Consider the following 57,671-nt stretch of genomic DNA (forward strand, 5'->3'; position numbering starts at 1 on the left):
TAAAAATAATTTTTATAAGCTTGAACTCTACGTTCAGGATTGCTAGAAAAAACTTTAGAGAATAAGAATGCTGCCTCATCAGGATTTCCAGTTTTACGCACCGCCCCGGCATATAAAGCTAAGCCCCAGCCTTTAACAGCGCTGTTTATTTTGCTGGTTTTAATCAGTTTATTATAAGTTGATTTACAATCATTATAAGCACCTCCGTAATGAAACATTCTTGCCGTTTGGTATGCATAGCGAAGCTTTAAAAAGTCGTCCTTCTCAGCGTTAGCTAACTCTAAACCCTCTGCAGCTTTTTCTACCATGGTTGTTGTATCACGTGGCTGTGGGTTCCAAAGGCTAAATTCTGTATTGGCTAAAGGTTCGCAGCTTTTAGCAAAGCGATAATACTTTAAAGCTGCCGTATTTTTACTTAATCCCTGAATAAATGTATTACTAAGCAAACTATCAGGTAATTCATTAATAACGCCACTATAATTTTCTAGTTTTACACTGGTAGCGCTATCTGTATTATACATTACCTTAAATACATCGCCTTGCTTTACATTTAGATATTTTGCCCATTCTCGGCTATTAATTTCAGGTTCACTCTCTACCTCTTCCTCACTGTTTAAGTAAATCATTTGATTGTAGGCAAAAGGCAAAAATTCATCACCATCAACATTATTATGGAAATAAGAAATGTAATAATCGTAGGGGTCAATTTCGCCTCCACAGGCAAGATTTACAGCTATTTCTCCAAAAAAAGTGAAAAGAAAAACACTAAAAATCAGCGATAATTTTTTGAAAGTCTTCATTGGTAAAATGTTTTAATAGGTCAATGTCTAGATGGTAGAAAACGAGATTTCGCTCGTCTGAAGGCAAATATCGAGATAAAAATTTAGATGAAGCAAGCAAATTATCTAAAGTAATTTCTTCCCATCTAACTTCATCACCCATTTTTAAACCCGCCGTTGGATAATCTAATAAAAGCGTATATAAATTGGATTCACCTTTTTGTTTAAACAATTTTTTGTCGTGTAGCACAGTTTTATTAATCCGCTTGGATATACCTGCATATTGTTGCTTTCTAAATACAACTGCCCATTCAAAAATAGGTAAAGCAACATCCATTTTGAGTGGATAGCTTCCTATATCTTTTTTTAGATATACATCCATTTCATGCATATCTAAAATAGAATTCTGGGTGCCATACTTACGCAAATTGCCCATGTTGTAACACATAAGCATTACTTTTTTAACAGGAGGAATGCCACTCGATACCAAGTTTTTTACTTGATGTAACCTCAACGTAACCGAAATGGTTTTACCTTTTAGCAAAGGATTTTTCTGTAGCAGATTGAGGAAATTAAAATATTGCGCTTTTGTAGTTTTGGTCCAATCGCAATCAATTTGCAGTTCCGTATAATTTTGTTTCCCTGCCTGCTTAACCTTTGCATCTACAAATTTGGCAATGCGATTAGCCATTTCACCATTTTTTTGGCTATCCAAATTATTGAATACTTGATTTACAATATAAACCACAGGAACAATATCAACTTTTGCGGGCAATGGATTAGAAAAACTTATTGGAGATACAGGAACTGCTTGTTGTAAATCAGGATCAAAATCTACATCCATTATGCGCACATAAAGAGATTTCGACTTAAATAGTTCCAGATAATTGGTTTCGGCCTTTCTATTTTGATAATCTGTTTTCCAGTAATAAAAAGTTGAATGTACTGCTGGTTTCGGTTTGCAGCCAATTACAAAAAGGGCGGAAATTATTAAAATACTTATCTTGCGCATACAATTAATTCATCAAAAGTAGTATAAAATGCGTGCAGTTTTACAAAGAGTTACTCAAGCAAGTTGCGTAGTTGAAGGAAATACAACAGGCGAAATAGCAACCGGATTTTTAGTTTTATTAGGGATTGAAGATGCTGATACTTCAGAAGATTTAGATTGGCTGGCACAAAAAATTGTTGGAATGCGGGTTTTTAGTGATGAAAATGGTTTGATGAATAAGGCGCTGGCAGATGTTGGCGGAAACATTTTACTGATTAGTCAGTTTACTTTATATGCAGCTACAAAAAAAGGAAATAGGCCTGGTTTTACAAGAGCTGCAAAACCTGATGTAGCGATACCTCTATATGAGAAAATGATTGCCAAACTATCAACTTTACTTGGAAAAAATGTAGAAACAGGCATTTTTGGCGCCGATATGAAAATTAGTTTGTTAAATGATGGGCCTGTAACTATTCTAATTGATACGAAGAATAAGGAATAATTGACTGGTTAAATTATATATTTGGTTATACATCTCAAAATCTGCTTATGAACGCTATTTCAAATCTCAACTTTAAAAAAGCAATATTTTCTTTGAGCAAACAAAATTTTTGCTATTTGCTGTTGCTAAGTTTAATCTTTTTAGGTTGTAAAAGAGTTGTTAGGGAAGATGATAAAGGTGTTGCTGGGGCAGATGATATAGAAGAAGTTTCTACCGCAGAAATGAAAAAGGTAATGGATTTAAAATTGCCTTTGAAAACAGTTTTAATTAATAAAACTTATAATTTAACCATACCAGAGAGCAATACATTTAGTGTTTCTAAAATTGAACCGACCCCAGGTGAAGAGGCCGAGAAGATTGGTAAAATAGATTTGGCTAAAATTTCTGCAGGCTACTTTAGCGTTACTTTCGATAATATTTTTACCCGTCACGGCGAATTATATAAAGAAGAAGTATTGATTATACCCGAAAATGATTCGAAAATATTAACCATTAAGGATGTGAAAAATCAATATGAAAGAGCCGATTTTGTATATTTTGAAGATGAAAAAAGTATAGTTTTTGAGCAAAGCGATAGTTTTTTTACCATCCATTTTGATTATGACGAAGCCCATAAAAGCTATATATTTTATAGAGCAGAAATGAGCTGGAGTAAAAAGTTTCCTAAAAAACAAAAGTTAAATCTTTTTCTTCATTTACTAAAACAAGCCCAAAATTTAACCAATACAAATTATACTAATGCAAAATTTACTTCATGGGAAGATTATGTTCAAAATAGTCCTGTTATAAAGATTGATGCGCTTAAAGACATTTTTAAGAAGATTGAAAAAGAACTTAAAGTCTTTTTGGAAGAGGGAGAAAAGGTAGCGCCAAGAACGGCAGGTAATTATGAGTTTGTACAATTATATCGTGCTACGACAGGTAACGAATTGGCGTTTTATAAATTTATAGATGCAGTTAAAGCGAATAAGGCGAGTGAATTAGGTGATTCAGGATATGGAAATGAAATTTTTGATGTAAGGAGTAATAGTCAATATAAAGTGCGACAAGAAGAGGGCTGTTATGTAATTGATTTTTCAGCTAGAAATTATTCTGGCCAAGTTTATAGTAGCGGAGTAACCGTTGTTTGCCCGATAGAATATAAAAGTAAGAGTTTTTTTATAAGAACAATGGACGATTTGACGGAAGCGGATGCAGATTTGTTCATTAAAATGTTTAGCTATTTTAGCAAGAACTATACTTTAAATACCAAATAAAAAGAACCATCTAAAACTATTTTTATGTTTAAAAATAATTTACTTGCTGCCTTGTTCATTATAAGTTTTGCTTCCTGCAATCCAATTGGCACTGATATAACAGAAGTTCCATTACAAATTGGTGAAATTACATCTGCCGAGGGCGTTGATTTAAAAAAGGGTGATGTTGTAACTATATGGTCTAAGGTTGCAGCAAAAGAAGCCACGCCAGATTTTAAAATAAAGTTTAATGTAGAAAGTCGAGGTCAATCTTTAATGTTCGATAGTTTGAATGTTATGGGTGGAACTCATATTGTTAATTCTAAAAAAACAACAGAATCATACAATTCAAGTAGCTCTGCAGGCGATAGTACTGTATATTACACCGTTTGGGATTTTGAAATTGAAAATAAAAAGTTTACGGTACCACGCGATGGAAAGTATAATTTTGATTTTAAGCTAACTAAGGCGGGCACTAGTTTCCCGAGTAGCGAAATATCAATTATACTCCGTAAATCCATTTAAATCCTTACTGAAACTTTTCAATATAAGCTTCAAACTCTTCAGCGTTATGCTGTTCAAAATATTCTGTGTAAAAACATTTATGCAAAATATAATCCACAACGTAATACAATAAAAACATTGATGCGGTACTTAACCATATAAATGAAAGTACTTTGGCTTTAATAAAAGTTAAAAATCCTTGGGTAAAATCAAAAAAATCCTTAAAATCTGCGTAGTATAATATAATTACAGCAAGGAAAGGAACTATTTTGGTGCTTAACTTAAATCTGGCAAGCAGTAAAACGGAAACAATGTAAACCGCAAGACTATAAAAAGCAGAAAAATCTCTTAGCTCTGCCTGTTTTGAAAAATATCGATAACAAGTATAAACAGTGAGTAAAGCACAATAAATAATTAAATGAATATTTCTGTTGGATTTTAATCTTTCAACGTAGTTGCTAGTTGAATTACCGCTTTTTTTTGCGAAAATTAATGTGAAAAAGGGAATTAAATTAAAAATGGGTAATAGGGAAAGAGAGTTTATAACGCCAAAATATTTTTTTAAAGAGTAGTTTCTATATTGAATTAAGTTGGCGAAAAACCTTCCATAAATAAAAAGAACAATTAAATAACTCAGGATATAAATAATCGCTGTTGTTTTTAAGGAAGATGAAAAGGAGAGTGAAATTGAAAATATTGTAGCAGCCATATCTACAACCATGAGTAACAACACGGGATAGCTAATTAAAAATGCCCACTTAAAAAAGCTAGCAGAAATATTTTGTACATCAAGCGGGTTTACCAATTGTTTGATACTATAAATTCTATTCGATAGGTAAAAGAATCCTGTTAAAATGGCAATGGTTTTAAGAGATATTAAACTGAAAATTATAGAAACAATAATATCTTTAACATAAAGCGAAGAGCCAACAAAGCCCCCAATAAATTTATATAAGGAATCAGGATCTGAAGAAACGGTGTAGCTGAAAATTAATACAGCGACAACTTGTATAATAATTGATTTTATTTTTGATACTCCAGCGGGCTTAATTTCACTTTTAAAGTAAAAAATAACGAAGGCCGCAAGCGGCAATACAAAGGTTGCGAAACCTAATCCACTATAAATTAGATTACTATTATCAATGCTTAAATGATAATCGAGAAAGCCAGCCCAATCTGCTTTAAATACATAATAAGGGAGAAATAGCAACTGAATAATTAAACCTTTAGCAATTAATTTATTGCTGTAAAAATACCAGGCAAAAACTAAACTCTCAAAAAGCCAGTTCTGCGACTTCCACAAATAGGTATAAAATAAATTATCTGGACCGTAGCTATCCACAAAGTAATTGCTGATTTGTAGAAAGGCAATAATTGTACCTAAAATCCATATAGAATTAATGGCTTTTTGTTGTTTTTCACTGAAGAGCAGATTCATATTTTCAATTTAGATGATTAACTCAATATTTCTGGTTAAAACAAATATATTAAAGTTTTGTAATGTGAACTTTATATACAAGGTAACCTATTTGTGTAAGTATTAAAAACTTAGATTACTTGTGTAACTAATTAATTAAATAACAATCAAACTAAAAATGTTTGCCCTAAACTTTTATTCTTGATATGACAGATAAATATTCAAACCGAAAAGCAGAATACGCTTATCTACTTTTTTTTATTTTACTGAAAATATTTCTTTCTTATTTATTGGTTAATTCTGTTTATGAACTGCACAGAGATGAATATTTACATTTAGACCAGGCAAATCATTTGGCTGCAGGTTTCACCTCAGTTCCACCACTAACTTCGCTTTTTTCCTGGTTAATTAAAGCTTTAGGCAATAGCTTTTTCGTCGTTCGGCTGGTGCCAGCATTAATTGGTGTTTTTACTCTTTTATTCTGTTGGAAGATAGTCGATTTTTTAGGAGGTAACTTATTAGCTAAGTGTTTAGTTGCGGTTGCTTGCCTATGTTCTTCATTGTTAAGGTTAAATACACTTTATCAACCTAATTCGTTTGATGTTTTAGCATGGACAGCCGTATTTTACTATCTGTTAAGGTATTTTGATAAAAATGAAGCTAAACATCTATATGCATTTGCAATTTTTGTTGCTTTAGGTTTTTTGAATAAATACAATATCCTTTTTCTAATTATTGGCTTATTACCAGCAGTATTATTAACATCTAAAAGGAAAATATTTGCCGATAAACACTTTTATTTTTCCATTTTACTGATCTTATTAATTATATCACCAAACGTAATCTGGCAAATAAATAATCATTTCCCTGTTTTAAAGCATATGAAACTTTTGCAGGCAACACAATTGGTTCATGTAAATAGAATCGATTTTTTTATTGGTCAGATCCTATTTTTTATAAGTTCAATCTTTATTTTACTCGCTGGAATAGGCAGTTTGTTTTTTTATAAAGATTTTAGGAAGCACAGTTGGGTGATCCTTACTTACCTTTTTACACTCATTGTATTCAGCTACTTTAAAGCGAAGGATTATTATGCATTAGGTTTGTATCCGGTTTTACTAGCTTTTGGTGCAGTTTATTTAGCCCGTGCTTTATCAAAAAAATACGTACTTACGAGCCTGCTATTTGCTTTTACAATAGGCTCATTTATTTATTTGCTGCCACTGATAATGCCATTTTATAGTCCCGATGAGATTGTTGCACACCATAAAAGATTTGAAAGGGTAGGTGCCCTCCGTTGGGAAGATGGAAAAAATCATCAGTTGCCACAAGATTACGCTGATATGCAGGGCTGGAAAGAAATGGCAGCGCTAACGGATATTGCTTACGAAAAGGTTAAAGATAAATCGGCTTTATTGATAAGGGCAGATAATTACGGACAAGCGGGTGCCGTTAATTATTATTCGAAATATAAAAATATAAATGCTGTATCGTACAATGCCGACTATTTGTATTGGTTTAAAATGGATAAACCGATTAAACACCTCATCCTGATAAGAGAATTTGATGACCGAGACCCTGAAAGAAAAAGAGAAAAACCTTATTTTGGCAGAATAACTAAAATTGGTGAAGTGAAAAACAAATTTTCCAGAGAGTATGGGGCAAGTGTTTTTTTGCTGGAAGATGCCAATGTTGATATTAATAAAATTATTCTATCTGAAATAAAAGAAGATCAAAATGACAATTAACGAGGCGCAGCAAGCGGTGGATAACTGGATTAAAACGACTGGAATACGCTATTTTAATGAGTTAACCAATACGGCAATTTTAATGGAAGAAGTGGGGGAAGTTGCCCGTATTATGTCCAGAAAGTATGGTGAGCAATCTTTTAAAAAGAGTGATGAAGAAGTAAACCTTGCTGATGAAATGGCCGATGTAATGTTTGTACTGATTTGTTTGGCCAATCAAACAGGGATTAATCTAACGGATGCTTTAGAGAAAAACCTCGAAAAGAAAAGCATCCGCGATACGGACAGACACAAAAATAACAAGAAAATAAATCCGTAGATATTGTGATGGAGTTTTAAACAAACTCCATTAAAGTGCGGTAAGCAACAAAGCGATTTTTAAATTTTGAATTTAAATCCTCCTGTAAAGCTGGAGCATAAACATTTAAATATTCGTTGTATTGTTCCTGCGTTTCCGCAACATATTGTACGCAATAAGTAACGCCTTCGTTTGGTGAATCTAAAACTTTTAATAAACGGTGTGATACAAAAAGACCTGTAGCCATTACTTGAGGAATATGAGTTTCTTGAGCCCATTGCAGCCACTCTTCGGCAGCAGCGTCATCTAAAATTAAAGTTACGTTGTATAAAAGCATGAGGCAAAGATAAGGTTTTGTATAGGGATGCCAAATGAAATATAAGCTGTTTATATCATTCAATCAGAAAAAAATGATGGTTACATATTTAAAAGTTTACGGATTTTAAATTCATTTTATTTACTTTCGGAATGCCCTGCTGAACATCTCGAAAAGGCTGATTTGTTTTATTTAGCGTGCATTTCGAGTAGCTCCTATTGGACAATTAGCACAATAACCTGATCTTAAATGACATGATAATTATCTAGAATGACTTGGTGATGATCTGGAATGGCTTGGTAACGGTCTGGAATGACTTGGTAACGGTCGCAATTGGCTTGGTAACGGTCTGGAATGACTTGGTAACGGTCGCAATTGGCTTGGTAGCGGTCGCAATTGACTTGGTAATGATCCGGAATGGCTTGGTAACGGTCGCAATTGGCTTGGTAATGATCCGGAATGGCTTGGTAACGGTCGCAATTGACTTGGTAACGGTCGCAATTGGCTTGGTAACAGTCGCAATTGGCTTGGTAACAGTCGCAATTGGCTTGGTAACAGTCACAATTGACTTGGCAACGGTCGCAATTGACTTGGTAATGGTCTAGAACGACTTGGTAATAATAGCCTCTCTCAAAATAAACAAATTGGCCTCATTCTTAAACCCCATCACCCCTTAAATTCCTAAACCTTTTTCGGGCTTCGGCACTAAACATACTGCCTGGATAATCAGTAATCAGTTTTTGGAAATATATTTTAGCCTGGGCCAAATCATTCAGCTTCTTTTCGTATAAATCGGCCAGCGTAAAAAGGGCATCATCGGTCCAAATGCCATCCTTAAAATCTTCAGCAACCTTTTTTAATATATCTGCGGCAGCTTGAAAATCATTTGCTTTTAAAAGAATTTTAGCTTTGCTCATCATTACTGCATCCGTCAAACTATTTTGAGGATAAGCAATTGCAATGCTATCCAACTTTTTTATAGCTTGTGCGGGTAGGTTTCTAAACAATAACATCTCTGCATCGGCGTACATTTTTAGGGCGTTGCTATCCGCTGGCGTTTGGATGTTATCTGTAATTAATAAACTTAAGTTTAAGGCATCGTTAGCAATTAGCTGGGAGGTTGCTGCTTTTAAAACCAGACACTGTCCGTTGCTATATTCGAAATTACCCTGGTAAAAAGAAAGTTTCGCACTTCTGAAACGGGCTTCATTGCCAATGGCTTGTCCTTCAAATTGCTTGCTTACCTGCTCGTAAACTAAAAAGGCTTCCCAGGGTTGGTTGGTTAAAATATAAACATCACCTAAATCTAATTTCAGCTGACCGATATCTACAGTATTTATTCCTGGAATTTTTAGCGCTTCTTCCAATGCAATTTCTGCCTTTTCGGGATGTTTTAAATAATAAGCCTGCAAGTTAGCCCACTTTTTGATGGCGAATAAGGTGTTTTTATTTTTGCCATATTCATCAAGTAAAGTCTGATAATCTTTCGCTAAAGCCTCTAAATCCACAACATTATATTTTCCAGGCGTTTGTATGTTGTATTTTGTGTTTAATAATTCAATTTTTGAAGGCAAATAATAAGCATTTTCCTTACCCTTGGTTATTAAATACTCGTATGCTTTAATCGCAGTATCATATGCGTTGTTATCAACAAAAGTGTAAATGGTATTAAATAAAGTTCCACCATCAGCCTTTGTACGTTTATCAAAAGCTATTAACTGGCGTAAAGCCATATCATATTCTTGTTGTTGAATATAATTCCAGGTTAAAAGCTGAACATAGATTTCGGCATCGGGCTCTTTTTGCATTTTCTTTAAAATACCGATCTGAAAGTTTTGATAATCATTTTTATCTTCAAAAATAGCAGGTAAAACAGCTTCAGCCTGTGCTAGTAACTGCGGCATGGTGCTTAATGCATCTAAATATTCTTGCATTAGCATGGGTTTATCTTTCTTAAACCTGTAAATATTAAGTAGTTCGAAGGTAAAAAGCTGGTTATTATCAAGGAGTTTTCTGCCTTGCTTAAAGGTTTGAATAGCAAATTCATAATTTTCAAACCGATAGAAATTATTGGCGAGTGACCTTATTTTATACTCATCCTTTGGAAGCTTATTAATGGCCTCCGTAAAAATTTTACTGGCAGCTGGTAAATCACCTTTTTCCTGATAAAGTTTGCCCAAAGCAATCAAATAAATATCGTTTTGAGGTGTTTGTTTCACTTGCTTTTTTACAAGCTTTTCTGCAACGTCATATTTTTTTAGTTTAAGTAGGCAATTAAAATATAAATCGAAGTAGGCCTCATTATTAGGGCTGGCATAAAGTTTCTCTAAAAGAAGGGCTGCTTTTTCGTAATCACCCTCTTGATAATATTGAATAGCTAAAGAACTTTCATCGGGTGCAATTTGTTGGTTAGGGCGAAATATCTGAGCATTTACTCCGTTGTACAGAAAGAAAAACACGATGAAAAGTAAACGCTTCATACCTCTAAATTAAAAGATTTAAATGTAGTTAAAAAGAGGTAAAGCAGAAAGCGAAAGAAATCAATAGCTTTTTGTAGTATTTTATTTATTCAATAATAATGTTACTTCTGTTTTGGTTTACAAACTTATTTAAAATCCTAAATTGAACCACATCATCCCTATACTTTAGTAACATTGTTGGTGTATATCATAGTTTAAATACTCATGATATTTATTTTTGTGCTCCCGGGGGGAAATTATATGGTTAATAGAGTTTTGATAATGGTGATGGTTGCTTTGTTTTGTGCTTGTAAAGGCTTCAGAAAGGAGAAAACTATACCTATTGATGATTTCTTTAAAACGCAGGATAAGGCTTATTATCATATCTCTCCTGACGGTAAAAGCTTGTCGTACGTTAAACTACAGGATAAGAAAAATAATCTTTTTGTTGAAGATTTAGCAACAGGCAAAAGCTTGCAATTAACTCACCTTACTGAGAAAAATTTAGGCTTTTATTTCTGGACTAGCAATAACGAATTAATCTACTATACAAAAGATGATTCGAGAGACAGAAAATCTGATCTTTTTGTGATTAATAAAGATGGAACCAGGCAAATTCAACTGGGTTCTAACGAGAAAGCAAAGATAGATGTTTTGGAAAATCAACTTATTGATGATAAATATATAATCGTTTCTTCCAATAAACGAGATTCGTCTGTTTTTGATGTATACCGATTAAATGTTAGAAATGGCAAGATGGATATTGCCGCGAAAAACCCAGGCAATATCACCAATTGGATTACCGATGATAAGGGGATTTTGAAAATGGCAATTTCGAGTGATGGTGTAAATAAAACGCTTTTATATCGCGAAAATGAAAATCAATCTTTTAAGCCCGTTATTACCAATAATTTTAAAACTACACTGAATCCCGTTGCAATAGCAGAAAACCAGTCTGATGTGCTTTATGCTATTTCTAATGTTAACAGGGATAAAAATGCTTTGGTAGAGCTTGATCTTAAAACTGGAAAGGAGAAAAAAATCCTTTTCGCTAATGATACCTTAAATGTGGTTGAGGCAAAGTATTCGAGAACGAAAAAGAAAATGATTTTTGTAACCTGCGAGACTTGGAAAAAAGAAAAATTCTATCTGGATTCTACAACGAGGGTTAATTATAATAAGATTGATGCTTTACTGCCAGGTACCGAGTGGCAAGTGGAAGATAAGGACAAGCTTGATAATGTTTTTGTGGTTAGAACCTTTACGGATAAAAACCCAGGATCTTATTATTTATATTTCGCTAATCAGAATAAGCTTAGAAAACTGGCTGATGTAAATTCTTCTATCAAGGAAGATGATATGTGCGATATGAAGCCGATAAGCTATAAAAGTGTAGATGGATTAACTATTAATGGTTATTTAACCTTGCCGAAAAATAAAAAGGCTACAAATTTACCTTTAGTTGTGCTTCCGCACGATGGCCCTGTATGGCGCAATAGCTGGGGTTATAATGCCGATGTTCAGTTTTTGGCTAACCGTGGTTATGCAGTTTTACAGGTAAATTACCGAGGCTCTATCGGTTATGGGAAAGCGTTTTATGCTGCAGGTTTTAAACAACTAAGCGATAAGGTACAAGATGATGTTAATGCTGGAGTAAAGTGGCTAATTGATCAAAAAATTGTAAATTCAAAAAAGGTAGCCATTTACGGTAATGGCTTTGGTGGTTATATTGCATTAAACTGCTTATATAAAAACCCTGATTTATACAGCTGTGGTGGCTCAAATTCTGGAGTAATTAACCTGTTTAGTTACTTTAAAATGATTCCTCCATTTTTAAAATCTAAATTGCAGATGTATTACGAAATAGTTGGCAACCCAATAACTGATACCGAATATGTGCGTTCGGCATCTCCGGTTTTTCATGCTGATCGGTTTCATGCACCAGTTTTTATTGCGCAAAACCCTAAAGATCCTCATGCTAATATTGCCGAAGGAATACAGTTTATTAAGGAGTTGCAAAAAAGAAACGTACCCGTAACGCATATTGAAAAAGAAGAAGGCCCTGATCCTATAAAAAGACAGCAAAGCCGATTAATAATGTATAAAGCATTGGAGCAATTTTTAAAAGATAATATCAACAGGAAATAACGTATGGCACTGGATAAAGAAAGCGGCTATCGTAAAAACTTTCTGCTTATTGTAACTTTTATTGTTCTCATTTCTATTTTATTTATCATTTCGCTGTTTTTAGCTTTTAACTTCAGCAAAAAATATATAGAAAATGAGTTTGTATCTGAAAAGGTAAACGTACTGGAGCAAACGATTAAACCTTACAATGATTTTTTTCAAATTAAGATGCCGCAGGTATCTTATTATAGCGGTTACCTGGATTCGGCCTCGGCATCAAGATTTGCCGATACCACAACGCTTAAGTATCCTTTTGTAACTAAAATTACCTTTTACGATTCTGAGGTGAAAAATATGCCCGTTAGAGATGGCGTAAACTCTAAATCTTTTGGTTTCGGACCTAAAAATATTTATCAATTCGGGAAAAAAGTTCCAGCTGATTCAATTAAAATCTACTCAGAAGAAAATAGAAGATCTTTTGATGTAAATAGTGATTTTAATCCAATGGCTTTACAATTGCTAAGTTATATTGGTAGATTGGATACCGCAAAAGTACCTGGGCAGGAAGAGCTATTTACCAATTTCTCTGTAGTGGCATCCAATAAAATTACTTATTTAAATATTCCAAGTTTCGAAGAGCTGAAGGTATATAAGGAGATGCTCCATAAAAAACTGCCTCAAGCACCGGTTTATAAATTGGGGATGTTTGTTTTTCAGCTTGATCCAAATAAGATTAAAATTATTAACACCAAGCCTTCGCTTTTTCAAAGCATAAAGGTAGAAGCGCTTACTTATGATCCGATTAATATATCGGATGATAATTTAACAACAGAAATTGCACTGCCCAATGCCTTTTCTAATTTTAAGTTATTCTTCATCTCTTCAAAGGATCATATTAAAAAAGAGATATTTATTTACTTTTTGCCAATTGCCGTAGTGCTTTTACTTGTTTATGGCGTATTGTTACTCATTGCATTTTTAATTTTCCGTAACTTAAACATCAATAGTAAAATGTTTAAGTTACAGTACGATTTTGTAAATAACCTTACACATGAGTTTAAAACACCTGTAAGCGTAATAAAAATTGCTGGTAATAACATTAAAAGTGCAACATCACTATCAGAAAGAGAACTTAGTTTATACGGTAAAATATTAGATGAAGAAGCCGATAAACTTAATGGTTTAATGAATAAGTTGCTCGCCTTTACGCAAATTGAAAATAAAGCCATTAAGCTAAATGAGGAAGAAGTTAATATTCGCGATTTTATAGAAAGTACGGTAGAATCTCATACTTTAAAGCACCCAGATTTTAACATGACTTATGAAGTTGTGGGCTTTAAAACCTTTATTACAGACCCGGTATTGCTGGGGAGTTTGTTTGATAACCTTGCAGAAAATGCCTACAAATATTCTAAGCCTGATAAGAAGATATTACACATTAGCGCAAAGCTAATTAAGGGGGTTTTGGTATTTAGGTTTACTGATAAGGGAATTGGAATACAATCGAGCGAATTAAATAATATATTTAAGAAGTTTTTCAGAATCCAGAATGAATATAACCAAATGGGAAGCGTAGGGCTAGGTTTGGCATTCTGCAAAGAACTGGTTAACTTTATGCAGGGAGAAATTACCGTAAGAAGTAAGGTAGGCATGGGTACAGAGTTTAAAATTGTACTGCCTTATAATAATTAGAAATTGAAAAGCTGGAGCGTTGCTGGTAAACTTTATAAGCTTACAACCTTCAAACTTTTATAACATAACAGAAATATAAATGTCTAAAGAAGTAAAAATATTAATCGTAGAAGATGATGAAAATCTTCGCTTTTTAGTTGCACATCGTTTAAAAACAGAAGGTTATAATGTATTAGAGGCTCATGATGGGGATGCAGGTGAAAGAATGATTTTGGCAGATCAACCTGATATTGTTTTAATGGACTGGATGTTGCCAGGTAAACAGGGTTCTGATGTTTGCGAAAGTGTACGCGGACAGGGTTTTGAAAACCTGATTATTATGATGACGGCAAAGGCACAGGATGTAGATAAAATTGATGCTTACAATTTTGGCGCTTCGGATTATATCACTAAGCCATTTAATATGGATGTTTTAGTTGCCATGCTAGAAAGTAAGGTTAAGTTTATCGTAAATAAAGACATGGCCGAGATTCATCGTTTTGGCAATATGGAGCATCATCCAAATATTCATACTTTATTTAGAGATGGTAGAAAGATTGAGCTAACGATTTTAGAAAATCGTATTCTGCTTTACTTTTTGCGTAACCCTGGTAAGGTTATTAATCGTGATGAATTAATGTTAGTGGTTTGGGGTTACAACTCTGATGTAAATACCAGAACATTGGATATGCACATTGTTCGTTTACGCAAGAAAATAGAATTAAATCCTGATAACCCTCAGTTATTGCAAACGGTGCGTGGCGTAGGCTACCGCTTTAATGCAGGGTAATTGAATTATTGAGTTTTGAATGAGAGAGTTTTGAATGACTGAGTTTTGAATGAGTGAATGAGAGAATTATTGAATGAATGGATAAGGCGTAATGTCTAAATTCTCTCATTCAATAATTCCTTCATTCAATAATTCTCTCATTCAATAATTCAGTCCTTCAATAATTAATTAAGCTCTCTTTAGGGTGAAGATTGTAATCTCCGGTAAAATGCCAACTCTACCAGGATAGCCTAAAAACCCGTAACCAACATTAACATAAAGTTGTTGTTGTTTCTCTCTATATAAGCCCGCCCATTCTTTATAAATATATTGAATTGGGCTCCATTGATATTCTTTTAAGCGAACGCCAAATTGCATGCCATGTGTATGACCGCTAAACATGGCATCAATTTGAGGGTATTTTTCCAGCACTTCTCCACGCCAATGCGAAGGATCATGGCTTAACAGAAGTTTTACAGGTAAATCATCTGTATTTTTAACGGCAAGTTCCATTTTACCATATTTAGGAAATCGACCCATCCCCCAGTTTTCAATCCCTAAAATTCCTATTTCTTCACCATCAACTTTTAAACGTCTGTTTTCGTTCATAAGCAAATCGTAGCCCATAATTTTATGTACATCAACCATATCTTTCAGGTTTTTTACTTTTGCAGGAGAAGATTCCTTACCAAAGTAATAATCACCATAATCATGGTTTCCTAAGCTAGAAAAAACACCGAGTGGGGCCTTAACTTTAGCAAAAATATCTTGATAATCTTTAACCTCATTCGTTAGGTTATTTACCAAATCGCCGGTGAAGAAGATAAAGTCCGTTTTTTCTGCCAACAACATTTCTACACCACCTTTAACAGCTGTTTTGTTATAGAAACTGCCTGAATGAATATCGGATATTTGCCCCATTCTAATGCCATCAAAAGCCCTTGGAAGGTTGGGTAAAATTAAATCAACTTTTCTTACCTGATAATCATAAGCGCCAGAAATAATGCCCCAGCTTAATGAGGTTAATGGAACTGCCGCTGCCACCAAACCCGCTTTAACTAAAAATTCTGATCTTGAAATTGGTTCTGCTTCGTTTGTTGGTAGAACATTTTCGGTTTTTTGTACTTCTTTTTTCCTGGCAGATCTGGTAAGCTTTATAATTCCTCTTCTTAAATCATCTACCAATAAAAATGGGAGCATGGCTAATTTACAAGCTACAGTTAAAAAGAATGCAACTAAAATAATTGCCCTTAATGTTAAAAAGAGATTTAAATAAATGCCACAAAAAACACCTATAATCAGTAAAATGCTGTAGCCCCAGTATAAAATACAAAATGCTTTTTTAGTTTTTGGTTTCCACTTTTTAAAAACGGCGATGATAGCTTTGTAACAGTAAACATCAAAGGCTATGATAAATATACAAGCAACAATTATTAAGGGTAATCTTCCCATTTTACAGGATTTATTGGTTTAATATTAAAAAATAAGGCAGGTTTTTGGCCTGCCTAAATTAAATTATTTCTGTTAATAATGTATTATCTTAAATCGTCTTCATCTTCTTCTTCATCAAACTCGGCATTAAAAAGGCTTCCAAACATATCACTAAAACCAAAGCCTCCGTTTAAAAAGTTTTTGCTCAGCTGAGAGTATTCTGCCAATCCATGCAATACAAATTCCATTAAAAGTAAAGTTTGGTTTTCACTTAATTTAGGATGGAATTTCTTAACTAAATCATAAAGACCCGGCACTTTCATTAAAGCCTTTTTATACTTAATGTTTGTAAGGCTATCAGTTAAATCCAAATCATTTCCTTCAGTAAACCATTCGCTAATTTCTGTATAAGGATTAGCGGTTTTGCTTTTTTTAGCTTTTTCGGGATCAGGAAAGTAACGTGCAAATAAAGTTTTTACGGACTTACCAATTAAGGTTGTTGCAACATGTGCTGGGCCTTCCAGTTCGCCTTCATAAACCAGTTCAATCTTTCCTGTAATTGCAGGAATAATTCCAGCCAAATCAGATAAACGTACAAAAGTATTTTTCTCGCCAGCAATTAACATTCTTCTTTCTGCAGTGCTTATTAAATTTTCGTAAGCAGAAATGGTTAGCCTCGCAGATACACCCGATTTTTGATCAATGTATTCACTTTTACGTGCTTCAAAAGCAATTTGCTCCACTAAGTCTTTTACCAGTCCATCGGCTTCAATATTTGCTTTTTGCTCTGGTGATAGTTTAGCTTCCTGAAAAGTAATCTTTCTGGAAATTTCTATGCTTTTAGGGTAGTGAGTCAAAATCTGACTTTCAATCCTATCCTTTAATGGCGTTACAATACTTCCACGATTGGTATAATCTTCAGGGTTTGCAGTAAATACAAACTGAATATCCAAAGGTAAGCGCAATTTAAAGCCGCGGATTTGAATATCCTTTTCCTGCAACATATTAAACAACGCAACCTGAATCCTGGCCTGTAAATCAGGAAGCTCATTAATAACAAAAATGCTGCGATGTGCACGCGGAATTAACCCGAAGTGGATTACACGTTCATCATTGTAAGTAAGTTTTAAGGTAGCGGCTTTAATTGGGTCAACATCTCCAATTAAATCGGCAACGGTAACATCTGGTGTAGCCAGTTTTTCGGTATAGCGCTCGCTGCGGTGCAACCAGGCAATTTCTGTGTCATCACCTTTTGTGGCAATCTCATTTCTGGCAAACCAGGAGATTGGATTTAAAGGATCATCAAAAATCTCGCTTCCAGCTACGTAAGGAACATATTCATCCAAAAGGTTGACCATTAAACGGGCAATTCTTGTTTTTGCTTGTCCGCGTAAACCCAAAAGTAAAATATTGTGGCGTGATAGTATTGCTGTTTGCAATTCAGGAATCACGGTTTCATCGTAACCAATAATGCCCTGAAACTCTGCTTTATTATCGCGTAGTTGTTTAATTAAGTTTTCTCTTAACTCATCCTTAACGCTTCTTGATGTATAATTTGTAGCCTTTAACTGGCCTAATGTTTTAATATCCATACAGATTTTTTTGTATTAAAGGGCGTTTCTAATTATTGGTGGCTTTTTAATTTGCGCATAAAAGAGCCAAATACTGGAAAAAGCTCAGTAAAAAGTGGATTATCTCTATTTTTAATCATCACTTCGCTAAACATTTTAAGCCCAATGGCAAATTCAGCACTTTGCTGGTCGTCTTCAAAAATATTTTTGCTTTTGATAGTCTTAATAATTTCAAAAAGATTATCATGGTTGTCAAATTCAAACTCTAAAGGTTCATTTTTAATATCTTCTTCCTTTGCTAAGGCTATTTCTTTTAAAATAAGTTGGTATTTATTAGTGCGTTTAATCATTACTGGTTTAAAATTTATCGAACAGTTCTTTTTCTGTTTTTAATATAATCTTCAAATATATATTCGCCCAATCCATTTAATGAACTGTAAAATGCTCGGCCTCCATTAATTTGGGTAAACTGGCGAACAAACTGCTGCAAATAAGGGTCTTTAGCGATCATGAATGTTGTAATTGGAATTTTTAATCGCTTGCATTGTGCGGCCATATTAAGTGTTTTATTAATCACTTTACGATCCAAACCCATACTATTTTTATAATACTTACCATTTTCCTTTAAGCAGGTTGGTTTTCCATCAGTAATCATAAAAATTTGTTTGTTATGTGTTTTCCTGCGGCGTAGTAAATCTGCGGCAAGCTCCAAACCAGCATAAGTATTGGTATGGTAAGGGCCAACCTGTAAATAAGGCAAATCTTTAACACTTATTGGCCAGGCATCATTTCCAAACACAACAATATCAAGCGTATCTTTTGGGTAGCGGGTTTTAATGAGTTCGGCTAAAGCCATGGCTACTTTTTTAGCAGGCGTAATTCTATCTTCGCCATATAAAATCATGGAGTGCGAAATATCAATCATCAACACAGTAGAAGTTAGGGTTTTAAAATCCTTTTCTTCCACCTCTAAATCACGTTCTGTTAAGGTAAAATTACCAATACCATGATTAATTTGTGCATTGTGAATGGACGCCGTCATATCAATCTGATCCAAACTATCGCCAAAATTATATTCTCGTCTATCGGCATTTTTCTCTTCGCCAATGCCAGATTGGTTGCTATTATGGTTTCCTTTTCCAGCTTTTTTTAATTTGCCAAAAATTTCTTCCAATGCCGATTTACGAATTGTTTGTTCAGTTTTAGCCGTAATTTTGAAATCTCCAGTTTGGTTATCTTCTGTTAAATAACCCTTTTCTTTCAAATCATCTATAAAATTACCGATGCCATAATCGTTATTGGTGAGCTTATATTGCTTATCTAGCTCATTTAACCAGCTTAAAGCTTCCGCTGCATCACCCGCTGTATAATTCAGCAATTCGCTGAATAATTTCAACAACTCATCAAATCCACCCTTTGGCGTATCGCCAGGCTTATAATCAGAAAAACGAAAACCTCTCATGTGCTTGTATAAACGGATAATCGAAGATAAAAGTTTGGTAGTGGATTAATTTAAGCGTGGTGTCATATTTAGAGAGGAAAGATTAAAGCATAAAGCGAAAATGCAAACTATTGATTTGAGCGTTACCGCTCCGATGAAAAATCGGGAACGGTCGGGCTTTTTAGGGCTTCGCTTCGCTGCGGTACCAATAAAAAATTGGTACTAAACCCTTACAATCCCTAACGCAAAAAAGCAAAGCGTAAAATCAATTTTACAAAAATTGAAGCTGTTTGAATTTAAATCAAATTTTTTATAGTATAATTTTGGCTCCTGAAAAGCATGGAGAAAACGGCTTCTCTACACAAGAAGATAATTAAACAAATTAAGCAGTTTCCTAAAACTTAAACAGGCTTTAAACTCATGTGATTTTCTTGTTGTAAATTTTTCGTTTTAAATTTTTTTACAACGAAAAATTTACAACAAGAAAAATACCGTTCAGGATCTGCCTAAATTTCATTGATAATTTAAACAGTTTCTTAAGTTTTTGAGAAATTAAATGCACTTTTATTCTAAACTAATCCAACAATGAAAAAACTATTAACCATCGCTTTATTTTTTATTGGTTTAAGCGTTCAGGCACAAACGCCAAAAGATAAGCAAGCTATTCTAAATGTATTAGAAAACCAACGGGCAGCCTGGAATAAGGGTGATGTTGAAAGTTATATGCAAGGCTATGTAAAAAGTGATAGCTTATTGTTTGTTGGCAAAAGTGGACCAACCTATGGATGGCAAAAAACATTAGATAACTATAAACGAGGTTATCCTGATAAAGCTGCAATGGGTTATTTAACCTTTGGAATAAAAAAAGTAGAATTTTTAAATAAAGATGTAGCCTTCGTTTTAGGGAGCTGGAATTTGAAAAGAGAAAAAGATGAGCCAAAAGGCTTTTTTACCCTTCTTTTAAAAAAGATAAAAGGAGAATGGAAAGTTGTGGTAGATCATAGCTCATAAATTTACTGTTTAAGCAAATAATTAATCACAGGGTCAATGCCATTAATTTGATCCAAATAGGTTGTTTTAATTAGTTTATCTGGTATAACAGGATGCTTCGTTTTGTCTTTACAATCTGCACCTAAATCAAAAGATGTGGTTACTTGCATCATTATTTTACTATTTGGAAGGTTAAATCTATAAACCTCACCAAAATCACTTGTGTTTTCGCCTGTAGGTTCGCCAATTAAAGTTGCCATTTTAAAGGTTTTAACGCCATCTGCCAGCATATTTGCGCTAGAGAAAGTCATTGGCCCGGTAATTATAAACACCTTGCCATTAAAAACTGTATCTGTAATAAACATAGGGTCTTTGGCATCACAGTTTATAAATTCCCAAATGGTATTACTATTCTTTTTTAAATAAGTACTGCTGGTATCGCCATTGGCTATAATACTTTTCTTATAAGTATCACTTATTTTCCAGTATTTGGCTGCAGATAGTATGTATTTATCCTTGTTAAAATAACTGATTAATAAATCGGCAATAATGGAATTACCTCCAGTATTTTTTCTCAAGTCGATGGCTACAGTATTTACTTTTTTGGTTCGGATTTCACTAAAGCAGGAATCGAAAAATTTGTTAAAGATTTTATAGTTGCTTCCCATTGAAATTAAATCGATGTAGCCAACCTTATTCTCTATGATTTTGAAAGTGTATGATTTTCCTAAAATTGAAGGGAAAGCGTTGCCAAGTAAATCTTTAAGAATTGTACCTTCAGCAATGGTTTTTTGCTGTTTTTGTTTGTTATAAATGTATTCCACATTAAATGGCGGTTTAATTCCCGATAGGTATAAATTGTAGCCGAGTAATTTAATTGCCAGTTCTTGCCGATAGGCTTCTATACCTCCAATTAATGTGGCTCCTTTTTTGTAAAACTGACTTAAATCAGTGCCATTTATAGAAATAATTTGAGCGCCTTTTGGGATTTCCGTTCCTTGAAAACTAGTGAGCGCATAAACGTTTGATTTTTTATCGGCAACAAAGCTAAAGGGAAAAAATATTTTCTTGCGAAAATCAACTTGAAATGCCGATTGGATAAGAGATGGGGTAGTATGACCATCTTTTATCACACTGGTTAATTCACCCATTTTTAAAGTAAAGGGTCTAATTTCGATAGAATCAGGAAGATTGTTTTTCAAGCTATCTATCTTTTTTAAATATTGCGCCTCACTCACATAAAGAAATGGATTGTAATGAACTTCGCGTAAAGTTTTATCGTAAAAATCAATATCTGCTACTGCCTGGCTTTTAGCAATATATTGTGCGTGTATTTGTAGGCTAATTAAAATTAAGCTAGAAATAATGTAAAATCGTCTCATAGATTAGGGTGTTGGAATATAGACGTTTAAAAATTATATCTAGTTGCACGAAATTGATTTATAAATCAGATTTTTCTTCTAGTTTAAAGTTTTTGTAATAAAAATCTTTGTCGGCATCTGTAATTTGTCGAATCACTTTACAAGGATTTCCTACAGCTAAAACATGATCAGGAATATCTTTTGTAACTACACTGCCAGAGCCGATAACGGTATTGCTGCCAATGGTTACACCTGCATTTATCACCACGTTACCACCAATCCATACGCTATCCCCAATGGTAATAGGCTGTGCCCATTCATATTCCTGATCTCTTAAATGCGGGTGAATAGGATGGCCAGCAGTATAAATAGCTACATTTGGTGCAATAAAAACATTATTGCCGATGCTCACTTTAGCGCAATCTAAAATAACAAGGTTAAAGTTCGCGTAGAAATTATCTCCAATTTCTATGTTGTAACCGTAATCACAACGAAAAGGAGGCTCGAAATAAAACATTTTTTCAGTTTTACCCAATAATCTTTTTAGCAATTCCTTACGTTGTTTAATAAATTTTGGAGCTGAATTGTTAAACTCGAAAATAATTTCACGAGCTTTTAATCGTTCTTTTGATAGTTCAGCATCACCTGCCTGGTAAGCTTTACCAGCTAACATTTTTTGTTTCTCAGTTTGTATATTTGATACCATGTGGCAAATTTAATTTATGCGAATTTAGTCAAGAAATAAAGATTTTTTGTAAAGGAATTATTTAAAAAAAATAATGTGATGCTCTTCAATAAAATATTGTAAACGAAAAATGAGGCTACACAATTTACGAAATGTATAACCCCTTAAAAGTATTGCAAAACATATTACTACCCTTTGGTTCTTAAATTTTGAAATGCCTGTTTTATTTCCCCTGAATCTAAGTTGCTTAAAATTGGTTTGAATATTTTAACATCGATTATTCTTCTAGGCATTTCGATTTTTTTATTATTGTGGACTGTAGTCGTGGGATTATAAACAGATGATACCTGAATCAATTTCATTTTTTTTACTTTGTCAATGTTTTGAGAGAGAGAGTAGTTTGAGCTATTCTTCCAATGTGGATCAAAAACTAAGTAAGTTGTATCAGGATAATTTCCATTAAGATTAGATTTATAAACATAGGTTTCTTTGATAAGACCTTTGGAAATATCCTTCTTAGAAAATAGTATGCTTTGCTCGTCGAAATCTGCTCTTCCACCTTTTAATAAAGGGTTTTCAAAAAGAAGGGAATCGACTTTAAAGAATTTTGAGACTTTGATACCTTTGTCTTTTTCAAAAGTTAATCCAGAATTACTATTTAGATAATGCACAAAATACATATGATGAAATGATTTTGACTTTATGGCTGCTGGATTATCTGATATTTCTATTTGACCGTTGTTAATCGCTTTACTATTGTAAATTGTTGACTTTATGGAAGTACGATATAGAAAGGCATTGTCAAACTTTGCTACTAACAATGTGTCATTTTGCGAATCGTAAATTGCTCCTGAACCCCGATCAACTATACGAATATTGGTTTCGATACCGATAATTGCCATATCTGGAATTTTATTCACCTTGCAGGCTGTAAAAAACGAGCCGAACACAAAAAATATTAACAACGTTCTCATTAAAAAATATCATTTACATTCCATACTTCACACGTAGCTGTTAGGTTTTGGCTCACTCCTGGTACTGGATTTAGTTTAGATTCACAAATGATTTTAGCTTTAAAATTAAAATATGCTTTTGCTGTCGCATAATACTTACCAATAGTTGGTTGAAGAATGAAATTTGATATGGTAATCTCAGTCGCGGGTGTAATCCCTTCTAACCCCTCATTCAAATGATCGATTTTATCCTCATTTTTATTACCAATAAACTCAACTTTCTGTGCTCTTATGATTTTCCAATCATAGTCAATGTGATCTTATTGGGAGCGTTAGAGTGTTTCATAAATTAAGTTGTTAGATTTTAAACTAGTAAGTTTTTCTTTGTAAGATAGCGTCTAACAAATTATAATGAGATTACCAAATAATTATCTATTTGTTAATAATTCTTCTATAAGAAAAGGTGCTCCATAAACTGATGAATTAATTTAATCTCTAAAAAAAAAATGGGGCTTCGTTTTACGAAAGCCCCATTCATTTATGTGTTAATATTTTTATGGTTTGCCTTTTGCAAGTGCTTTTTCGGCAATTTTTACTGCTTTTTTCTCTCTCCAGTTGGCATACTTTTCTTTAAAAGTCATTTTAATTAAACTATCAATTGCACCGTGTGTAAACAAACTCCAAACGCTGGCTACTTTACGGGTAATGGATTGATCCCAGGCACGTAAGCTTAATGAGAATGAGCCATCTAAATATTTCATCCAGTGCCACATTCCTGTTGGCATAAATAAAGTATCGCCGTGCTCCAAGAAAACTTCATAACCTTCAACACCGTTTAATGCTGGAAATTTTTTAAAATCTGGATTCGCCACATCATAATCTTCCAAAGCATATGTAGCATTTGGTAAGCAATATAAACGATCTTTCCATTTATTATCAAAAAGGATGATGTGTTTTCTACCACCAAAGTGGGTATGGAAAATGTGTGGTAAATCTATATCGTAATGTAGAAAGGTAACTGAGTTGGAGCCACCAAAAAACATTGCTGGCATACTTTCTATAAAACCGCCCATTAAATCTTTGGGGATTTTTACATCGTTAATTAAGCTTGGAACTTTTTTAAACAGGTTAAAGAAAAAGATTCTTAATTCTGTTGGTTCGCGTTTAATTAAATCCAGATAGTCGCCAAATTTCATATGCGCAGTTGCTGCATTGATTGGTTTTGAAGGATCGGCTTTTGAATTATCGTAAAGAGGAACTTCTAAATCGCCACCTATTTCTTTCAAATATTCAGTTGTCCACTTTTCTCTTGCAGGCCAATCTTTTGTTAAACCTTTAATTACTAACGGACGTTTTGTTTTCAGATAATTTTTTTTGAAATCTTCTGGAGTGATACTCTCAACAATGTCTACTGGTTTTAAAATGAAACTCATGCGCTTAAATCGGTTGTTTGTAACCGAACAACAAATGTGTAAAATTTATTTTATAATTAACATACCAACGGACAAATGTGATGAAAATTACTTATTATAAATTTTGCCGTTAGTTAACAATTTGTTGTTTTACGAATGAAAGTTACGCGATTACTTTTCTACTAATGATTTGCTCGTAAGCTGCATCCCAAAGTTTTACCCTCATTTCTAGGGCTTCTTTCGTTATATTCTCTGCTTCATTCCAAAATTCATCATTAATTTCACAAAGTTTTTCTGTCATTTGTAAGGCTAAATGACTGTGATGATCGCCATCTACTTCAATATGACGCTCTAAATAGTATTTGAAAATGGATACTTTTTCTGGGTTGGTACTATTTAAATCCGTTACCATTGAAAAAAACATTCCTGGAATTAAATCTTCGCGACCGAAAGTAAAGCTTGCTGCTTGTAAATGTGTTTTACCACCGTTAATGGTTTTAAAAGTGGCGTTTACAAAATCCTTTGCTGCCGCCGGAACTTTTGCAATTTCAAAAGCTTCATTAAAACTTTTACCGTTTTTTAATTCTGCTAAAAATATATTAATAGGTTCTGTATCTGCTCCAGATTGTTGCATTGCATCCAAATAAAGCTCAAAGTGGCTTTTAATATTGCCATCTGCATCCACATCGGATTCTTCACCAGCAACAATTTCATTGATTAATTGTCTGGTTACAGCATCACCAACAGGAAACCAAGGTAGGGTAGTACACGTTAAATTAATTTGTAAAGCTTTTAGCAACGACATAAAATCCCATACAGCAAAAATGTGGTGCTGCATAAAAATTTGCAAATCTTCGAGTTCGCTTATTGCAGAATAAACCTTATGATTAATAATCTGCTGCCTAAGCGGTTCAATATTTTCCTGGATTTTAACGATGTTTTGGTGCATGCTTTTTTAAATTGTTGAATCTTGAATAATTGAAGTTTGAGTAACAAATGAATTGAATTTCCACATTCACTCATTCAAAAATCACTCATTTAATCATTCTATCTCGGTAAGTTTTTTTGTAATGCTTTAGTTGCTCTTTTAATTGCTAGTTCCTCTTTCCATCTCATATATTTCTCTCTGAAATTAGCTTTCATAAAGTCGTCAAATTTACGTTGCAAGGTTAAGTTGTACAAGCTTTTTGTTTTAACGGCCCAACTTTTATCCCAAGCCCTTAAACTTATTGAAAAAGAGCCATCGAGATATTTCATCCAGTGCCAGTAGCCTGTTGGCATAAATAGCGTATCGCCATGCTCCAAAAAGGCTTCAACACCTTTTACACCTTCCAATGCGGGAAATTTTTCAAAATCAGGATTCTCCACATCGTAGTCCTCAAGCGCATATGTGGCATAAGGAATTTGATATAAACGTTCTTTCCACTTGTAATCGAACAAAATTACATGCTTTCGCCCGTTAAAATGAGTATGGAAAATGTGTGCTAAATCTATATCGTAATGTAAAAAGGTTACAGAGCCTTTACCGCCAAAAAACATATTGGGGTAGCTATCTAAAAAACCACCCATTAAATCTTTTGGTGCAATGTAATCCTCTAATAACTTAGGGGCAAACTTAATAGGGTCGAATAAAAATATGCGTAAGTCTGTTGGCATTTCTTTAATCAAATCTATATAATCGCTAAACTTCATTTCTGCAGCTGCGGCATTTATCGGTTTAGATGGATCTGCCTTAGAACTATCATATAAAGGAACACTTTTATCACCAACTACATCCTTCATATAATCCATTGTCCATTTTTGGTAAGCAGGCCATTTTTTAGCCATGTTTTTTATTACCAGTGGTTTACGCGGATTTAAGTAGTTTTTTTCAAAATCAATTTTAGATATGTCTTCAACTATATCTATTGGAGATAAATCGAATTTCATGTTAACTTATTATTAAGACAGGCAAAATTAAATATTTAGCTACATCTATATATAAGGACAGGTAAATCGTGAAAAAAGTCTGACAATTAAACGAAAAAAGTCAGAAAGTTATTCGTTTTGAAATAAAAAAAGACGTTTTTGCATGTGCAAAAACGTCTTTTTTATAGGGATGACTAAAATTATTTAGGCATTAAAACGGTATCAACAACATGTATAACACCATTTTTTTGCCAAACATCAGCAATGGTTACTGTGCTCATTCCACCTTTTTCGTCTTTTAATACTAGTTTTTTACCTTCCATCCAAGCCCAAAGTTTTCCACCTTCTACAGTAGTTAATTCTGCTTTACCTTTACCAGCTTTAATTGCTGCAGCAATTTCTTTGCTACCCATTTTGCCAGCAACAACATGGTAAGTTAAGATTTTAGTTAAAGTTGCTTTGTTTTCTGGTTTAACTAAAGTTTCTACTGTTCCTTTAGGTAATTTATCGAAAGCTTCGTTAGTTGGAGCAAAAACGGTAAATGGACCTGCGCTTTTTAAAGTTTCTACTAAACCTGCAGCTTTAACAGCGGCAACAAGCGTAGTGTGATCTTTTGAGTTTACTGCATTATCTACAATATCTTTAGTAGCGTACATGGCAGCGCCACCAACCATCGGATTTTTTTGAGCGTAAACTTGTGATGTAAATGCCATTGTAACTACGGCAATTGCTGATAAGATTAATTTTTTCATTATTTCTATTTTTTAAGTTTCTGTTATTTGAACTCATTTACGAGGACTTGCAAAAACTGGTTTTTTAGAAAACAATAAAAATAATTAAACTGTTGTTTTTCAGTGGTTTAATTTGAATTTTAAAAGCTCTTTTTAAGTTAAACTACTTTTGCTTCTCTTACTTTTTTGGAGAAAATTTTTGGAAAGAAGCGTTTTAGCAATACTGCTTTTGTTTCTTTACCGCCAATATAAACCTCTTCTTTTTTATTTTTAATGGCGATAATAATTTGTTCAGCACAGGTATCTGCACTCATTCCACTGTTTTGAGCATCATCCATTGTTCCTTGGTTTTCGCCCGTTGCTGTAAGTGCATTTATAGATACGTTAGTTTTCATAAAACCTGGACAAATAATGGTAATATCTATGTTTTGGTTATAAACTTCTGATCTCAAAGAGTCAAAATAACCGTGCAAAGCATGTTTGGATGCCGCGTACGCAGAGCGAAATTTAGTGCCAAACTTACCAACCAAACTACTAATGCAAACAATTTGGCCACCACCATTGGCAATCATAACAGGTAAAACAGTTTTGCTTAAAATTACGGTTCCCCAGAAATTGGTATCCATAATTTTTTGCTCCATTTGGATAGTGGTTTCTAAAGCTAAGGAACGTTGACTTACGCCGCCGCTATTAATTAGTAAATCAATCTTCCCGAAAATACGAATAGCCGCCTCTGCCTTTTCGCTAAGTGTTTCTGTTTCGCTTAAATCAAATGGCAACACATGCACATTAAAAGAATTTTGGCAATTGCCTTTTACCCTGAATAATTCATCTCGATTGCGTGCGGATATAATTAACTTATCGCCTGCTTTAAAATATTTGTAAACTAAGGCTTCGCCAATTCCTGAAGATGCGCCAGTTATCCATACAATTTTAGACATATATTTTAATTTTAAAACTCGTTAATTCAGTCATTAATGATAAACAATTCGGATGCAATGTGGTCGGCAAATAATTTACCTTCCTTGCTCAAAGTAAGTGTTTCGCCGTCTTTAATCAGCCAGTCTTTTTCTTCAAAACTTTTTAAATTATATAGCGTTTCTTCATGGAAATCTTTCCCGAAATCGATTTTTACTTTATCCAAATTAATACCCCACATTGTTCGAAGGGAAGTCATCATGTACTCGTTAAAACGGTCGTTAATACTTAATTCTTCAACAGTTTCCGGTAATTTATTGCTATTTAAAAGTTCTATGTACTGCGCATTATTTGCGGGATTCATGTATCTGTTGTAACCATCGAAACCGTGGGCAGATGGGCCGATACCTATATAATCTATCCCTTTCCAATAATTGGTGTTGTGGATAGCATAACAACCTGGCTTAGCGAAATTCGAAATTTCGTAATGCTCAAAACCTGCTTCAATCAATTTTTCCATCAGAATTATAAATTGAGCTGCACTTTGATTATCACTTACCGGAATTTGTTTTTTGTTTTTTATGGCATGAGCCAGCGCCGTTCTTGGTTCAACAGTTAATGCATAAGCAGAAATATGTGGAACTTGTAACTCAATAGCTTTTTGAATGTTAGAAAGCCATTTTGTATCGGTTAATAGGGGATAGCCGTAAATTAAATCCAGTGTTAGGTTTTCAAAACCTGCATCCTGACTTCTTTTTATGCAATCTTCTGCTTCTAAAGCATTATGCGCCCGATTCATCCAAATTAAATCTTCGTTATAAAAAGATTGAATGCCAACACTAAAACGGTTAACAGGCAACTGCTTTAATTCCTTTAATTTTTGTGCAGTTAAATCATCTGGGTTAGTCTCAATCGTAATCTCTGCATCTGCGCTAACCGAAAAGGTTTGATTTATAGCATCGAATATCTTTTGCAAACTGGCTTCCGGTAGGATAGAAGGTGTACCACCACCAAAGTAAATACTCCCAACTTGGCCGCTAATCCGATCTTTTTTTAACTTAATTTCTTTGCAAATGCTTTCTACCATTTCATCAGCATACTTTAAAGAAGTGCTAAAATGAAAATCACAATAATGACAAGCTTTTTTACAGAAAGGAATATGGATATAGATACCGGACATTCCTGCAAAGATACGAGATAATATTATGCGTTATATTGCGAATGTAATTCGCTTTGAATTGATTTTACCTGTTTATGATGAATTAGAGGTTTTTATAACCACATAAATTGAAACCTCTTTTCATGATGGCATCTTATATTGCTTCAATTTTTTTTGAAACCTCTTTTCCTTTTTCTGTATTTCTCAGTTTTATCGATAATTTACTGAAAAACTGTTCAAAATCTGTTTTTTTTAATAAAGAAAAGGAGCTATTGATCGATAATAAAACATTTATAAACATTAATGAAATTGGTGAATCAGGATGGTTTGTAAAAAAGGTTAGATATTCTTTGTTTTGAATGGTTGCATTCATATCTTCAATATCTGAATTATATTTACCCCCCTTAACTGTTGCTCCATTAACATCCATTCTTATAAAAATCTCAGCATCACTGTCTATAGCAAGAAGTCTTTCATCAAGGGTTCTCTCTCTTGATTTTTGCAAATAGGTATCGAAATTTTCTGTAGAATCTCCTGATAGGAACAGTTTCCTTAATTCAAAATCATCATCTTGCTTAACATCAAAATGGAATTTTTTATTAAGGATAGGACTCATAGTAATACCTTTTCTGTTAAGATCAACTAAATAAGCATATTTATAAGGCAATTGATTAATTAATAGTCCATTGATTTTGCGATTCAGAGTTTGACTATACAGACCCTGAATTGAGAATAACATAATGATAAATGTTATTGTAAATTTACTTTTGTGCATTACGAAGTTATTCTTTCCCAATTTTACAAACACATATCCGCAACAACTGCTGCTCTTAGGCCATCTTTATAAGAATTGCCTGTAAGTGCGGGTGTATTAGGCTCAATGCAATATTCAAGTGTTGTATCTTTATCCATAAGGCCATCGATTACGTTTTTCATCTCAATTTTATTGAGAGTTTTTAGATTTTTATACCAAGATAAGATCAATAACATATATCTGTATGAAAAAAGATATATTTTTAAAATGTTTATTTTCAATAAATTTATAGTATTAATATACTTTGTTAATTGAATTAATTGACGAAAATAAAGATAAATTGGCATTGTATACTGCTGTTCTTATTGAATCGTAAGAATGGATTATGGGGAAATTGCTAGTTTTTATAACCACATCATAAGGTGGGAGTTGATAAAAAAGATTGTCTTGATAATTTGAATATCTGTTAAATAATTATAGCCCGTATTTCTACGAGCTATAATCTTTTATTGTTCTTTAATTTTGGCTTCTGCAAATCAAACTTATCTGCACGTTATGCCAGAATTTTGTACTTATTCTTATTTAACATCATTAATTTAAATGTTTATGGCTTCTTCGACCAGGTCCAATATTTAAAAATTGACTGATGATCTGCATCGTCTAAATATGTTACAACAACGTTAGGATTTTCCTTTTTAATCATTTCTGAATGAATTGAAGGAATAGTAACATCTTTTTTTCCATGGAAAATTTGAACAGGTATGGTAGCCTTTTGAAGGTATTTACTCGTTTCAATATTAAAATTCATATACTGCTTGGTTTGCTCATTAAGAATAAGGCCTAAAATCGGCAGAATGGAAAGTGCCTCGCTATACATATCATAATATGGAGCTAGTAAAGTCAAACCAGAAGGTTTAGTTTTTGTTTCAGCAACCAGATGAGCTGCAATTCCTGTCCCGAGCGAATAGCCAATCACCACAATAGGTACACCTACATATTCCTTCGACACCTCCTGATATACAATTTCCGTATCATTGAATAATTCTTCTTTATTAGTAAGAGTACCTGTAGACAATCCAAAACCTCTGTAATCCATCATAACAAGATCATATCCACTATCCTGAACATACTTTTCTGCAGCAGGCTTAAATGTAAGATTCTCTCCGGCATTTCCATGTAAAAAAAAGATAAGACCCTTTGATGGACCTACTTTCCTTTTGTAATGTAAGGCATGTATTGTTGTATTTTCATCAGTATTGATGAACCTTTGTTTTAAATCATATGTCGATTGTAATTCTAAAGAAGGGAGAAGTAAACCAAGGCCTGCTAATGAATACCTACCATCGGTAGTTGGGTGAAAAAGAACCATATTTTCGAGGATAGGAGCCAGAATTTTTACTGCTATACTCTGTAAAATAACTACAGTGAGATCTAATGGATTATCTAAATAAGATTCAGTCGTGGCTAAGGCATTTTTTGAGATCGAGTTATTAGTTGCGCTTGGCACTTGATACTGACTTACTATTTTTGTTATTTGTTGATATTCTTTTTCCGAAATGGGCGTACTTACACCTTTGGATCGTAAAAAAAACTTTCCATTTTCTTTAATAACGTCTAATCCATAATTTGCCAACCTGAATTTATCTGGTAAAGACTTTTGTTGTGTAGATTCAAGAGAATTCCCTTCCGATTTGGAATTCTCATTCTTTTTACAGCCATTTATGCAAATGATTGTAAAAATAAATAGTAGATAAATGGTTTTTAAAGAGTTTTTCATTTTTAAATTTATAAAGTTATTATTAGGTTAATTATCAGCAATTTAGATGCGAAAATCTATTAATTAAAACTTTCATCTATACAACCATATTACTTGCATAAGCAACTACTTTAACGTCATGAACGGCAAATTTTAAATATGTTGTGTTTGTTTAATTAACTAATAATGTATAACTTAACATACGCATCCCGCTAACCAATTAATGTAATTAGGAATGCCATATGTTTGTGTTGCGATTGACGATGATTTTTTCGCTTTAGAAATTATAAAAGATTATATCGAATTAGAGGCAAATCTTTATCTGTTAAAAACTTTTAATAGCCCGAAATCAGCATTAGATTTTGTTTTAAAGAAACAAATGATAGACATTATCTTTATTGATATAGAAATGACGGAGATGAGTGGCCTTGATTTGGCTACATTAATTAGGCATAAGGCACAGAAGTTAGTTTTTATTACGGCTCACACAGAACATGCTATTAATTCTTACCAAATGAATGCCGATGCATTTCTGCTTAAGCCCTATTCTCAACAAAATTTTTCACAAATGCTGGGAAGATTATTTCCCAAACAAACAACTGAAATAGGTATAAAACAGGAAAATGAAAATTTTATTTTTGTTAGAAAAGTGGAAGAAAAAGATAAATTATTCAAGATTTTTCTTAGCGATATTATTGCCATTGAAGCTCAAGGCAGATATATCAAATTTCATTTGTATGAAACAAATATTTTAGTCCATACATCTTTATCAAAGATATTAGCTTCATTAATGTGGACGGGGTATTTTACGCGTATCCACAGATCATTTATTATATCCATAAATCAAATTAAGGCAGTTCAGCGATCATATGTATTCCTTAATAACGATTTGAAAATACCAATTGGTAGAGCTTATAAAGGGTTTTATTTCAAAATCTCAAAGGGGCATGAGGTCTAAAAATATTAAAGTGCACTAATGTAATTGGCGTGGAATGAAACTCATTTAGTTTTAGTGCCAGTAATAAACATTCAAACTACAGTCCTAAAGCAACGGCCTTGGGTCAAACAAAACCTTTATAGATTTAATTTTTTCATTTTCTAGTGAATACCAACCTGAAGCAAAAATGGTTTTCTCGCCCATATTAATATCGTAGAAAACTGAAACGTCATCATCGTTTAGGAAAAGCTTTTGAATGCTGTATTTGAATTTCATTTTTTTCATATCGTCGATGTAATTACCAGCGCCAGTGCGCTCGCCCATTACACCTTTAAAGGTCATATTTACATCTAACTGTTCCTTTGCAAGATCAAAATCTTCAGCATTTAAGGCATTTAAGAAATCCAATACAACAACTTTACTGTTATGTTCGTTTAAGGTTGACATAATTTTATGGTATTTTATATTTTAAAACATAGCATTTTTCATAATGTTTTGATGGTTAAAGGTTCATTGCAAAACTCTAATGTTAGCCATAAAACTGATTTTATTAACAAGGTATGATTAAACACAATTAAATGGGCTTATTTTTTGCGTAAACAATAAATATTCAAGTACTTTTGCTTCCTTAATTTTTAACTGTTTGAATGCCTAAATTTATATTCATCTTATTTGCTTTTTTATGGTGTGCAAATTTTGCTGATGGGCAACAAATTTCCACAGTTTCTGATAGTGCCATAGTTCAGAAATATCAATATAGGCGTTATCGATTAGATTCAGCTCAGCTTATTAGGCAAAAAATCGTTACCGATTCCATCATAAAACACACTTGGGTTTTGCCAGATAGTGCGATAAATAAAAATGCTTTGCTGGATAGCGTTCAAAAAGAATATTTATTTCCTACCCTTGATTTGTTGGCTTGGCAAAAGAAATATCAGCACTTAAAAAAGAAGGAAAATCCTTATCAATTGGGGCACGCAATACCGAAGGGAAATGTTTGGCTTTTAGGTTTCATCTTTATTATGCTACTGATTTTTGCGATTCTTAAAAATGCCTTTTCTAAACAATTATCAGCTATTGTACAATCATTTTTTAGTAACAGGGTTTTAAATAATATTAACAAGGAAGATAACCTTTTTAGTTCCTGGCCTTTTTTATTGCTTTTTATTCAGTTTGGCTTTATTTTAGGAATGTTTTTTTTCCTCGTGGCCCAATATTATGATATGTACCAAGTGAAGCAGGGATTTAAGTTTTTCTTCACCATCTCCATTCTCATAATTGTTTTTTATGCATTGAAACTGATTATCTTAAGATTCCTTGGTTACCTGTTTAATGTGCAAAAACCTGTTGGAGAATACATCTCAATATTATATTTAAGTTATTTTAATGCATCGTTATTATTTATTCCTTTAGTAGTTGCTTTTGCCCTTTCACCATTAAAATATGGCGTTGTATATATCGTACTGGCATACTTACTGTTAGGGGTCATATTTACCTTTCAGCTATTAAGAGCAGGTATAACGATTCTTTCTAATAATAAGTTTTCTAGAATGCATTTAATTTTGTACTTTTGCGCCCTCGAAATATGTCCTATTTTAATACTAATTAAAACGATAGGATTGTAGCAGGAAAAAGGAAAATGCAAGAAAAAAATGACGCTAGAATTCGTAAAGTAAAAAGTATCTTAGTTACTTTACCGAAGCCTGAAACAGAAAAATCTCCTTACTTTGATTTGGCTAAAAAACACAACCTTAAAGTTGATTTTAGATCCTTTATTCATGTAGAGGGTGTACCTGCAAGGGATTTTAGAAAAGATAAAATTAACCTTGCCGATTTTACAGCCGTAATTTTTACGAGCCGTAATGCCGCTGATCACTTCTTTCGCATTTGCGAAGAAATGAGGTATGATGTACCTGTAGATTTAAAGTATTTCTGCTTGTCAGAAACCATCGCTTTATATCTTCAGAAATATATCCAATACCGCAAGCGTAAAATCTTTTTTGGAAAACAAACCGCTGCTGATCTGGCAGAAGTGTTGAAAAAGCATGCAAATGAGAAATTTTTATATCCTTGCTCGGATGTAGCAACAGAGGATACCATGAATTTTCTTGAAAAAAGCGGCTACAATTTCACACCAGCAGTTTTATTCAGAACAGTTGTAAGTGATTTATCTGATCTTGCTGAAGTTTTTTATGATGTAATTGCATTCTTTAGCCCTTCAAGTATTCAGTCGCTATTTAAAAACTTTCCCGATTTTCAGCAAAATAATACCCGTATTGCAGCTTTTGGCGTTAATACCAGCAAAGCAGCTACCGATATGGGCTTAATTGTCGATATAGCTGCGCCAACTCCTGGAGTACCTTCAATGACAATGGCAATTGAAAATTACATTAAGGTATCTAACAAATAATACTTTTATTATAAGTCGTTGCAATAAATTCGTAATTTTATAGTTATTACATGGTTACGAATTTATTGTAACGAGAATGATAGGAAGAAAGATTTTAATTTGAATTATTTCCTCTTACTGGCGATTTTAAAATAAAATATTTGCTTTTGTTGATAATTTCAGTGATTTTTGATAAAAAAAAGATCCTAATTGTGTTTTACACACTATAAAAATATGAAGAAAATTTACCTTCTAGCTATTGTGGCTGTAAGTGGGTTACTGGCAAGTTGCGGTCATGGAGGCCAGGGCGAGTTAGTAGGTGCTTATAACCGGAAATTTAAAAACAACAGGATCCCTTTAGGAATGGTTTATGTTCCTCCAGGTCATACTCCTCTTGGTGGATCTGATGAGGATATTACATTTTCTCAAAATGGACCAAGTAGAATGACAACAATTAGTGCTTTCTACATGGATCAAACCGAAATTTCTAATGCCGAATACCGTCAGTTTACCAACTGGGTACGCGATTCTATCGCTGTAACTATGATGGGAATGCCTGCTCAGTTTACAGTTACGCCAAGAAACGGTGCAGCAGCGAGCTTGGGTGGCGAAAAATATATTGATTGGAGAAAGGTTGGGCCAAATGGCGCAAATATTTGGCGTAATAGAGGTAGAGGTGCAACAGCTGGTGCACAAGCCAGTCAGCTCGATGGTATGTATTATTCAGGTTTAGATGCTTTACCAGGAAGAAAAGAATTCGACGTTCGTAAATTCGAATATGCTTATGCTGAGCTAAATATGGATAAAGCTGCCCTTGGCCATAAAGATCCAAATAGCAAACGCCAGGATTATATTGATAGATATGTTATTGCGGTTTATCCAGATACAATGGTTTGGAAAACAGATTATTCATACTCGCAAAATGATCCAATGGTTCGTGGCTACTACAACCACCCTTCATATGATGATTATCCCGTAGTAGGCGTAAGTTGGGAGCAAGCAAAGGCATTTTCGCACTGGCGCACCAAACTTTATGACGGTGTGGCAACGGCTAGAAAATTGCCTGTTGGCTCAAGATTAGATTACAGATTACCTGCCGAAACTGAATTTGAATATGCTGCCAGAGGCGGTAATACCAAAACAAAATATCCTTGGGGAGGTCCTTACATCAGAAATACAAAAGGATGTTTACAAGCCAACTTTAAACCAGGTCGTGGTGATTATTCAAGCGACGGTGGTATTTACACAGTAGGTGTAAGATCTTATTTCCCTAACGATTATGGCTTGTATAACATGGCTGGAAACGTTTCTGAATGGACAATTACAGCTTACAACAAATCTGCAAGTCCTTTATTGCACGATTTGAATCCTAACTTTACCTATGTAGCTGGGAAAGATGATAGTAAATATTTGAAACGTAAAGTAGTAAAAGGTGGATCTTGGAAAGACACAGGATATTTCCTTCAAAATGCAGTTTCAACTTACGAATATCAGGATCAGCAGAGATCATATATCGGCTTTAGATGTGTTTCTTCATACCCGGGAACAGATCTGAGAAACTAAAAAACCAAAACTAAAAACTAGAAAAACATTAAAATTTTATGGCAGGAAAAAAACAACCAAGCTGGTTACACGTAGCGATTTCTTGGGGAGCAAGTATTGTAATTATTGGGGCATTATTTAAAATTTTGCACATAGGCGGGATATTGGGTAATTATATGATCGGTATTGGTCTTGGTGTAGAATCCATCTTATTTTTCTTAACGGGTTTCTTCCCTCCTGAGCCAGAACCAGCTTGGGAAAGGGTATATCCAGAGTTAAGAGAAGATTATAAAGGCGAGTTACCAACAGCTTCTGCTAGACCAGTTGCTGCTGTTGCTACTTCATCAAATACAGCTGCTTTAGATAAAATGCTTTCGGATGCTAAAATCGGTCCTGAATTAATTGAAAGCTTAGGTACAGGTTTACGTACTTTCGGTGATAAAGTTGCTGCAATTTCTAATGTTGCTGATGCATCTGCTGCTACAAATGAATTTACTGGTAAAGTTAAAACTGCTTCTGCCGGTTTTGATAACTTAAGCGCTTCTTTTGAAAAAGCCACAGCTAATTTAAAAGCTATGGGAGAAAGCAATGTAGATTCTCAGGCTTATCACGATCAGGTAAATAACTTAGCTAAAAACTTATCAGCTTTAAATGCAGTTTATGAATTAGAATTACAAGATTCAAGCGCACATTTAAAATCGATGAATAAGTTCTATCAAAATTTATCACTTACTATGCAAAACTTCAACGAATCAATGGAAGATTCGAAACAGTTTAAAGAAGAAGTGAACAAATTAGCTAAAAACTTGTCGTCACTTAATGCAATTTACGGTAACATGCTCTCGGCTATGAATAGCCCACGTGTATAATGGTTTAGTTTTTAATTAATTTAAAAAAAAGCTACATAACACATGGCAGGCGGAAAAGAAACAACAAGGCAGCGGATGATTAATATCATGTATTTGGTATTACTCGCTATGCTTGCCTTAAACGTATCAGACACTATATTAAATGCATTTAAAAACATTAACGACAGTTTAGAAACTTCTAAAACTAACGTTAATTTAAGCATCGATCAGCTTTTCGCTGCATTCGAAAACTCGAAGTTAAAAGAAGAACCAGGACGTGCACAGCCAATTTACGATAAAGCTAAACAGGCAAAGGCAGCTGCGGATGAATTAAATAACTATATCGAGAGTATTAAAAAACAATTCACGACTGCTGGTGATGGTATTGATCCTGAAACTGGTGACTTAGTAAGACGTGATAACATGGATATTGCCCAAAACATTATGATTAATGGTAAAGAGGGTGAAAAATTGAAACAAAAAGTAAATGCTACCCGCGAAAAATTAATTTCTTTATTAGATGAAGCGGATCGCAAAAATGTTTCTTTCTCTCTTGAGGCAAAAGATCCTGTAAAAAAAGGTAAAGGAAATTGGGAAGAAGTTTATTTTGGAGAAGGTACTCCATTAACTGCTGCAATGACCATTTTAACAAAACTGCAAACAGATACTAAAAATGCTGAGGCAGATGTTGTAAAAAGATTATTCGGAAATATGGATAAAGCTTTAGTTAACATAGATAAGTTTGCTGCAGTTGCTGTGGCTCCAACTTCTTATGTAATTCAAGGACAACCATATACTGCCGAAGTATTTTTAACAGCTAGTGATTCTAAATCAAATCCTGATATTTCTGTTGGTGGAGGTAAATTATCCGTAAAAGACGGAAAAGGAACTTACACAGGTGGTACTGGAAGCGTGGGTGTGTTTAAATGGGTTGGTACAATTCGTGTTAGACAAACCGATGGACAGATTAAAGAATACAAAACTCCAGAGCAAACTTATCAAGTAGCAAAACCATCTGCAACGGTTTCATCTACAAAAATGAATGTAATTTATGCAGGTATACCTAATCCATTTGCAGTATCAGCAGCGGGTTTCCCATTAGAAAGTGTTAAAGCATCTATATCTGCAGGTTCAATGTCTGGTGGAAACGGTAATTACACAGTTAACGTTGCTGGTGGCCAGGTTGGTCAGGAAGTATCAATCAATGTAACTGCAACAAATGCAGGTAAAACTGTAAATCTTGGTGTTCAGAAATTTAGAGTAAAAGCTATTCCTGCACCAGTTGCTAAAGTTGGAGGTCGTGCTGGTGGCGAAGTTGCTTCAGTACAATTAAAAAGCGAATCAGAAATTGAGGCAGATCTTGATGATTTCCCTTTTGATGTGCAGTTTAAAATTCAACGTTACAAATTAACTATTATAAAACCACGTTCAGATGCGGTTACAATAGCGGGTAGTGGCGGTAGTTTCACTGGAGCTGTAAAAGCTGCTTTAAACTCTATTACTCCAAATACCAGAGTATTTTTTGAAGATATTGTTTCTGTAGGACCAGACGGCCGTCAGAGAATTTTACCTTCACTTGCATTCACGGTAAAATAAGAAGATGATGAAAAGGATATTAAGCGTACTGGTTTTAGTTTTATGTGTTGGCTTTGCTTATGCACAAAAGAAACCCGTTAAAAGAACAACAACGGTAAAGAAAACAATTCCTGCACCGGTTGTTGTAACGGATACACTTGTTACGAAAGCACCAACCAAAATTGGTAAGAAAAAATTAAAGGTGCCACCAAAAGATGGCTTCTATGCACGCAAGGATATAGATAGTACTGAAATGGTTCCATTAGCAGATGTACGTGAGGAAGATGTTTTTTATGCTAAAAGAATTTGGCGTGAAATTGATTTACGTGATACCGTTAACTCCGTTTTAAAATCACCAAAATCAAGATTAATAGATGTTTTTATTTCTGCAATTAAATCAGAAGAATTAACAGCTTATTCGCCAATTGATAGTGTATTAAATGAGGATGATGCTTTTAATAATCCTTTATCAGCAGATTCTGCCGCAAGAGCAGCTTTAGGAACCGCTGAGGTATCAAACAATAAAACTGGTACTGTAACTACGGTAACCAACGATTTTAATCCTGAATTGTTCCTAAAATTTAGAATTAAAGAAGATTGGATTTTTGATGTTAAACGTTCTATTTTCGAACCACGTATTATTGGTATTGCTCCATTAAAGTTTAATGAGGTATCAAAACAATGGCAACCTGTATTCTGGATTTACTATACAGAAGCCAGAGCAATTTTAGCCAAGAAACGTTTAATCAATACAAATAATGATGCATCATCTTTAAGCTTTGATGATTTCTTTATTCGCCGCTTATTTAGCAGCTATATTGTTAAGGAATCAAATCCTGGAGATAATAAAATCAGAGATATTATAACTGATCCAAGAGATAGGTTGTATGAATCAGAAAGAATTAAGAAATCTGTTCTGGATTACGAACAATCTCTTTGGGAATATTAATAAAAAGGCTTCGATTTAATCGAAGCCTTTTTTGCTTTATTAAGCGTGTTTGATTATTCCTCAATATTCAGAATAGAGGTTTGAAAGAAATGCATACTATCAAATAAGATTGGAATATTGGGGTTACTAGGCTTAGTTAAATAAACCTGACCGTTAGCGGTATTCCGATTTTTTCTATCGGAATTTAGCAAAGGGCGGGATTACATTTGCCAAAAGCAGAAGCTTTCTTTTCCAAAATATAAGAAAAACTATTGTTGGGCTTTAAAATACTCAAGCAGCGTAACTACTTGTTTTTTATTTAAAACATCAGCTAGTTCTTTCTCTGTTGCTTCTTTAATTTTTTTAACCGATTTAAAGTGTGTTAGCAATTTGTCCGCTGTTGTTTTACCTATTCCAGCTATTTGCTCCAGTTCAGTTTTTAAAGTGCCCTGATCTCTTTTCTTGCGGTGGAAAGTAATTCCGAAACGGTGAGCCTCATCTCTTAACTGCTGAATAACTTTTAAGGTTTCAGATTTCTTATCTAAATAAAGTGGATAAGAATCGCCTGGATAAAAAAGTTCTTCTAATCTTTTAGCAATTCCAATTACCGTAAGGCGATTATATATACCTAATAACTTTAAACTCTTAACTGCGGAAGATAACTGCCCTTTACCGCCATCAATGATGATTAACTGAGGTAAAGGTTGGTTTTCATCCAACATTCTTCTGTAGCGGCGGAAAACGGCCTCTTCCATGGTTGCAAAATCGTTTGGACCTTCTACTGTTTTCACATTAAAGTGGCGATAATCTTTTTTAGAAGGTTTTGCATCTTTAAAAACTACAATGGCCGAAACCGGGTATTTACCTTGGAAGTTGGAGTTATCAAAACATTCGATGTGCTTTGGTAGTTGTGTTAAACTTAAATCTTTTTGCATTTGAGTTAAAATGCGATCGGTTCTTAAATCCGGATTTAGTTTTTCGTACTGGTTTAATTTTTCCTTTTTAAAGAAGAGTACATTCTTTTGAGAAAGCTCCAGCAACTTTTTCTTTTCTCCAAGTTTTGGGATGGTAAATCTTAAACTCTCATCTTCTAATGATAAATCAAAAGGAACGATAATCTCTCTGGAAGTGCTATTAAATTTGGTTCTAAATTCGAGCATAGCGGTAGTAAGCAATTCTTCGTCACTTTCATCCAGCTGTTTTTTAATCTCTATGGTTTGCGTTTGGATAATGGTTCCGTTCATTACCTTGAGGTAATTTACGAAAGCATAACGTTCATCAGAAGCAATGCTAACCACATCAACATTTGTAATGGCACTATTTACAACCGTCGATTTGCTTTGATATTTTTCTAAAACCTGTAATTTTCTTGAATATTGATGTGCAAGTTCAAAATTTAAATCTTCTGAAGCAGTCTTAATAATCTGCTTTACCTCACGAATTACATTTCCAATTTTACCGCTCAGAATTTCTTTGATCTCTGCTATGTTATTGTTGTAATCTTCTTCTCGCTGATAAGCCTGACATGGCCCTTTACAGTTGCCAATCTGGTATTCAAGACAAACTTTAAATTTACCTTCAGCAATATTTTTCTCGTTTAAAGGCAGGCTGCAAGTTCTTAGTGGATAGGTTTCCTTAATAAGATCTAAAATTGTATGCATCATCCCAATGGATCCATAAGGCCCAAAATAGGTTGAACCATCTTTAATTACTTTCCTCGTCCAGTAAATGCGTGGAAAAGACTCGTTTTTAACAATAATCCATGGATAGGTCTTATCGTCCTTTAAATTGATGTTAAATTTAGGCTGATGTTTTTTAATTAAGCTGTTTTCGAGCAACCAAGCATCAATTTCGGTATCAACAATAGTGAAAGTGATTTTCCGGATACGCGATACTAAAACTCTTGTTTTTCCATTAAACTGTTGTTTATCCTGATTGAAGTAAGAACCAACCCGATTGCGTAAATCTTTGGCCTTACCAATATACATGAGTTTGCCATCTGCATCCCAATATTGGTATACACCCGGTTTATGTGGAATTGCCGTTAAGGCTGTTTTATGGTCGAAACTGCTCATTTATTAAAATTAGGCTTCTAAGTTAAAGTTATGCTAAACACATAAATTTAGTTTCGGATATCCTGAGCACTAAATTAGATATAATGTATAAGTCCACAGCTAATTTAAAATTAGTTGTGGACCTTTGATGTTTTGTTAGTTATAAAATTTGTCGGACTAAAATCCTAGCTTTTCGTCAAGTTCGCTTTTTGGTCCCTCTTCCTGTTGCTGATATTCATTACAATCGAAAGTGATAGTTTTAGGTGTTTTTGGTGCTTCAAAATCAGCATGACTGATTTTTAAAGCAGGATTTGCATAAACACGTTTTATAAAACCAGCAAAAATAGGGAGTGCCGTATTAGCACCTTCACCTTCTCGGGTACTTATAAAGTGGAAAGCCCTGTCTTCACAACCTGTCCATATTCCAGTTACCAATTGCGGCGTAATGGCCATAAACCAACCATCAGAGTTATTTTGAGTTGTACCCGTTTTACCACCAATAGGGGCGTTGATTTTATATTTATAATTTAATCTGGAACCTGTACCATTCGTGATTACGCCTTTAAGCATACGGGTCATTACATAAGCTACTTCTTCGCTCATTACCGGTTTCGGGATTGCTTTTTTAGAGTAAAGTACCACGCCATTTTTATCTTCGATTCTTAAAAGATAGATAGGTTGAGTATAATAGCCTTTGTTTGCAAAAGCACCATAAGCTCCAACCATGTTGTAAACAGAAGCATCAAAAGAACCCAGTGCAATAGATGGGTAAGCCGGAACATTTGGTATACCCATTTTGGTAGCCAAAGCCGATACAGCCACAGGTCCAACTTGTTTCATTACGTACGCAGTAATGTAGTTTTGTGAGTAAGCCAGTGCTTTTTGTAAAGTTAGGGTTCCTTGGATAGTGCCTGATGATCTCGGGATATATGGTTTTCCATAACCTTCAATAGTAACGGGGACATTTGGAACTGTAAAACATGGCGAATAACCATTTTCAATGGCTACGGCATAAGTAAATGGTTTAGCTGTAGAACCTACTTGTCTGGTTCCCATTTTTACCTGATCGTATTTAAAGTGCTCGTAATTAATACCGCCAACCCAGGCCTTAACATGGCCATTTGTTGGGTCCATTGTCATCATTGCGTTGCGCAAAAGCATTTTGTAATAACGTACAGAATCAATAGGCTTCATTGTCGTATCAATGTTTCCTTTCCATGTAAAAATGGTTAAATCGGTAGGGGTATTAAAATCTTTACGAATTTCTTCCTCAGATTTACCTTCTAGCTTTAATGATTTATAACGATCTGATCTTTTTATTCCTTGTTCAATTTGGAGTGCTTTATCTTTAAAAGGGTCACGACCTTTCCAACTGTTTACAAATTGTTGTTGTAAAACTTTCATGTACTCTTTTTGAGCCTCTTCTGCATAAACCTGCATATCGTAGTTTATGGTGGTATAAATTTTTAAACCATCACGATCTAAATCATAAGGCGTTCCATCTGGTTTAGTAATAGATTGCTCTTGAAAAATAGCTTTAATATCGTTTTTCAACACTGAGCGGAAATATGGTGCAATGCCATCATTAACTGTTGCGGCATTAAAATGTAAATCAAGGGGTTTTTCTTTTTGCTTATTAAATTCTTCCTGAGTAATGAAATCAGACTTTACCATCATCGCCATTACGGTATTTCTACGATCTTTTGAACGCTCAGGGTGTCGGGTAGGCGAGTACATGGTAATTCCTTTTTGCATCCCAACCAAAGTAGCTGCTTCGGTTAAACTTAACTTATCTGGGCTGGTATTGAAGTAAACACGTGCCGCCGATTTAATACCATATGCCTGGTTACCAAAATCAACCGTATTTAGGTACATCGTAATAATTTCTTCTTTAGTGTAGTTCCTCTCCAGCTTTACCGCTACAATCCATTCTTTAAATTTGGTTAAAACCAATGTGAAAAAGTTAAGATTAGTTTCACGGGGGAAAAGATTTTTAGCCAATTGTTGTGTAATTGTACTTGCACCTTGCTTTTTACCAACAAGATTGTAAAAGATAATTGAGAAAGTACGTTTGAAATCTATTCCAGAATGTTCTTTAAACCGGGTATCTTCAGTCGCAATAAGACCGTTAATTACGTTTTGTGAAATTTCTTTATAAGAAACATTTGATCTGTTTTGAACGAAATATGTACCCAGCGTGTGCCCGTCATCAGCAATAATTTCTGATGCCTGATTACTTTTTGGATGTTCTATATCTCTAAAAGATGGTAATTCGCCAAATACACCAACGCTAAGCAAAGAGATGAAAATAGCAAATACGGCTATGCAGCCGATTAAAATTTTCCAAATGCGCAGACTGTATCTTTTTATATCTTCTTTTGAAAGGGATTTATTCATTTTAAATGTATGTTATTCGATAGCCCTAAACAAAACTGCTTTAAGGATCGTTTTTAAAATTAGAAAAAGCAAAAATAAGAAGTTAATACGCTAAACCCCTAGTTTTGTTGTCAGATTATACATCTTAATCTTAAAGAATGTTGATTTAGCCGATTGTTAATTGTTATAATTGCTTTTATAAAACTCAATATATTCATTAATACGGGCTCTATCCGTTAGTTTTTCAAAATTCTCTTTACTAATAATGAAGCTCTTGTAAATATTAGCAGGCACTTTCATAATGCTTTTTAAATGATTCTTAATGCTTTCATCGTATATTTTAGCATCTTCTAAATCAATAAAACTACTTACATAAATTAATTGATCCTGATCTAATTCCACCAATTTATGTACCAAATCATTTTGAGGATAGTTGCCACGATTAAACTGTCCAATACCAAACCTTGACGAACTTAAAGTTAACGATGCATCGGCAACATCAATTACAAAATAATAAGTTTCGGAGGTTGCAGTACTAAAAATACTTATAGGTTTAACTTCAGGTACTTTCACAGTTTCAACTTTATCGGCGGTTTTTGCAAGAGGCTTCTCAATCGGTTTGTCACTTGTTTTCTCCTCTTTTTTAGGCTCAGCAGCAGCGTTAATAACAGGATTTGTAATTGGTTTTGCTGCTACGGCTATAGGCGTAGCCTGACTCATGAAACGTGGCTCATTTGCATCAAAATCAACTAATGCAAATTTACGTTGCTTAAATTCATCTAAATTAGCTTCAATATATTTTAAGTGATCTCTAACCAATGGCGTAATAATCACATCGTTAGGGTAGAGGGTATTTATAGAGTTAAATTCAGTTAGCAATGCATCAACCTTAGAAGTTCTACCTACAGCTATAGCTTTTAAATATGCATACTGAGGAGCTAAATCATTTTCAGGGAAAGCAGCAATGTTATCATTAGCTTGCTTAATTACATTAGCATAATCTTTCTTTAAATAACTATCAAAAGCTGCGTTATAATTGTTAATGGATATATTTTCTAGCTGACTTAGCTTGGCAGAATAAGAAGGATCTAAAATGGTTTTGGCAAAACTTGAATTTGGAAATTTAGTTAACACCAATTGTTTATACTTTTCTGCTTCTGCCTGGTTTACCCCTTGATTATTCAAAAACAAACTGTAATAAACCGCCACAAGGTGGTTGTTTTCTGGGAAACGCTTTAATAATTCGACATAAACCTTATTTGCCTCGGCTTTATCGTTTAATTCTTGCTGGTAAAAACTAGCAATTTCGAAATAAGCATCAATAATCTTTTGGTTGGATTTTGCCACTAAATCACTATTAATTGGCAAAGATTCCAAATATTTCTTTTCTAAAGTACTTTGATCCTGTGATATTGGAGCATTTGTATTTGTAGAAGTTTGGATGCCATTGGCAACATTGCCTCCTGCCAAAACCTGATTATTTTCTTGTGCAGCAGAACGGATACTTTGGCGCCAGTTATCTTCTAATGGTCTGTTGCCCCAACGCTTTTTAAATTCGCCAAAGCCATTGCTTACCGCTGATGTATTGTTAAAGTAAAAAGTATTACCTACGCTAGTGGTACTTGTTAAAAGGCTTGCGCTTGATGGCTGACCAGGAAAATCCGGATTGTTGACAAATGTTGATCCATTGCTCGTACTACCTATATTTGTTAATTTAACCATTGGCGTTAACCAAGCTTTAATTTTAGCCTCCTGTTCAGAAACGGGTAATTTTGCAATAGTTTGTAAAGTATCTTCTGTAGATATTATGGTATAACGGTCTGTTAAGTATTGAAGATTATGCGCCTTTTTAACAATGTTATCATAATCAGGAAAATTTTTCGGCAAAATCATCGCTGTGCTATCATAATAAAGTTTGGCTTTAATGTAGTTATTAAACTGTTTAAAGTTTAAATCAGCAATTTTGAGGTAAGATAATGCCTTTTGGGTTTGATTACGGGTACTGTTTTTAATAGATTTTTTATAGTTTTCTTCGGCCTTAATGTATTCGCCTTCGGCAGAAAACAACTCTCCAACCTGATAATAAATTTGATCAATGTAATCAGAGTTTTTATCGTCTTTTAGCAAAGCCAGCAATTGCTGTTCCTTATTTAGTTTTTCGCCACCCAATAAAGCTTTAAGTTTAATGCGGTTTAAATTAGCATGAAAGTACATTTCAAAAGGCGCATTGCTTTTCTCTACTTTGGTAAAGTTAAGATAGGCATCTTGTAAATTGTTTTCCTTTTCTTGTAATTGTGCAAGAATGTATCTCCATCGAATACGTTGATGAGTTTCGCTAGTGGCTTTTATCGCTGATTCTAACAATAACATAGCCTCTTTATTCCGCTTTTGGTAAATACGCATTTGGGCAGTTGTAGCTAAAGGCTCAGCAAGATCTTTCTTTAATAAATCTGCTGCACGCAACATGGTATCTAAAATTAAATCAGCCTTGCTCATATTATTAAGCTCCATTTGGCTTCTGGCTTTCCAATTTAAAGCCATAATATAGGTTTTTAGATTATCACCATAAGTTTTTGCGGTATAATCAAAGTATTCTGAAGCGATGAAGTAATTGCCTTTTAAATAATTTGCCTTGCCCAAAAGCATATATGCATCATCAATATAATTACTAAAACTTTTATCGTTTATAACGGCTTGGCCTTTGTGTACAATTTCATCAAGCTGTTTGTTGGAAATGCCAGGCGTAAGCACCAGGTTAACTTGCGGCTCTGGATCAAGATAAACAGGTAAAACCTTCTCGTAATTATCGCTATAACTTTGAGCTAAACCCTCGTTATACTCCGTAAGTAAAACATTTGAGTTATATATATAGTTATATCTAGCCGTTAAGTTTTGCATCTTACGGCTTATCGCAGTATCTTTAGGCGTTATACAGCTATATATAAATAGCAATCCTAGACAGAGAAATAATGGATGAAAGGTTTTGGTAGCGTTATTTTTCAAGTATAAAAATCTCTAGTGTATACAATAAACAAAAAGTATGCAAAATTATTTTATTTGGCAACAAGTTTTAATTATTCAAAGTTAATTTAATTATTGCATTAAAAAATGGAAAATCCGAAAGAAGAAAATACGGGTAAAAAGCTTAGAAATGCGGCTAAATATTCAGCAATAGGCTTCCAAATGATCGCAACAATTGGCTTGTTAACTTTTATCGGTCATAAAATAGATCAACACAGGAGCGGCAAACTCCAAATATACACTGCAATATTTGGGTTAATTGGTGTAGCAATTGCTTTATATCAGGCTATAAAGCAAGCCACAAAGGAATAACTAAGAATCGGCAAAAAGCCAAAATATTATAGTTTTTGATCATTAGATTTGATGATTAGGTTGTAAAACTTATTTTCCTAACGTATTTCTTGGCACTTGAAGCTAAAAACCTATCTTTGCATCGTTTTTATTACATTGAAAAAGAATTATTTAGTTTGACTCTAGCCAAATTTACCAGTATCTATTTTATTTTCACCGGGGTTTTAATCGGTATCATAGCTATTTTACCTTCTTTATTTTCAGGAGCACAATTATTTATACCTAATTTTTGGGTAATGTTTGGGTTTTTAGCAGGCATTACTTATATCGCCTACGTACTGGTTGATATTGGTATTAAAAGGGATCCAGAGGTGGGTATAATGGCTATTATGGGATCAATTGCAGTGAAAATGATTTTTTGTATGGCTTTTGTGCTGATTTACAGTATAAAAGCTAAGGGAATAGGGCTCGTATTTCTGCTAAATTTTTTTTCTTTATATTTATTGTTTACGGCCTTTGAAATTTACTGTTTGTTACGTAACTTGCGCCACCAAAATTTAAAGTAAAAAACTGCCAATAAATGGATTGTAACCAAGTTTTTGTGTCGAAAGTTAAAAGGCTAATTGTTGTTTTTACGCTTTTAATCGCGTTTTTGTCTGTTAAAGTAAGTGCTTTTGCACAAGCAGACAGTACTACTGCACATGTTGATAGTAGCGTTGTTGAAAGTGCTGAAGCTATTTCAGGTGAGCATACTGAAGGTAAAACAGCGCATGGCGAAGAAAAGTTTGAGCCAACTAAAGTAATTATGGAACACATTGCAGATTCGCATGTGTGGCATTTATGGGGGCATACCTCATTGCCGCTTCCTGTAATTCTTTATACTTCAAATGGATTGGAGATTTTTTCTTCAGAACATTTTCACCACGGCGAAGCTGATTATCAAGGTAAATATAATAAATACCGTTTGGTAACTGATTTAGAGCAAAGTGTATCTAAAAATATCTTAAACAAAAACATCAAAGTTGTTGGTGCTGATGGTAAAATTGATGAAGCAGCTTCTGATACAGTTGTAGATTTTTCAATCACTAAGAACGTGGCAGCAATGTTTGTTGCTATTCTTGTAATCCTTATTGTATTTATTGCTGTAGCATCTGCATATAAAAAGCGTGTAGGTAAAGCACCCAAAGGTTTGCAATCGTTTATTGAACCAATTATTGTATTCGTTAGAGATGATATTGCTAAGCCAAACATCGGTCACAAATACGCTAAGTTTATGCCTTATTTGTTAACCGTGTTTTTCTTTATCTGGTTTAACAACTTATTAGGTTTAGTTCCAATTTTTCCAGGAGGTGCAAACGTAACGGGTAACATTGCTTTAACTTTTGTTATGGCAATTGCAACTATGTTAGTTGTTAACTTAAATGGCAATAAATACTATTGGAAACATATTTTATTACCTGATGTACCTTGGTGGTTATATCCAATTATGATCCCAGTAGAGTTAATTGGTATTATTTCAAAACCATTTGCTTTAATGATTCGTTTGTTCGCAAACATTACGGCTGGTCACATTATCGTATTAAGTTTAATTTCCTTAATATTTATTTTCAAAACATTGGCAATTGCACCTGTATCTGTAGCATTCGTTTTATTTATGGATGTATTGGAGTTATTGGTTGCGTTTTTACAAGCCTTTATTTTTACATTACTTACTGCCTTATTTATAGGTATGGCAGTAGAAGAGCATCATTAGTTATAAACTATTTTTTACAAATTAATATAAATTAAATTAGTTATGGTAGGTTCAATCGCGGCAATTGGTGCCGGTTTAGCAGTAATCGGTGCTGGTATCGGTATCGGTCAAGTAGGTGGTAAAGCAATGGAAGGTATTGCTCGTCAACCAGAGGCTGCATCAAAAATTCAAACTGCAATGATTATCGCTGCTGCCCTTATTGAGGGTGCTGCATTATTCGGTGTGGTAGTTGCTTTATTAGGCTTACAAGTTTAATAGCAATTAAGAATCAATTTTAACCGGAAATTTAACGATTGGTTGTTTTTCCGGTTAATTTAAGTTAAAATTAAGAAAGTTAAAATATATGAACCCATTAGTTCTACCAACCATCGGACTGGTTTTTTGGACCGTTATTGCATTTGTTTGCTTATTAATATTGCTTAGAAAATTTGCATGGAAACCTATCTTAGGTGCTATCCACGATCGTGAGCAAAGCATTGATGAGGCATTAAACAAAGCAGAATTAGCTAAGCAGGAAATGGCTCGCTTAACAGCTCAAAATCAGGATTTAATGCAACAAGCCCGTGCTGAGCGTGATGAAATTTTGAAGGAAGCTAAAACCCTTAAAGATAGTATCCTTAATGAAGCTAAAAAACAAGCTCAGGTAGAAGGTTCTAAACTAATTGAGAAAGCTAAAATCGAAATCGAAAACCAAAAGAAAGCCGCTTTAGCTGAAGTTAAAGATCAGGTTTCTTCATTATCGCTAGAGATTGCTGAACGTGTTTTACGTACTCAGTTAGATGATAAAACAAAACAAGAAGCTTTAGTAGCTAACTTGTTAAAAGACGTTGAACTAAACTAGTTTTGAGTAATGAGTTTAGAGTTTAGAGTGGGGTTCCCATCTCCCAACTCCTAACTCCCAACTAAGATAATATGTCAGAAATTAAAGTTGCAAGCAGATACGCCAAATCATTAATAGACTTAGCCGTGGAAAACAACGGTTTAGAAGCTTCTTATAAGGATATGGTACTTTTTGAAAAGGTAGTTGACGAAACGCCTGAGCTGGAAGCGATATTGAAAAACCCTATTGTACCTTTAGACAAAAAAACTGGTATTTTAAACGGTATTTTTGCTGATAAAGTGGGTAAGTTAACATTATCTTTTTTTACGATTGTTGTTAACAAAGGCCGTTCAGCAATATTATTTGCCACAGCAAAACAGTTTATACAACAATATAATATTATTAAAGGTATTGTTACTGCTGATGTAACTACTGCCAGTGCTTTAAGTGCTGCAGCTAAAGATCAGATTATTGCAATAGTTAAAAAAGAATTAGGCGCTAACGAAGTTATTGTTAACGAAAAAATTAACGAAAAACTAATTGGTGGTTTTATTCTTAAAGTTGGCGATAAGCAATTTGATGCAAGTATTGCCAGTGGTTTAAGTAAACTGAAAAAAGAATTTGCACAATAGGCATTGCCATTGAGCCAAACAAATAGAATACAAGATTTACATTTACAAAAAGATATAAAGTAAAATTATGGTAGAGGTAAGACCAGACGAAGTATCGGCAATTATCAGACAGCAATTGGCGGGCTTCAAATCAGAAACCGAACTGGAGGAAGTTGGTACCGTGTTGCAAGTAGGCGACGGTATTGCCCGTGTTTACGGTTTAACTAAAGTTCAATCGGGTGAGCTGGTTGAATTTGAGAACGGCCTGCAAGGCATTGTATTAAACCTTGAAGAAGATAACGTTGGTGTGGTACTTTTGGGTGCTTCAGACGAGATCAAAGAAGGTGATACAATTAAACGCACCAAAAAAATTGCCTCTATTAAAGTTGGTGAAGGTATGCTTGGCCGCGTAGTAAATACATTAGGAGAGCCTTTAGATGGTAAAGGTCCAATCTTAGGTGATACTTACGAAATGCCTTTAGAGCGTAAAGCACCAGGTGTAATTTACCGTCAGCCGGTAAATGAGCCTTTACAAACAGGTATCAAAGCAATTGATGCAATGATTCCAATCGGTCGTGGACAACGTGAGTTGGTAATCGGTGACCGTCAGATTGGTAAAACTGCCGTTTGTATTGATACAATTATCAACCAAAAAGAATTTTATGAAGCAGGCCAGCCTGTGTTCTGTATTTATGTAGCTATCGGTCAGAAAAACTCTACTGTTGCAAACATTGTACGTACATTGGAAGAAAACGGCGCTTTACCATATACAGTTGTTGTTGCTGCTTCGGCTGCAGATCCTGCTCCAATGCAGTTCTATGCTCCGTTTGCAGGTGCCGCAATTGGTGAGTTTTTCCGTGATACAGGTCGTCCAGCTTTAATTGTTTATGATGATTTATCTAAACAAGCTGTAGCTTACCGTGAAGTATCTTTATTACTTCGTCGTCCACCGGGCCGTGAAGCTTATCCAGGTGATGTGTTTTACTTACACAGTCGTTTATTAGAAAGAGCAGCTAAAATCAACTCTAACGATGAGATTGCTCAAGCAATGAATGATTTACCAGAATCTATCAGAGGTATCGTTAAAGGTGGAGGTTCATTAACTGCATTACCAATTATCGAAACTCAAGCTGGTGACGTTTCTGCTTATATTCCAACTAACGTAATTTCGATTACAGATGGTCAGATTTTCTTAGAGTCTAACTTGTTTAACGCAGGTATCCGTCCAGCTATTAACGTAGGTATCTCGGTATCTCGTGTAGGTGGTAACGCTCAAATTAAATCTATGAAGAAAGTTGCAGGTACTTTAAAATTAGATCAGGCACAATACCGTGAGTTAGAGGCGTTCTCTAAATTCGGATCTGATTTAGATGCAGCAACAAAATCTGTTTTAGATAAAGGTGCACGTAACGTAGAAATGTTAAAGCAAGCGCAATTCTCTCCATTTACTGTTGAGAAACAAGTTGCAATTGTTTATGCAGGTACTAAAAACTTAATGCGTAATGTGCCAATTAATAAAGTAAAAGAATTTGAAACTGAATATTTAACACAATTAGAAATGCGTCATCCAGAAACTTTAGCAGCATTAAAAGCTGGTAAATTTGATGATGCCATTACAGGTGTTTTAGATACAGTTGCAAAAGAAATTTCAAGTAAATATTAATTAGAAGCAAGTAACGAGTATCAAGTATCGAGATTAGAATTTTGATACCTGATACTTTTTACTCGATACTAAACAAAGAATGGCTAATTTAAAAGAAGTAAGAAACCGAATTGCATCAGTGCAATCAACGCAGCAAATTACCAAAGCTATGAAAATGGTTTCGGCAGCTAAGTTGAAACGTGCTACCAATGCAATTATCGCTTTGCGTCCTTATGCTACTAAACTTAAAGAGATTTTAGGTAATCTATCTGCAAGTTTAGAAGGTTCTTCATCGCCTTTTATTCAAGAGCGTGAGCCTAATAAGGTTTTAATTGTTACCGTATCATCAAACCGTGGTTTGGCAGGTGCATTTAACATGAACGTAATTAAAGCGGCCAATAATTTAATTGCTGAGAAATATGCTGAGCAGTTAAAAAATGGTAATGTGAGCATTATCTCAATCGGTAAGAAAACACAGGATTTTTACGAAAAACGTAAATACAACGTTATTGGAAACAACAACGAAGTATACGCCGATTTAACCTTCGAAAACGTAACTAAAATTACCGATACCATTATGGCCGGTTTTGTTAAGGGCGAATTTGATAAAGTTGAAGTGGTTTATAACCAGTTTAAAAATGCCGCAGTACAAATTATTACTTCAGAACAATTATTGCCTTTAGCAAAAACTGAAGATCCTGCAACTGTAAATGTTAAAACAACTAATGTTGATTACATTTTAGAGCCTTCGCAAGAAGAGATCGTTTCTGAATTAATTCCTAAATCAATTAAAATTCAGTTATATAAAGCAGTGTTAGATTCTCACGCATCTGAGCACGGTGCACGTATGACATCAATGGATAAAGCAACTGAAAATGCTGGTGAATTATTGAAAGCATTAAAACTTTCTTACAACCAGGCTCGTCAGGCTGCAATTACAACTGAGTTAACTGAGATTGTAAGTGGTGCTGCTGCATTGAACGGATAAAATTTTTTGAGTTTAAAGTCGGAAGTCTTTATTCCAAGCGTAAAAAAGCCCATTTCTTAATTGAAATGGGCTTTTTTTGTTTTTTCATTAATTGTAGTTTATAATTATTATAATTTTTGTGAATAAAAAAGCCGCTGCTGCTCGAGAAAATTGTAAAAGCATTGGCTTCACAGATCGGAAATAATGTTAATTTTCTGAATTGGCGCAACTGTTAAAAACTGATCATAAAGCAGTTGATAAGTATGTGAACTTTTCTATTTTATAAATGGATATTAATTATTTAGTACGCTTAGTCGCAGATAACCATTTTCTATTTTCAAAGGATTTTTATGCTCATCAAATACTGTTAAATTAAACTTAGCCTCCAGTAAATAATCATTTTTACGTTTTTTAAAGCTAATAATTTCAAATTTTGACTCAGTTTGATCAGATGATGTAACTGAAGCAGGTTTACCTAAATCTGATTGGCTATATGATTTATAAACACCTTTTTGATTGCTAACTGTAAACGCGACTCCAGAAGTAGAATTGCTTCTATAAAACTCCGTTGAATAATTATATAAACCTGGTGAAAATATATCTGTTTTGTTTTTTGGATAATTTAGATAGCCCCCATTGTTCTCATTGGTAAATTCAGTTTCATTTTTATTGTATATTTTTACAAATGAAACTGCAATATTAGTATAGGGAGCTCTAATGCTATATTCTCTTACAAATAGAAGAAAATCCTTATCTCCTTCTAATTCATAATTGAAGTTTACTCCAGAAGTAATTTTAAGATTTGATTGTGTTGTAAATGTACCTGCTTTGTCAATACCAATAGCAGTATAGGTTTTTCCATCAATAGCGTACGATGCCGAATCTTTAAGTAATTCTAAAGGGTTTTTAGGTTCAATAACCGGATCATTCTTCTTACAGGCTGCAAGGCATAACAGAGCCATAATTAGGCCTGATAAATTTTTAAATTTCATAATTAAGATTTTATTTGTGTGTTACCCAATGTAATGATTAAAGATGATATACAGAAGGACAATATTTTTAAGCGATTTTACCCGAACGTAAAGATGATGTAACAACTGCTGTATAAAAGAGATGTTTGATATCTTTGTTCTTTAATTTCAAATCATGAAAAAATACCTTTTAATAGCCATCTGTTTCGCTGCTCCATTTTTTAGTCTCGCACAATCTCCAGCCAGAGATTATACCAACGCTGTTTTATGGCAACAACGATCAGGCGAGTATAGAGCATTATGTTTTCAAGCCTATAACTTTGCTCGTTTATCGTTAAAAGAAGCACTTTGGGATGCTAAAACAACTAAACCCAACTGTGTAATTGTAGATATTGATGAAACAGTTTTGGATAATTCTGCTTTTCAAGGTCACGAAATAAAAAAAGATGTTAGCTATATTCCTGCTGATTGGACCGAATGGACAAACCTTGCACAAGCCGATACAGTTCCTGGTGCTTTAGCATTTTTAAAATTTGCCGCAAGTAAAAACATAGAAACCATTTATCTGAGTAATCGTGATGAGAAAGATTATGCTGCCACTTTAAAAAACTTGCAAAAATTTGGTTTTCCTTATGCTGATGAAGCACATTTGTTGGTGATGAAGGGAACTTCAAATAAAGAACCAAGAAGACAATCGGTTGCCGAAAGGTATAATATTTTATTGCTTTGTGGAGATAACTTAAGTGATTTTTCTAATATTTTTTATCGCGAAGGCAAGGATACATTTGCGCAAGTAAACGAAAATCAAACCCTGTTTGGAACAAAATATATTGTATTGCCTAACCCAATGTATGGCGATTGGGAAAAGCCTTTGTATCAAGGAGAAAAATTGAATGACAGGGATAAAGCAAAACAAAGATTAGAACGATTAAAAAGTTACTAAGTATTTATAATTATTCAGCAATAAGTATTACTTTTGCAGCATCATAAAATAAAACAATTATGGAAAACGAATTAAAACACAATACAGAGAGCATGAAAAAGGCTAATGAGCCTGGTATTTATAAATTAATGATTTTTGGAGTACTGGTTTGTATGGTTGGTACGTATGCTCGTTTTGCTTTCGATTCGTGGGTTTTATCTTTGGTTTCATGGATTATCCTTTTCATTGGTGCAGTTATTTGCATTAAAGGGGTATTCAAAATTTTAGATGCATAAAAATATTTCTCTCTGAATATAGAAGCCGATCATGTTTAAATGATCGGCTTTTTTTATGCTAAATCTTTTTGCAATGATTTGGAAAGCAAGTTTCGGTACCAATATTATCGGAAGTCCCGCCATTCGCTTTACGGTTCCCAATAGAAAAAATTGGAAACCGTGCTCGCTACTATCGGGTTTATTTAATTCTGTTCCTTTTAAATCATTCACATCCCTAAAAAAAGCCAAAAGTATCTTTTAGTTGCAAATGGTAAATGAAAATAGTTGCCTAAAAACTGCAAAGGGTTACCTAAAGCAAATTCTTGTATTAAGTGAAAAGAGCGTTTAAAATCTAACCAAAAAACGCAAAACTTCTAATGGCCATTTGAAGCAATTTTTAAAATGATAACATTTTTAGAACCTCATCATTATGAAAAGGAATATTATTGCTATAGCCATAATTTTAACATTTTTTGGCTGCCAAAATAAAAAAGGAGATTACGCCAGTACTCAAGAAATAAAAACTGCTGAATCAATTGCGGCTGATACAACAGCAACAGAAAAAATTGTTAAAACTGCCGATATGCGGTTTAGAGTTAAAGATGTTCAAAAAACTAAAGAGCAATTAAGTGCTACAATAAAAACTGAAGGAGGAACTGTTGCAGAATTTTCTATCGAAAGCAATATTCAGGAAACAGACAAGGTTAAACAATCCACGGATTCATTGAAAGAAATTACTTCTTATCGCACGGAGGGGTATTTAGTAGCTAAGGTTCCATCAGAAAAGCTGGACGATTTTACGAACACCATAGCTAAAATGGCTGTATTTGTCGATCATCAAGCAATGAAACTTGATGACCAGAGTGTCGCATATTTATCAAACAAATTAAAAGCTCAAAACAGGGTTGATGCAATAAATAAAATCAATAAGGTTGCGACTAAGAAAAGTGCAAATGTTGAATCGTCTCTCTACATTAAAGATGATTATGTAGATAAGAAAATTGAAAACATGCAGATTGATAATAAGGTGAAATTTAGTACCATTACCCTTAATTTTTATCAGGACAATACTGTTAAAACTACGATTGTTGCCAACGATAACTTGTATGATTATCGCCCTGCTTTTGGAACCAGACTTTGGTTAGGCATAGTAAACGGCTGGACAATTTTTAAAGAAATTATTATTGCAATTTCAAATCTATGGATGCTGGTTTTAGCAGGCATAGCAACATTTTTCGCCATTAGGTATTTTGTAAAAAAGAATAAACTGGCAACTGAAGAAGCTACAAGAAATATGATTAACCAAAATACCAAAGCATAAAACTTTCTTTATTTCTATGAACGAAGCCACAGTTAAAATTGCTTCGTTCATAGAAAATAGGTTAAACTATTTTTTCGCTTTGGCCGCTATTCCAGTAACCTTTTTCTTATTATCACTTACAAAAGATTCCCAGCCTGAATAGGTTTTTGATTTTCCCCCGGTTGTTATTTTTTGAAAAGAATGGCAAACTGCAACGGCTAAGCCATCGGTAGCATCCAAAAATTCGGGTGTTTCCTTAAAGTTTAATAGCCTTTGCAACATGGCGGCAACTTGTTCTTTAGTGGCGTTACCATTGCCGGTAATGGATTGTTTAATCTTCCGTGGAGAATATTCAGTTACAGAAATACTTCTTGATAATGCTGCAGCAATAGCAATGCCTTGAGCACGCCCCAACTTTAACAGTACTTGTATATTTTTACCATAAAAAGGTGCCTCAATAGCTAAAACATCTGGTTTATACTGGTCAATTAGAACTACTGTTTTTTCAAAAATGCGTTGAAGTTTTAAGAATGGATCGTCAAGATGCGTCATTTTAACAACGC

56 protein-coding genes (2 of these 56 only partly in view) are annotated in these 57,671 nt (G+C 33.9%); 28 read left to right on the forward strand and 28 right to left on the reverse strand.

Features of this window, described 5'->3' with window-relative positions; genetic code table 11:
• Together EHC72_RS04520 and EHC72_RS04525 are read right to left on the reverse strand one after the other, a co-directional pair.
• Positions 1 to 800, reverse strand: partial view of a hypothetical protein gene (locus EHC72_RS04520; RefSeq protein WP_131536475.1) — the 5' portion only. The gene continues 1,651 nt to the left of window position 1, outside the view; 800 of the gene's 2,451 nt are visible here — the first part of the coding sequence; it begins with the start codon at positions 798 to 800; its stop codon lies off the left edge, out of view.
• Positions 766 to 1,791: a hypothetical protein gene (locus EHC72_RS04525; protein WP_131536476.1), complete on the reverse strand. Its 1,026-nt coding sequence runs from the start codon at positions 1,789 to 1,791 to the stop codon at positions 766 to 768. The genes EHC72_RS04520 and EHC72_RS04525 overlap by 35 nt, the downstream gene beginning before the upstream one ends.
• A gap of 28 nt (positions 1,792 to 1,819) precedes the next feature.
• On the opposite strand from EHC72_RS04525, the gene dtd reads away from it, so the two are divergent.
• The 3 genes from dtd to EHC72_RS04540 are packed head-to-tail and all read left to right on the forward strand — an operon-like array spanning position 1,820 to position 4,032.
• Entirely contained in the window at positions 1,820 to 2,272 is a 453-nt protein-coding gene (gene dtd, locus EHC72_RS04530) for a D-aminoacyl-tRNA deacylase (RefSeq protein ID WP_131536477.1), read from the forward strand.
• A gap of 47 nt (positions 2,273 to 2,319) precedes the next feature.
• Positions 2,320 to 3,528, forward strand: a complete 1,209-nt coding sequence (locus tag EHC72_RS04535; RefSeq protein WP_165585761.1) for a hypothetical protein — start codon at positions 2,320 to 2,322, stop codon at positions 3,526 to 3,528.
• A 24-nt stretch (positions 3,529 to 3,552) separates the two neighbouring features.
• The gene (locus EHC72_RS04540; RefSeq protein ID WP_131536479.1) at positions 3,553 to 4,032 is read left to right on the forward strand and encodes a hypothetical protein; all 480 of its coding nucleotides are present in this window, start codon (positions 3,553 to 3,555) and stop codon (positions 4,030 to 4,032) included.
• Positions 4,033 to 4,036: 4 nt separating this feature from the next.
• Here the strand turns inward: EHC72_RS04540 and EHC72_RS04545 are convergent, their stop codons facing one another.
• A complete protein-coding gene (locus EHC72_RS04545) occupies positions 4,037 to 5,449 on the reverse strand; it encodes a hypothetical protein (RefSeq protein ID WP_131536480.1) in 1,413 nt (470 codons plus the stop codon).
• A gap of 185 nt (positions 5,450 to 5,634) precedes the next feature.
• On the opposite strand from EHC72_RS04545, the gene EHC72_RS04550 reads away from it, so the two are divergent.
• Both EHC72_RS04550 and EHC72_RS04555 read left to right on the forward strand, forming a co-directional pair.
• Positions 5,635 to 7,176, forward strand: coding sequence for a glycosyltransferase family 39 protein (locus EHC72_RS04550; RefSeq protein ID WP_131536481.1), 1,542 nt, complete (start codon positions 5,635 to 5,637; stop codon positions 7,174 to 7,176).
• Positions 7,166 to 7,495, forward strand: a complete 330-nt coding sequence (locus tag EHC72_RS04555; RefSeq protein ID WP_131536482.1) for a nucleotide pyrophosphohydrolase — start codon at positions 7,166 to 7,168, stop codon at positions 7,493 to 7,495. The genes EHC72_RS04550 and EHC72_RS04555 overlap by 11 nt, the downstream gene beginning before the upstream one ends.
• 16 nt (positions 7,496 to 7,511) lie before the next feature.
• Here EHC72_RS04555 and EHC72_RS04560 read toward each other — a convergent pair whose 3' ends face one another.
• The gene (locus EHC72_RS04560) at positions 7,512 to 7,811 is read right to left on the reverse strand and encodes a DUF4286 family protein (RefSeq protein ID WP_131536483.1); all 300 of its coding nucleotides are present in this window, start codon (positions 7,809 to 7,811) and stop codon (positions 7,512 to 7,514) included.
• 257 nt (positions 7,812 to 8,068) lie between these two features.
• Between EHC72_RS04560 and EHC72_RS04565 the strand changes: the two genes are divergently transcribed.
• Entirely contained in the window at positions 8,069 to 8,395 is a 327-nt protein-coding gene (locus EHC72_RS04565; protein WP_211660277.1) for a hypothetical protein, read from the forward strand.
• A gap of 51 nt (positions 8,396 to 8,446) precedes the next feature.
• Here EHC72_RS04565 and EHC72_RS04570 read toward each other — a convergent pair whose 3' ends face one another.
• Positions 8,447 to 10,270, reverse strand: coding sequence for a tetratricopeptide repeat protein (locus tag EHC72_RS04570; protein WP_131536485.1), 1,824 nt, complete (start codon positions 10,268 to 10,270; stop codon positions 8,447 to 8,449).
• A 204-nt stretch (positions 10,271 to 10,474) separates the two neighbouring features.
• Between EHC72_RS04570 and EHC72_RS04575 the strand changes: the two genes are divergently transcribed.
• The 3 genes from EHC72_RS04575 to EHC72_RS04585 all read left to right on the forward strand — a co-directional run bounded on the left by EHC72_RS04575 (position 10,475) and on the right by EHC72_RS04585 (position 14,837).
• Positions 10,475 to 12,397, forward strand: coding sequence for a S9 family peptidase (locus tag EHC72_RS04575; protein WP_246029370.1), 1,923 nt, complete (start codon positions 10,475 to 10,477; stop codon positions 12,395 to 12,397).
• Between the two features lie 3 nt (positions 12,398 to 12,400).
• Positions 12,401 to 14,068, forward strand: coding sequence for a sensor histidine kinase (locus EHC72_RS04580; protein ID WP_131536486.1), 1,668 nt, complete (start codon positions 12,401 to 12,403; stop codon positions 14,066 to 14,068).
• A gap of 79 nt (positions 14,069 to 14,147) precedes the next feature.
• Positions 14,148 to 14,837 carry a response regulator transcription factor gene (locus EHC72_RS04585; protein WP_131536487.1) on the forward strand — a complete coding sequence of 230 codons (690 nt, stop codon included), beginning with the start codon at positions 14,148 to 14,150 and terminating at the stop codon, positions 14,835 to 14,837.
• A gap of 168 nt (positions 14,838 to 15,005) precedes the next feature.
• On the opposite strand, the gene EHC72_RS04590 is transcribed toward EHC72_RS04585, so the two are convergent.
• The 4 genes from EHC72_RS04590 to EHC72_RS04605 all read right to left on the reverse strand — a co-directional run bounded on the left by EHC72_RS04590 (position 15,006) and on the right by EHC72_RS04605 (position 19,280).
• Positions 15,006 to 16,268, reverse strand: coding sequence for a metallophosphoesterase (locus EHC72_RS04590; protein ID WP_131536488.1), 1,263 nt, complete (start codon positions 16,266 to 16,268; stop codon positions 15,006 to 15,008).
• Between the two features lie 83 nt (positions 16,269 to 16,351).
• A complete protein-coding gene (locus EHC72_RS04595) occupies positions 16,352 to 17,839 on the reverse strand; it encodes a P-loop NTPase family protein (RefSeq protein WP_131536489.1) in 1,488 nt (495 codons plus the stop codon).
• 32 nt (positions 17,840 to 17,871) lie between these two features.
• Complete coding sequence (locus EHC72_RS04600) at positions 17,872 to 18,168, reverse strand: DUF3861 domain-containing protein (protein ID WP_131536490.1); 297 nt, start codon at positions 18,166 to 18,168, stop codon at positions 17,872 to 17,874.
• Between the two features lie 14 nt (positions 18,169 to 18,182).
• The gene (locus EHC72_RS04605) at positions 18,183 to 19,280 is read right to left on the reverse strand and encodes a vWA domain-containing protein (RefSeq protein ID WP_131536491.1); all 1,098 of its coding nucleotides are present in this window, start codon (positions 19,278 to 19,280) and stop codon (positions 18,183 to 18,185) included.
• Positions 19,281 to 19,844: 564 nt separating this feature from the next.
• On the opposite strand from EHC72_RS04605, the gene EHC72_RS04610 reads away from it, so the two are divergent.
• On the forward strand, positions 19,845 to 20,270 hold the full coding sequence (locus EHC72_RS04610; RefSeq protein ID WP_131536492.1) for a YybH family protein: 426 nt from the start codon (positions 19,845 to 19,847) through the stop codon (positions 20,268 to 20,270).
• 2 nt (positions 20,271 to 20,272) lie between these two features.
• Here the strand turns inward: EHC72_RS04610 and EHC72_RS04615 are convergent, their stop codons facing one another.
• From EHC72_RS04615 to EHC72_RS04670, 13 genes are all read right to left on the reverse strand, one after another.
• Positions 20,273 to 21,631: a S41 family peptidase gene (locus EHC72_RS04615; RefSeq protein ID WP_131536493.1), complete on the reverse strand. Its 1,359-nt coding sequence runs from the start codon at positions 21,629 to 21,631 to the stop codon at positions 20,273 to 20,275.
• Positions 21,632 to 21,689: 58 nt separating this feature from the next.
• Positions 21,690 to 22,316 carry a sugar O-acetyltransferase gene (locus EHC72_RS04620; protein WP_170311712.1) on the reverse strand — a complete coding sequence of 209 codons (627 nt, stop codon included), beginning with the start codon at positions 22,314 to 22,316 and terminating at the stop codon, positions 21,690 to 21,692.
• A 167-nt stretch (positions 22,317 to 22,483) separates the two neighbouring features.
• Positions 22,484 to 23,215, reverse strand: a complete 732-nt coding sequence (locus EHC72_RS04625) for a hypothetical protein (RefSeq protein ID WP_131536494.1) — start codon at positions 23,213 to 23,215, stop codon at positions 22,484 to 22,486.
• Between the two features lie 53 nt (positions 23,216 to 23,268).
• Positions 23,269 to 23,484, reverse strand: a complete 216-nt coding sequence (locus EHC72_RS04630) for a hypothetical protein (protein ID WP_131536495.1) — start codon at positions 23,482 to 23,484, stop codon at positions 23,269 to 23,271.
• Positions 23,485 to 23,802: 318 nt separating this feature from the next.
• Positions 23,803 to 24,681 (reverse strand): cupin-like domain-containing protein, encoded by an 879-nt coding sequence (locus tag EHC72_RS04635; protein WP_131536496.1) that lies wholly within the window; start codon positions 24,679 to 24,681, stop codon positions 23,803 to 23,805.
• Between the two features lie 142 nt (positions 24,682 to 24,823).
• Positions 24,824 to 25,609, reverse strand: a complete 786-nt coding sequence (locus EHC72_RS04640) for a DUF3050 domain-containing protein (RefSeq protein ID WP_131536497.1) — start codon at positions 25,607 to 25,609, stop codon at positions 24,824 to 24,826.
• A gap of 98 nt (positions 25,610 to 25,707) precedes the next feature.
• Positions 25,708 to 26,589 carry a cupin-like domain-containing protein gene (locus tag EHC72_RS04645; RefSeq protein ID WP_131536498.1) on the reverse strand — a complete coding sequence of 294 codons (882 nt, stop codon included), beginning with the start codon at positions 26,587 to 26,589 and terminating at the stop codon, positions 25,708 to 25,710.
• 179 nt (positions 26,590 to 26,768) lie between these two features.
• Positions 26,769 to 27,320 (reverse strand): fasciclin domain-containing protein, encoded by a 552-nt coding sequence (locus EHC72_RS04650; protein WP_131536499.1) that lies wholly within the window; start codon positions 27,318 to 27,320, stop codon positions 26,769 to 26,771.
• A 137-nt stretch (positions 27,321 to 27,457) separates the two neighbouring features.
• Positions 27,458 to 28,240, reverse strand: a complete 783-nt coding sequence (locus tag EHC72_RS04655; RefSeq protein WP_131536500.1) for an SDR family oxidoreductase — start codon at positions 28,238 to 28,240, stop codon at positions 27,458 to 27,460.
• A gap of 26 nt (positions 28,241 to 28,266) precedes the next feature.
• Positions 28,267 to 29,397, reverse strand: coding sequence for a radical SAM family heme chaperone HemW (hemW, locus tag EHC72_RS04660; protein ID WP_131536501.1), 1,131 nt, complete (start codon positions 29,395 to 29,397; stop codon positions 28,267 to 28,269).
• 133 nt (positions 29,398 to 29,530) lie between these two features.
• Positions 29,531 to 30,115 (reverse strand): hypothetical protein, encoded by a 585-nt coding sequence (locus EHC72_RS04665; RefSeq protein WP_131536502.1) that lies wholly within the window; start codon positions 30,113 to 30,115, stop codon positions 29,531 to 29,533.
• A 59-nt stretch (positions 30,116 to 30,174) separates the two neighbouring features.
• On the reverse strand, positions 30,175 to 30,312 hold the full coding sequence (locus EHC72_RS22615; protein ID WP_165585762.1) for a hypothetical protein: 138 nt from the start codon (positions 30,310 to 30,312) through the stop codon (positions 30,175 to 30,177).
• A gap of 422 nt (positions 30,313 to 30,734) precedes the next feature.
• The gene (locus EHC72_RS04670; RefSeq protein WP_131536503.1) at positions 30,735 to 31,907 is read right to left on the reverse strand and encodes an alpha/beta hydrolase; all 1,173 of its coding nucleotides are present in this window, start codon (positions 31,905 to 31,907) and stop codon (positions 30,735 to 30,737) included.
• A gap of 214 nt (positions 31,908 to 32,121) precedes the next feature.
• Between EHC72_RS04670 and EHC72_RS04675 the strand changes: the two genes are divergently transcribed.
• Positions 32,122 to 32,844, forward strand: a complete 723-nt coding sequence (locus EHC72_RS04675; RefSeq protein ID WP_131536504.1) for a LytR/AlgR family response regulator transcription factor — start codon at positions 32,122 to 32,124, stop codon at positions 32,842 to 32,844.
• Between the two features lie 84 nt (positions 32,845 to 32,928).
• Here the strand turns inward: EHC72_RS04675 and EHC72_RS04680 are convergent, their stop codons facing one another.
• Positions 32,929 to 33,270 (reverse strand): nuclear transport factor 2 family protein, encoded by a 342-nt coding sequence (locus EHC72_RS04680; protein WP_131536505.1) that lies wholly within the window; start codon positions 33,268 to 33,270, stop codon positions 32,929 to 32,931.
• 200 nt (positions 33,271 to 33,470) lie between these two features.
• Here EHC72_RS04680 and EHC72_RS04685 point away from each other — a divergent pair, with 200 nt between their 5' ends.
• From EHC72_RS04685 to porN, 6 genes are all read left to right on the forward strand, one after another.
• Complete coding sequence (locus EHC72_RS04685) at positions 33,471 to 34,448, forward strand: DUF4271 domain-containing protein (RefSeq protein WP_131536506.1); 978 nt, start codon at positions 33,471 to 33,473, stop codon at positions 34,446 to 34,448.
• Between the two features lie 14 nt (positions 34,449 to 34,462).
• Positions 34,463 to 35,233: a uroporphyrinogen-III synthase gene (locus EHC72_RS04690; RefSeq protein ID WP_131536507.1), complete on the forward strand. Its 771-nt coding sequence runs from the start codon at positions 34,463 to 34,465 to the stop codon at positions 35,231 to 35,233.
• 213 nt (positions 35,234 to 35,446) lie between these two features.
• Positions 35,447 to 36,775 (forward strand): T9SS ring complex lipoprotein PorK/GldK, encoded by a 1,329-nt coding sequence (gene porK, locus EHC72_RS04695; protein WP_131536508.1) that lies wholly within the window; start codon positions 35,447 to 35,449, stop codon positions 36,773 to 36,775.
• Between the two features lie 38 nt (positions 36,776 to 36,813).
• Positions 36,814 to 37,623 (forward strand): type IX secretion system motor protein PorL/GldL, encoded by an 810-nt coding sequence (gene porL / locus EHC72_RS04700; RefSeq protein WP_131536509.1) that lies wholly within the window; start codon positions 36,814 to 36,816, stop codon positions 37,621 to 37,623.
• A 42-nt stretch (positions 37,624 to 37,665) separates the two neighbouring features.
• Positions 37,666 to 39,198, forward strand: coding sequence for a type IX secretion system motor protein PorM/GldM (gene porM / locus EHC72_RS04705; RefSeq protein ID WP_131536510.1), 1,533 nt, complete (start codon positions 37,666 to 37,668; stop codon positions 39,196 to 39,198).
• 7 nt (positions 39,199 to 39,205) lie between these two features.
• Positions 39,206 to 40,126, forward strand: a complete 921-nt coding sequence (gene porN, locus EHC72_RS04710; protein ID WP_233166952.1) for a type IX secretion system ring subunit PorN/GldN — start codon at positions 39,206 to 39,208, stop codon at positions 40,124 to 40,126.
• A gap of 248 nt (positions 40,127 to 40,374) precedes the next feature.
• Here the strand turns inward: porN and uvrC are convergent, their stop codons facing one another.
• From uvrC to porW, 3 genes are all read right to left on the reverse strand, one after another.
• Positions 40,375 to 42,180 carry an excinuclease ABC subunit UvrC gene (gene uvrC / locus EHC72_RS04715; protein WP_131536512.1) on the reverse strand — a complete coding sequence of 602 codons (1,806 nt, stop codon included), beginning with the start codon at positions 42,178 to 42,180 and terminating at the stop codon, positions 40,375 to 40,377.
• Between the two features lie 156 nt (positions 42,181 to 42,336).
• Positions 42,337 to 44,556 carry a transglycosylase domain-containing protein gene (locus EHC72_RS04720; RefSeq protein ID WP_131536513.1) on the reverse strand — a complete coding sequence of 740 codons (2,220 nt, stop codon included), beginning with the start codon at positions 44,554 to 44,556 and terminating at the stop codon, positions 42,337 to 42,339.
• Positions 44,557 to 44,712: 156 nt separating this feature from the next.
• Positions 44,713 to 47,538, reverse strand: a complete 2,826-nt coding sequence (gene porW, locus EHC72_RS04725) for a type IX secretion system periplasmic lipoprotein PorW/SprE (protein ID WP_131536514.1) — start codon at positions 47,536 to 47,538, stop codon at positions 44,713 to 44,715.
• Between the two features lie 105 nt (positions 47,539 to 47,643).
• Here porW and EHC72_RS04730 point away from each other — a divergent pair, with 105 nt between their 5' ends.
• The 8 genes from EHC72_RS04730 (at position 47,644) to atpG (ending at position 53,661) form a co-directional block, all read left to right on the forward strand.
• Entirely contained in the window at positions 47,644 to 47,868 is a 225-nt protein-coding gene (locus EHC72_RS04730) for an AtpZ/AtpI family protein (RefSeq protein WP_131536515.1), read from the forward strand.
• Between the two features lie 89 nt (positions 47,869 to 47,957).
• Positions 47,958 to 48,413 (forward strand): hypothetical protein, encoded by a 456-nt coding sequence (locus tag EHC72_RS04735; RefSeq protein ID WP_233166950.1) that lies wholly within the window; start codon positions 47,958 to 47,960, stop codon positions 48,411 to 48,413.
• Between the two features lie 14 nt (positions 48,414 to 48,427).
• Positions 48,428 to 49,600, forward strand: coding sequence for a F0F1 ATP synthase subunit A (gene atpB / locus EHC72_RS04740; protein ID WP_131536516.1), 1,173 nt, complete (start codon positions 48,428 to 48,430; stop codon positions 49,598 to 49,600).
• A gap of 42 nt (positions 49,601 to 49,642) precedes the next feature.
• On the forward strand, positions 49,643 to 49,855 hold the full coding sequence (atpE, locus tag EHC72_RS04745; protein ID WP_012780570.1) for an ATP synthase F0 subunit C: 213 nt from the start codon (positions 49,643 to 49,645) through the stop codon (positions 49,853 to 49,855).
• Between the two features lie 88 nt (positions 49,856 to 49,943).
• Complete coding sequence (locus EHC72_RS04750; RefSeq protein ID WP_131536517.1) at positions 49,944 to 50,441, forward strand: F0F1 ATP synthase subunit B; 498 nt, start codon at positions 49,944 to 49,946, stop codon at positions 50,439 to 50,441.
• A 71-nt stretch (positions 50,442 to 50,512) separates the two neighbouring features.
• A complete protein-coding gene (atpH, locus tag EHC72_RS04755) occupies positions 50,513 to 51,052 on the forward strand; it encodes an ATP synthase F1 subunit delta (protein ID WP_131536518.1) in 540 nt (179 codons plus the stop codon).
• A gap of 67 nt (positions 51,053 to 51,119) precedes the next feature.
• Positions 51,120 to 52,694: a F0F1 ATP synthase subunit alpha gene (gene atpA, locus EHC72_RS04760; RefSeq protein ID WP_131536519.1), complete on the forward strand. Its 1,575-nt coding sequence runs from the start codon at positions 51,120 to 51,122 to the stop codon at positions 52,692 to 52,694.
• Positions 52,695 to 52,773: 79 nt separating this feature from the next.
• Positions 52,774 to 53,661 carry an ATP synthase F1 subunit gamma gene (atpG, locus tag EHC72_RS04765; protein ID WP_131536520.1) on the forward strand — a complete coding sequence of 296 codons (888 nt, stop codon included), beginning with the start codon at positions 52,774 to 52,776 and terminating at the stop codon, positions 53,659 to 53,661.
• 272 nt (positions 53,662 to 53,933) lie between these two features.
• Here the strand turns inward: atpG and EHC72_RS04770 are convergent, their stop codons facing one another.
• Positions 53,934 to 54,632, reverse strand: coding sequence for a hypothetical protein (locus EHC72_RS04770; protein ID WP_131536521.1), 699 nt, complete (start codon positions 54,630 to 54,632; stop codon positions 53,934 to 53,936).
• Positions 54,633 to 54,786: 154 nt separating this feature from the next.
• Between EHC72_RS04770 and EHC72_RS04775 the strand changes: the two genes are divergently transcribed.
• The 3 genes from EHC72_RS04775 to EHC72_RS04785 all read left to right on the forward strand — a co-directional run bounded on the left by EHC72_RS04775 (position 54,787) and on the right by EHC72_RS04785 (position 57,129).
• Positions 54,787 to 55,554, forward strand: a complete 768-nt coding sequence (locus EHC72_RS04775; protein ID WP_131536522.1) for a 5'-nucleotidase, lipoprotein e(P4) family — start codon at positions 54,787 to 54,789, stop codon at positions 55,552 to 55,554.
• 59 nt (positions 55,555 to 55,613) lie between these two features.
• A complete protein-coding gene (locus EHC72_RS04780) occupies positions 55,614 to 55,829 on the forward strand; it encodes a hypothetical protein (RefSeq protein WP_131536523.1) in 216 nt (71 codons plus the stop codon).
• Positions 55,830 to 56,238: 409 nt separating this feature from the next.
• Positions 56,239 to 57,129, forward strand: coding sequence for a DUF4349 domain-containing protein (locus tag EHC72_RS04785; RefSeq protein ID WP_131536524.1), 891 nt, complete (start codon positions 56,239 to 56,241; stop codon positions 57,127 to 57,129).
• A gap of 66 nt (positions 57,130 to 57,195) precedes the next feature.
• Here EHC72_RS04785 and ruvC read toward each other — a convergent pair whose 3' ends face one another.
• Positions 57,196 to 57,671: the 3' portion of a crossover junction endodeoxyribonuclease RuvC gene (ruvC, locus tag EHC72_RS04790; RefSeq protein ID WP_131536525.1), read on the reverse strand. Its footprint extends 112 nt past the window's final position; the window shows 476 of its 588 coding nt (coding positions 113-588); the start codon falls outside the window, past its right edge; it ends in the stop codon at positions 57,196 to 57,198.

This window comes from Pedobacter nototheniae (assembly GCF_004335085.1).
Lineage (GTDB): Bacteria > Bacteroidota > Bacteroidia > Sphingobacteriales > Sphingobacteriaceae > Pedobacter > Pedobacter nototheniae.

What these genes read in the sequence shown, in the direction of transcription:
- EHC72_RS04540 (WP_131536479.1), top strand. Translation starts at nt 3,553, where the DNA reads ATGTTTAAAAATAATTTACTTGCTGCCTTGTTCATTATAAGTTTTGCT.
- uvrC (WP_131536512.1), bottom strand. Translation starts at nt 42,180, where the DNA reads ATGAGCAGTTTCGACCATAAAACAGCCTTAACGGCAATTCCACATAAA.
- EHC72_RS04665 (WP_131536502.1), bottom strand. Translation starts at nt 30,115, where the DNA reads ATGTTATTCTCAATTCAGGGTCTGTATAGTCAAACTCTGAATCGCAAA.
- EHC72_RS04580 (WP_131536486.1), top strand. Translation starts at nt 12,401, where the DNA reads ATGGCACTGGATAAAGAAAGCGGCTATCGTAAAAACTTTCTGCTTATT.
- EHC72_RS04650 (WP_131536499.1), bottom strand. Translation starts at nt 27,320, where the DNA reads ATGAAAAAATTAATCTTATCAGCAATTGCCGTAGTTACAATGGCATTT.
- EHC72_RS04685 (WP_131536506.1), top strand. Translation starts at nt 33,471, where the DNA reads ATGCCTAAATTTATATTCATCTTATTTGCTTTTTTATGGTGTGCAAAT.
- EHC72_RS04775 (WP_131536522.1), top strand. Translation starts at nt 54,787, where the DNA reads ATGAAAAAATACCTTTTAATAGCCATCTGTTTCGCTGCTCCATTTTTT.
- EHC72_RS04675 (WP_131536504.1), top strand. Translation starts at nt 32,122, where the DNA reads ATGCCATATGTTTGTGTTGCGATTGACGATGATTTTTTCGCTTTAGAA.
- EHC72_RS04670 (WP_131536503.1), bottom strand. Translation starts at nt 31,907, where the DNA reads ATGAAAAACTCTTTAAAAACCATTTATCTACTATTTATTTTTACAATC.
- EHC72_RS04620 (WP_170311712.1), bottom strand. Translation starts at nt 22,316, where the DNA reads ATGGTATCAAATATACAAACTGAGAAACAAAAAATGTTAGCTGGTAAA.
- EHC72_RS04525 (WP_131536476.1), bottom strand. Translation starts at nt 1,791, where the DNA reads ATGCGCAAGATAAGTATTTTAATAATTTCCGCCCTTTTTGTAATTGGC.
- EHC72_RS04570 (WP_131536485.1), bottom strand. Translation starts at nt 10,270, where the DNA reads ATGAAGCGTTTACTTTTCATCGTGTTTTTCTTTCTGTACAACGGAGTA.
- EHC72_RS04645 (WP_131536498.1), bottom strand. Translation starts at nt 26,589, where the DNA reads ATGAAATTCGATTTATCTCCAATAGATATAGTTGAAGACATATCTAAA.
- EHC72_RS04615 (WP_131536493.1), bottom strand. Translation starts at nt 21,631, where the DNA reads ATGAGACGATTTTACATTATTTCTAGCTTAATTTTAATTAGCCTACAA.
- EHC72_RS04545 (WP_131536480.1), bottom strand. Translation starts at nt 5,449, where the DNA reads ATGAATCTGCTCTTCAGTGAAAAACAACAAAAAGCCATTAATTCTATA.
- EHC72_RS04780 (WP_131536523.1), top strand. Translation starts at nt 55,614, where the DNA reads ATGGAAAACGAATTAAAACACAATACAGAGAGCATGAAAAAGGCTAAT.
- dtd (WP_131536477.1), top strand. Translation starts at nt 1,820, where the DNA reads ATGCGTGCAGTTTTACAAAGAGTTACTCAAGCAAGTTGCGTAGTTGAA.
- EHC72_RS04595 (WP_131536489.1), bottom strand. Translation starts at nt 17,839, where the DNA reads ATGGATATTAAAACATTAGGCCAGTTAAAGGCTACAAATTATACATCA.
- EHC72_RS04575 (WP_246029370.1), top strand. Translation starts at nt 10,475, where the DNA reads ATGATATTTATTTTTGTGCTCCCGGGGGGAAATTATATGGTTAATAGA.
- EHC72_RS04600 (WP_131536490.1), bottom strand. Translation starts at nt 18,168, where the DNA reads ATGATTAAACGCACTAATAAATACCAACTTATTTTAAAAGAAATAGCC.
- atpH (WP_131536518.1), top strand. Translation starts at nt 50,513, where the DNA reads ATGTCAGAAATTAAAGTTGCAAGCAGATACGCCAAATCATTAATAGAC.
- atpA (WP_131536519.1), top strand. Translation starts at nt 51,120, where the DNA reads ATGGTAGAGGTAAGACCAGACGAAGTATCGGCAATTATCAGACAGCAA.
- porL (WP_131536509.1), top strand. Translation starts at nt 36,814, where the DNA reads ATGGCAGGAAAAAAACAACCAAGCTGGTTACACGTAGCGATTTCTTGG.
- atpE (WP_012780570.1), top strand. Translation starts at nt 49,643, where the DNA reads ATGGTAGGTTCAATCGCGGCAATTGGTGCCGGTTTAGCAGTAATCGGT.
- porM (WP_131536510.1), top strand. Translation starts at nt 37,666, where the DNA reads ATGGCAGGCGGAAAAGAAACAACAAGGCAGCGGATGATTAATATCATG.
- EHC72_RS04610 (WP_131536492.1), top strand. Translation starts at nt 19,845, where the DNA reads ATGAAAAAACTATTAACCATCGCTTTATTTTTTATTGGTTTAAGCGTT.
- EHC72_RS04720 (WP_131536513.1), bottom strand. Translation starts at nt 44,556, where the DNA reads ATGAATAAATCCCTTTCAAAAGAAGATATAAAAAGATACAGTCTGCGC.
- EHC72_RS04635 (WP_131536496.1), bottom strand. Translation starts at nt 24,681, where the DNA reads ATGAGTTTCATTTTAAAACCAGTAGACATTGTTGAGAGTATCACTCCA.
- porN (WP_233166952.1), top strand. Translation starts at nt 39,206, where the DNA reads ATGAAAAGGATATTAAGCGTACTGGTTTTAGTTTTATGTGTTGGCTTT.
- EHC72_RS04785 (WP_131536524.1), top strand. Translation starts at nt 56,239, where the DNA reads ATGAAAAGGAATATTATTGCTATAGCCATAATTTTAACATTTTTTGGC.
- EHC72_RS04605 (WP_131536491.1), bottom strand. Translation starts at nt 19,280, where the DNA reads ATGAGAGGTTTTCGTTTTTCTGATTATAAGCCTGGCGATACGCCAAAG.
- EHC72_RS04560 (WP_131536483.1), bottom strand. Translation starts at nt 7,811, where the DNA reads ATGCTTTTATACAACGTAACTTTAATTTTAGATGACGCTGCTGCCGAA.
- EHC72_RS04750 (WP_131536517.1), top strand. Translation starts at nt 49,944, where the DNA reads ATGAACCCATTAGTTCTACCAACCATCGGACTGGTTTTTTGGACCGTT.
- EHC72_RS04535 (WP_165585761.1), top strand. Translation starts at nt 2,320, where the DNA reads ATGAACGCTATTTCAAATCTCAACTTTAAAAAAGCAATATTTTCTTTG.
- EHC72_RS04690 (WP_131536507.1), top strand. Translation starts at nt 34,463, where the DNA reads ATGCAAGAAAAAAATGACGCTAGAATTCGTAAAGTAAAAAGTATCTTA.
- EHC72_RS04770 (WP_131536521.1), bottom strand. Translation starts at nt 54,632, where the DNA reads ATGAAATTTAAAAATTTATCAGGCCTAATTATGGCTCTGTTATGCCTT.
- EHC72_RS04550 (WP_131536481.1), top strand. Translation starts at nt 5,635, where the DNA reads ATGACAGATAAATATTCAAACCGAAAAGCAGAATACGCTTATCTACTT.
- EHC72_RS04680 (WP_131536505.1), bottom strand. Translation starts at nt 33,270, where the DNA reads ATGTCAACCTTAAACGAACATAACAGTAAAGTTGTTGTATTGGATTTC.
- EHC72_RS04655 (WP_131536500.1), bottom strand. Translation starts at nt 28,240, where the DNA reads ATGTCTAAAATTGTATGGATAACTGGCGCATCTTCAGGAATTGGCGAA.
- EHC72_RS22615 (WP_165585762.1), bottom strand. Translation starts at nt 30,312, where the DNA reads ATGAAAAACGTAATCGATGGCCTTATGGATAAAGATACAACACTTGAA.
- atpB (WP_131536516.1), top strand. Translation starts at nt 48,428, where the DNA reads ATGGATTGTAACCAAGTTTTTGTGTCGAAAGTTAAAAGGCTAATTGTT.
- hemW (WP_131536501.1), bottom strand. Translation starts at nt 29,397, where the DNA reads ATGTCCGGTATCTATATCCATATTCCTTTCTGTAAAAAAGCTTGTCAT.
- porK (WP_131536508.1), top strand. Translation starts at nt 35,447, where the DNA reads ATGAAGAAAATTTACCTTCTAGCTATTGTGGCTGTAAGTGGGTTACTG.
- atpG (WP_131536520.1), top strand. Translation starts at nt 52,774, where the DNA reads ATGGCTAATTTAAAAGAAGTAAGAAACCGAATTGCATCAGTGCAATCA.
- EHC72_RS04730 (WP_131536515.1), top strand. Translation starts at nt 47,644, where the DNA reads ATGGAAAATCCGAAAGAAGAAAATACGGGTAAAAAGCTTAGAAATGCG.
- EHC72_RS04555 (WP_131536482.1), top strand. Translation starts at nt 7,166, where the DNA reads ATGACAATTAACGAGGCGCAGCAAGCGGTGGATAACTGGATTAAAACG.
- EHC72_RS04590 (WP_131536488.1), bottom strand. Translation starts at nt 16,268, where the DNA reads ATGGGAAGATTACCCTTAATAATTGTTGCTTGTATATTTATCATAGCC.
- EHC72_RS04640 (WP_131536497.1), bottom strand. Translation starts at nt 25,609, where the DNA reads ATGCACCAAAACATCGTTAAAATCCAGGAAAATATTGAACCGCTTAGG.
- EHC72_RS04585 (WP_131536487.1), top strand. Translation starts at nt 14,148, where the DNA reads ATGTCTAAAGAAGTAAAAATATTAATCGTAGAAGATGATGAAAATCTT.